The following is a 56,308-nucleotide window of genomic DNA, read 5'->3' as shown; positions in this document are numbered from 1 at the left end:
TCTGGTTTCCCCCCCCCTCAGCGCTTGTCCTGATCCCGCCCCCGCCCGGGGCGCCGAACGGGGGGCGGCGCCTCGGGCACGGACCGGCCGGACCGGCCGTGGGCCCCGGCGGCAGCCGCCGCCGGGGCCCGCAGGATCAGCCGTTGCAGCTCTGCGAGTCACAGGAGCTGCAGCTGATGGCCTCGTAGTCCTGGCCGCCGTGCTCGGTGGTGTCCATCTTCTGGAGCTTGAGGACCTTCGACATGAAGACCCCTCCCTTCGATCGGTACGACCGCCCCGGCCGGCCGGCCGGGACGTGGGAGCAGCGTTCCACCGGGCACTGGGAACGGGATGGGAACCCACTGAGGACCGCCGCCGCCCCGCCGCCGCGTCGCCGCCCGCTGCTCACAGCGGCGCACCGGCCGGTGTGCGGCGGGCTTAACGGGCCGCCCGGTCCCGCGTGACCCGGGGGTAATGCGGCCTTCCTACGGTGCTGACGGTGGGAGCGGCTCCCACCACCCGCCCGGCGGGAGGGAGACCAGGTGACGGCGTCAGGCGCGAGGACGGACAGCGTGCGGACGGACAGCGCGAGGACGGACAGCGTGCGGACGGTCTGCTCGTACTGCGGTGTCGGCTGCGGGATCGTGCTCGACATCGCCCGCGACCCGGCCACCGGCCGGCGCACGGCGGCCCACGCCACCGGCGACCGCGGCCACCCGGCCAACGCCGGCCGGCTCTGCACCAAGGGCGCCACCAGCGCCGACCTGATGGCCGCGCCCGGCCGGCTGGAACGGGCGCTGGTGCGCACCGGGCGCGGCACCGCACCCGCCGCCACCGACGTGGACGCGGCCGTCACCGCGGTCGGCGGACGGCTGCGCGCGATCCTCGACGAACACGGGCCGGACGCGCTGGCGTTCTACGTCTCGGGCCAGCTGAGCCTGGAGGCGCAGTACCTGGTCAACAAGCTCGCCAAGGGCTTCGTGCGGACCAACCAGATCGAGTCCAACTCCCGGCTGTGCATGGCCAGCGCGGGCTCCGGCTACAAGCTGTCGCTGGGCGCCGACGGCCCGCCCGGCTCGTACCGGGACTTCGACCACGCCGACGTCTTCCTGGTGATCGGCTCCAACATGGCGGACTGCCACCCGATCCTGTTCCTGCGGATGATGGACCGGGTGAAGGCCGGCGCCAAGCTGATCGTGGTCGACCCGCGGCGCACCGCCACCGCGGACAAGGCCGACCTGTACCTGCCGATCAGGCCCGGCACCGACCTCGCCCTCCTGAACGGCCTGCTGCACCTGCTGGCCGAGGCCGGCCAGGTGGACGAGGAGTTCATCGCCGAGCACACCGAGGGCTGGGCGGACATGACCACCTTCCTCGCCGACCACCCGCCCGCCCGGGTCGCCGAAATCACCGGCCTCCCCGAGGACGGCATCCGGCAGGCCGCGCGGTGGATCGGCGCGGCGGGGGAGTGGATGAGCTGCTGGACGATGGGCCTCAACCAGTCCACCCACGGCACCTGGAACACCAACGCCCTGGTCAACCTGCACCTGGCGACCGGGGCGATCTGCCGCCCCGGCAGCGGCCCGTTCTCGCTCACCGGCCAGCCCAACGCGATGGGCGGCCGCGAGATGGGCTACCTGGGCCCCGGGCTGCCCGGCCAGCGCTCCGTCCTGGTCGAGGCCGAACGCGCCTTCACCGAGGACCTGTGGGGGCTGCCGCCGGGGACCCTGCGCACCGAGGTCGGCCGCGGCACGGTCGAGATGTTCGAGCGGATGGCGGCCGGCGAGATCAAGGCCTGCTGGATCATCTGCACCAACCCGGTCGCCTCGGTCGGCAACCGGCGGACCGTCATCGCCGGCCTGGAGGCGGCCGACCTGGTGGTCACCCAGGACGTGTTCGCCGACACCGAGACCAACGCCTACGCCGACGTGGTGCTGCCCGCCACGCTCTGGGCGGAGTCCGACGGCGTCATGGTCAACTCCGAGCGCAACCTCACCCTGGTCCAGGGCGTCCTGGACCCGCCCGGCCAGGCCCTGCCGGACTGGCGGCTGATCGCCGGGGTGGCCCGCGCGATGGGCTTCACGGAGGGGTTCGGCCACACCAGTGCCGAAGAGGTCTTCGAGGAGCTCAAGCAGGCCTGGAACCCCGCCACCGGCTGGGACCTGCGCGGCGTCGGCTACGAGCGGCTGCGCGCCACCCCGGTGCAGTGGCCGGCCCCGGACGCCGACGGGCCGGACCGCAACCCGGTCCGGTACCTGAACGACGGCGTCAGCCAGACCCTGCTGGTCCGCCCCGACGGCAGCCGCCCCCGGCTGGCCTTCCCGACCTCCTCCGGCCGCGCCCGGTTCTTCGCCCGGCCGCACCTGCCGCCGGCCGAACTCCCCGACGACGACTACCCGTTCCTGCTCAACACCGGGCGGCTGCAGCACCAGTGGCACACCCTCACCAAGACCGGGAAGGTCGCCAAGCTCGGCCGGCTGAACCCCGGGCCGTTCGTCGAGATCCACCCGGACGACGCGGCCGCGCTGGGCGCCGCCGCCGGCGACCACCTGGAGGTCGCCTCCCGGCGCGGCCGCGCCGTGCTGCCCGCCGTCGTCACCGACCGGGTACGGCCCGGGGACTGCTTCGCGCCGTTCCACTGGAACGACCTGTTCGGCGAGTACCTCAGCATCAACGCCGTCACCAACGACGCGGTCGACCCGGTCTCCTTCCAGCCCGAACTCAAGGCCTGCGCCGTCGCGCTGCGGGTGGTCCCCGCCCCCGAACCGAAGGAGACCGACCCGGTGCCCGCCTCCCCACCCCACCCGCTGCCGGCCCGCACCGCCGCGGTGCCCGCGCCGGACACCGACACCGACACCGACACCGCCCGCGCCCCGGCCCCGACGGCGACCCTGGCCGCCGTCCTCGGCCTCCCGGCGGCCGCCCGGCCCGTGCTCGCCGCAGCGGAGGAGCGCTACCTGGCCGGCTTCCTCACCGGACTGGAGGCCGCGCCGGGTCTGCCGGGCGTCCCCGTCCTCCCTGCCGACGCACCGCTCGACCCGGAACGCACCCTGTGGGTGAACGGGCTGCTGGCCGGCCTGTTCTCCCGTACGGCGGCGCCCGCCCCGGCCGGGCACGCCGCCACCGGGCCCGGCGCGCCGCCCCGGGACGCCCCCGAGGTGCTGGTGCTCTGGGCCTCGCAGACCGGCAACGCCGAGGAGTTCGCGGCCGCCGTGGCCGGGCGGCTCGCCGAGCGGGGCCACCGGGCGCGGCCCGCCGCCATGGACGACACCACCCCGGACGCGCTGCCGCCCGGCGGGCCGGTGCTCTTCCTCAGCAGCACCTTCGGCGACGGCGAGGCGCCGGACAACGGCGCCCGGTTCTGGTCGGCGCTGACCGCCGCCGGGCGGGGGCCGCTGCCCGGCCTGCGCTACGCCGTGCTCGCCTTCGGCGACTCCACCTACCAGGACTTCTGCGGCCACGGCCGCCGCCTCGACGAACGCCTGGCAGCCCTCGGCGCCACCCGCCTGGTCCCCCGCGCCGACTGCGAACCCGACTACCAGGACACCGCCGACCGGTGGCTCGACCAGGTCTGCGCCGCCCTCGCCGCGCCGGCCACCGGGCCCACCCCCGCGGCTGCCCGCGCAGCCGTCGCACCGGGCTCCGCCGCGGCGCCCACGGGCGGTGCGCCGGTCTACACCAAGGCGTCCCCGTTCCCGACCCTGCTGATCGGCAACCGGCTGCTCAGCCTCCCCGGCTCGCAGAAGGAGGTCCGGCAGTTCGCGTTCGACACCCGCGGCGGCGAACTCGCCTACCAGGCCGGGGACGCCCTCGGGGTGCGGCCCGCCAACGGCGCCGCCCTGGTCGCCGAATGGCTCGCCGTCACCGGCCTGGACGCCGACGACCCGGTGGACGTCCCCGACTCCGGCCCGGTGCCGCTCGGCGAGGCGCTGCGCACCCGGCTGGACATCGCCCGGATCACCCCGGAACTGCTGCGCTTCGTCGCCGAGCGGACCGGCGACCGCGACCTCGGACGGCTGCTGCGGCCCGACAACAAGGGCGAGCTCGCCAAGTGGAGCTGGGGCCGGCAGGCCGTCGACGTGATCGGCGCCCACCCGGTCCGGGCCACGGCCGCCGAATGGGCCGGGGTGCTGGGACGGCTCCAGCCGCGGCTGTACTCGATCTCCTCCAGCCCGCTCGCGCACCCCGGCGAGGTCCGGCTCACCGTCTCCGTGGTCCGCTACACCAACGACCTCGGCCGCCGGCGCAACGGCGTGTGCTCCACCTACCTGGCGGACTGCGCCGACGACGGGCCGGTGCCGGTCCACGTCCGGCCCTCCCCGCACTTCCGGCCGCCCGCGGACCCCGCCACCCCGATGATCATGGTCGGTCCGGGGACCGGCGTCGCCCCGTTCATCGGCTTCCTGGAGGACCGGCGGGCCCGCGGCCACACCGGCCGCAACTGGCTGTTCTTCGGCGAACAGCGCCGCGCCACCGACTTCTACCACCGCGAGGAGCTGGAATCCTTCCAGGACTCCGGCCACCTGGACCGCCTCGACCTCGCCTTCTCCCGCGACCAGCGCAACAAGGTCTACGTCCAGGACCTGATGCGCGAGCGCGGCCGCCGGCTGTGGGAGTGGCTCGACGACGGCGCCCACCTGTACGTCTGCGGCGACGCCGGCCGGATGGCCAAGGACGTCGACCGCACCCTGCGGGAGATCGTCGCCACCCGCGGCGGCCTCTCCCCGGACGCCGCCGCCGGCTACGTCGAGCAGCTCGCCGCCGACCGCCGCTACGTCCGCGACGTGTACTGAGCGGCCCGGCCGCCCCCGAACCGGCCGCCGGGCCGCCCGCCGAGCGTGCCCGCCGCGGAGCGACGTGCACCGGGTACGGAGAGACGATGGAGACGCCGCCCGTCCCAAGGAGGTCCCGCCGTGACAGCCGAGCGCACCTCCCCGGACGGCCGGGACACGAACGGCCGGGACCAGGGCGGCCGGGACCAGAGCGGCCGGGACACGAACGGCCGGGAGCCGGACGGTCGGGACACCAGGGGCCGGGAGCCGGGCGGCCCGCCCGTCCCGGTGGAGCCCGGCGGCCTGCTGGACGTGCTCAGCGTCGCCGCCGTCCTGCTCGACGCCGACGGCCGGATCGTGCTGTGGAGCCCGCAGGCCCGGCGCCTGTTCGGCTGGAGCGCCGAGGAGGCGCTCGGCCGGCGGGCCGCCGGGCTGCTGGTCGCCGAACAGGACGTCGGCCTGGTGCGCAAGCTGTTCGCGGACGTGATGCGCGGCGGCGGCGCCTGGGCGGGCGTCTTCCCGGTCCGGCACAAGGACGGCAGCATCCGCCCGGTGGAGTTCCGCAACATGCGGCTGCGCAACCGCCAGGGCGAGGTGTTCGCGCTCGGCATCGCCGCCGACGAGTCCACCGTCCGCGGTGTCGAACGCGACCTGGCGCTCTCCGCCCGGCTGGTCGCCCAGTCCCCGATCGGCCTCGCCGTCCTGGACACCGCCCTGCGCTACGTCCTGGTCAACCCGGCCCTGGAGCGGATCAACGGCCTGCCCGCCGAGCGCCACCTCGGCCACGGCGTCCGGGAGGCGCTTCCCCTGCTCGACGCCGAACGGATCGAGACCGCGATGCGGCAGGTGATGGCCACCGGCACCCCGCTGCTCAACGTCCTCGCCGTCGGGCGGACCCTCGCCGACCCCGACCACGACCACGCCTGGTCGGTCTCCTACTTCCGGCTGGAGGGCCCGGGCGGCCGCATCCTGGGCCTGGCGACCTCGGTGATCGACGTCAGCGAACAGCACCGGCTCACCGCCGAGGCCGCGGCCGCCCGCCGCCGGCTGGCCGTGATCGCCCGCGCCTCCGCCCGGATCGGCTCCACCCTCGACCTGGACACCACCGCCCGGGAGCTGTCCGAGGTGGTGGTGCCCGAACTGGCCGACCTCGCCGCCGTCGACGTCCTCGACGCGGTGCTGCCCGACCCGCTGCCCGCCCCCGCCGCCCCCGGCGGACACCCGGCCGCCTTCCGCGCCCTGGCCCTGGCCGCCGCCCACCCCTCCGAGCAGGTCAGGACCGCCGTCCGGGCGGCCGACCCGACCGGCACCCTCGCCCTGTACCCCGCGGACCGGCTGGTGGCCCGCTGCGCCGCCGCCGGGGAACCCGTCCTGGTCGCCCGGGTCGCCCCCGCCGACCTGGCCCGGATCGCCCGCGACGAGCAGGCCGCGGCCATTCTCGCCGAGGCGGGCCTGCACTCCTACCTGGCCGTCCCGCTGATCGCCCGCGGCGAGGTGCTCGGCGCCCTCGACCTCAAACGCCTGCGCAACACCGCGCCCTTCGACCAGGACGACGTCCTGCTCGCCCAGGAACTCGCCTCCCGGGCCGCCGTCTGCATCGACAACGCCCGCTGGTACCAGAACCAGCGCCACGCCGCGCTCACCCTCCAGCGCCACCTGCTGCCGCGCCACCGCCCGCAGGCGGAAGGACTCGACATCGCCTACCGCTACCGGCCCAAGGGCACCGCGGGCGAGGTCGGCGGCGACTGGTTCGACGCCATCGCGCAGGACCACGGGCGCTCCGCGCTGGTGGTCGGCGACGTCATGGGCAGCGGCATCACTGCCGCCGCCACCATGGGCCAACTGCGCACCGCCACCCGCACCCTGACGGGACTCGCCCTCGACCCCGCCGAGGTGCTGACCCACCTGGACCGCACCACCGGCGAACTCGACGAGTCCATCGCCACCTGCGTCTACGCCGTCTACGACCCCCACACCCTGCACTGCCGGATCGCGCTGGCCGGCCACCCGCCACCCGTCCTGGTCCGCCGCGGCGCACCGCCGGTCCTGCTGGAGCTGCCCACCGGCGCACCGCTCGGGGTCGGCGGCGTCCCGTTCGAGTCCACCGGCATCGACCTGGCCCCCGGTGACCGCCTGGTGCTCTACACCGACGGCCTGGTGGAGACCAGGGACGACTCCCTCGACGACCGCCTGGCCCGCCTCCTGCACCTGCTCGCCGGCCGGCAGCCGTCCCTGGAGGCCACCTGCGACCGGCTGCTGGCCGAACTGCGCGACCCGGCCGGCGGCGACGACGTCGCCCTCCTGATCGCCGAGGTGACACCCCGCCCCCCGACCCCACCCACCTGACCGGCCCGCCGCCCGCCCGCCAGCCGGTCGGCCGCGGCGGAGCCGGCCTCGCCGCCGTCCGGCCGTCACCCGGGCGCAGCCCGTGCTGCCCGCCGGGTCCTGGTGCAGGCGGAGCCGTACCGCAGCGGGCGTTCGCGTGTGTGCCGCCCGTCAGCCGGTCGGCCGCGCCGGAATCAGCCTCGTCGCCGTCGGACCGGCCGTCACCGGGGTGCAGCCCGTGCCGCCCGCCGGGTCCTGGTGCAGGCGGAGCCGCACCGCAGCGGGCGTCCGCGCGTGTGCCGCCCGCCCGTCAGCCGGCCCGCCGCGCGGCCGCGTCCGTCTCCCGGGCCAGCGCCAGCAGCGCGTGCCCGGCCCGCCGCTCCCGGCGTCCGACCGGGACCACGAGAGCGGCGCAGAGCAGCAGCGTGCACGCGCCGAGCACCGACTCCGGCAGGACGTAGCTGTCCGCGGCCCTGGCCCGGGACGGGTCACCCGGTGCGCGGCGGATGTCGACCGAGGCGCCGACGGGTACCCGGTAGGCCAGCCGCTCGCCCCGGTAGGTCCGGCCGTCGACCGTCCACACGGCCGAGCAGTCGCCGCCCCGGCCCGTGGAGCACCGGTCGACCTGCGCGACCGCCGGGACCGTCATCACCACGTCGTCGCGGACCTGCCGCACCACCGCCGACCCGCCGCACCCCAGCCCGAGCAGCAGCAGGAAGCTCACCGCCCCCCACGCCCCCGCCCCGGCCCTCGGCCGGCCGGTGGCCTCGGCCAGCCGCCGCGCCGCGCCGCCGTTGCGCACCATCAGGTAGCCGCCCACCGTCAGCGGCACCATCAGCGCGACGATGATGCTCACCCCGAGGTAGGGCAGGCCCGCCAGCGCGACGCCGAACAGTTCCACCCCCACCAGCACGAGGTACCCCGCGCCCAGCACCATGCTCTGCCGGTGCCACCGCAGCACGTCGCGTGCCGCCTCATCCCCCCGAACGATCACCGCCCGACGGTAGCACCGGCCCGCCGCCCGCCCGCGGCCCGCCCTCGGCCCGCCCTCGGGCCGCCCTCGGGCCTGTACGCCCGTCCCCGTGCCCGGACGGCCGTGCCCGGGGGTGGGCCGCGCCGTAGGATGACCCGTGTGGCGCCCGGCCGTGCGGATCCCGCCGACGGCCGGGGGACGGCGGCCCCATCCGGTGACGGCGGTGGTGCGTATGGCGCGCGTGATCAGGCACAACGGCCCCGGTGCGACGGCCCGGCCGGCCGTCGGCGGCCGGTAGCGCCCGGACGGGACGGCGATGGCCGACGAGGTCGGCGTCCGGCTGCTCGGCGGACTGCGGCTGACGGTCGGCGGCCACGAGGTGCAGCCCGGCGTGTGGCGTCTGCGCAAGGCCAGGACGGTGCTGAAGCTGCTGGCGCTGGCCCCCGACCACCGGCTGCACCGCGACCTGCTGTACGAACAGCTGTGGCCCGGTCTCGACCCGGCCGCGGCCGCCAACAACCTGCACCAGGTGCTGCACGCCGTCCGCCGCGGCCTGGCCACCGCCGGCGACCCCGGGGAGGTGGTCACGCTCCGCGACGACCTGGTGGTGCTCGGCCCGGACGGTGTCCGGGTGGACCTCGACGAGTTCGACGCCGCGGCCCGGCTCGCCACGGCCGACGGCGGCGCCGGGCCCCACCGCACCGCCCTCGCGCTCGCCGACCACGAACTGCTGCCCGAGGACGCCTACGAGCCGTGGGCCCAGCAGGCCCGCGCCGCCCTGGAGGTCCGCCGCGCCGCCCTGCGGCTGGGACTCGGCGAGGCGCTGGAACGCGAGGGCCGCACCGCCGAGGCGGTGGAGGTGCTGCGGGCGCTGACCGCCGACGAGGAGCTCGACGAACCCGCCCACCGGGCCCTGATGCGCGCCCTCGCGGCCGAGGGGCGGCGCCGCGAGGCGCTGGCGACGTACGAGCGCCTGCGGGACGGGCTGCGGCGCGACGGCGGACCCGATCCGGACCCGCGCACCCGGGAGCTGTACCGCGGCCTGCTGGCGGGCTCGGTCGAGGAACCCGCCGGCCCCGGCACCGCCGGTACGGACCCCGGGCCCGGGCGCCGCAGCAACCTGCCCGCCCAGCTGACCAGCTTCGTCGGCCGGGAACGGGAACTCGCCGAGGTGGGGGAGCTGCTCGGGCGCAGCCGGCTGCTGACCCTGACCGGCCCCGGCGGCTGCGGCAAGACCCGGCTCGCGCTGGCCGTCGCGGCCGCCCGCCTGGACGGCTTCCGGGACGGCGGCTGGCTGGTCGACCTCGCCGCGCTCACCGACCCCCGGTCCGTCCCGGACGCGGTCGCCTCCGTGCTCGGCCTCCAACTGGCCTCCGACCGCCGGGCGCAGGCCGCGCTCGCCGCGCAACTCGGCGGGCGGGAGCTGCTGCTGGTGCTCGACAACTGCGAGCACCTGGTCGAGGCGTGCGCGGCCCTGGTCGCCGAGGTGCTGCCGCACTGCCCGGGGGTGGTGGTGCTGGCCACCAGCCGCGAGCCGCTGCAGAGTTACGGCGAACGGACCTGGCGGGTGCCCTCGCTCGGGCTGCCCGACCCGGCCCGGCTGCCGCCGCCCGCCGAGCTCGGCCGCTACGCGTCGGTGCGGCTGTTCGTGGAGCGGGCCGCGGAGGTCGTCCCGCACTTCGGGCTCGACACGGACAACGCCGCGGCGGTCGCCCAGATCTGCTTCCGGCTGGACGGCATGCCGCTGCCGCTGGAACTGGCCGCCGCCCGGGTCCGGATGCTGACCCCGCAGCAGATCGCGGACCGCCTGGACGACGCGCTCACCCTGCTCGGCCAGGGCAGCAGACACCAGGTGACCCGCCATCAGACCCTGCTCGCCACCCTGGCCTGGAGCCATCAGCTGCTCGACCCCGGGGAGCGGGTGCTGCTGCGCCGGCTGGCGGTCTTCGCGGGCACCTTCTCGCTGGGCGCCGTCGAGCAGGTCTGCACCGAGGGCGCCGACCCCGCGACCGCCCTGGACCTGCTCGGCCGGCTGGTCGACAAGTCGCTGGTGCTGGTGGAGCGGCCCGGCCCGCAGGTGCGCTACCGGCTGCTGGAGACGATCCGCCAGTACGCCGCGGAGCGGCTGCGCGAGAGCGGGGAACTGGCCGCCACCGAACGCCGGCACCGCGCGCACTACCTGGCGCTGGCCGAGGCGCACGACCCCGAGCCGTCCGCCCGGCCGCCCGCCGGGACGCCGCTGGAACTGGAGGCCGACCACGACAACCTGCGCGCCGCCCTGCGCTCGGCGCTGCGCAGCGCGCCGCAGGACGCGCTGCGGCTGGCGGTCGCGCTGCGGCTGTTCTGGGCCGACCGCGGGTACCTCGCCGAGGGCCGGCGCCGGCTGGACGACGCGCTGGCCGCGGCGCCCCGGCCGACCCCGCTGCGGGCCCGGGCCCTGTTCGGGCAGGGCGTGCTCGCCGTCCGGCTCGGCGACAGCTCCCCGCTCGGCGCGATCGGCGCCGAGATCGTGGCGATCCACCGCGGCGGCCCGGACCGTACCGCGCTCGCCGCCGCCCACTCCCAGCAGGCGCTGCTGCTGTGGATGCGCGGTGCCTGGGACGAGGCCCGGGCGGCCCTGGACGAGTCCTGCGCCCTGGCCGGCGGCGACCCCGCGCTGCTGGCGGCCGCCGCCCACCTGCGCGGGATCTGGGCGGTCTGCCGGGGCGAGGGCGCCGACGCCAGGGAGTCCTTCACCGCGTGTCTGCGGCTGCTCGCCGACGTGGACGGCGGGGCGCCGCCGTTCCTGCCGGTGATGACGCCCGGCTACGTCACCGAGGAGGCCGCCGACGGCACGGTCTCGGTGTACTTCGAGGAGACCGTGCTCGCCGGACGGCTGGTCGGCGCCGGCCCGGCCCGCGGCTACGCGCTCGCCAACCTCGCCCTGGCCGCCCGGCTGGCGGGCGACCCGGAGGGCGCGCTCGGCGCGGCGGAGCAGAGCGTCGCCCGGTTCCGCGGGCTCGGCGACCGCCGGGGCGAGTCGCTGGCCCTCAACACCCTCGGCAACCTGTGCCGCAGCCACCGCGCCTACCGGCGCGCCCGGACCTGCCTCGACGCCTGCCTCGAGATCCGGCGCGGACTCGGCGACCGGCGCGAGGTCGGCATCACGCTCGGCAGCCTCGGCCTGCTGGCGCTGGCCGCCGGCGACCTCGACGGCGCCCGCGCGGCGATCGGCCGGGCCCGGGCCGGTTTCGAGGAGACCGACGACCTGCCGGGCACCACCAACTGCCTGCTCCACCTGGGACAGGCCGCCCGCGCCGACGGGGACACCGCGACCGCGAAGGACCTGCTCACCCGGGCACTGGACCTCGGCGGCGTCGCCGGGTCGACCTGCGCCGCCGGGTGGGTGGCGGTGATGCTGCTCGGGCTGGCCGAGCAGACCGGTGACCGGGCCGCCGCGGACGCCGCGGCGGCCACCGCCCGGGCCGGCTTCACCCGGCTCGGCGACCGCCGGGGCCTGGCCCACCTGGCCCGGAACGGCCGCTGAGGCGCCGCTGAGCGGGTGCAAAGCCGGTGCTCAGCGGCGGGTCCTACGGTCGGCGGTGTCGGAATCGAGTTCCACACCGAGGAGGCCGACGATGTCCATCGACACGGCAACGGGAGTTCTGGGGGACGCCACCATCGGCGAGCTGGCGGCGGCACTGCGGGGCGAGGTGGTGCGCCCGGGTGACGCCTCGTACGACGAGGCCCGGGCGGTCTGGAACGCCGCGCACGACCGCCGCCCGGCCCTGGTGGTGCGCTGCGCCGGCACCGCCGACGTGATCAGGGCGGTGGAGTTCGCGCGCAGCCAGGACCTGCCGGTCGCGGTGCGCGGCGGTGCCCACAGCATCGCCGGGTTCTCCACCTGCGACGGGGGCATCGTCATCGACCTGTCCCCGATGAAGGGCGCCCGGGTCGACCCGGCCCGCCGCCGGGTGCTCGCGCAGCCCGGCCTGACCTGGGGCGAACTCGACCACGAGACCCAGGCGTACGGCCTCGCGGTGACCGGCGGCCTGGTCTCCTCGACCGGGATCTCCGGCTTCACCCTCGGCGGCGGCGTCGGCTGGCTGGTCCGCCGCCTCGGCCTGGCCAGTGACAACCTGGTCGGCGCCGACCTGGTCACCGCCGACGGCCGCTCGGTGCACGCCGACGCGGAGGAGAACCCGGAGCTGTTCTGGGCGCTGCGCGGCGGCGGCGGCAACTTCGGCGTGGTCACCTCCTTCGAGTACGCGCTGCACCCGGTCGGCCCCGAGGTCCTCGGCGGCCTGGTCGTCTACCCGCAGTCCGAGGCCCGGCAGGTGGTGTCCCGCTGGCGGGACCTGACCGCCGGGATGCCCGACGAGCTCACCACCCTGGTCAACCTGACCACCGCGCCGCCGCTGCCGTTCCTGCCGCCGGAGGTGCACGGCACCCGGATCGCGGTCGTCGCCGGGATGTACGCAGGCTCCCCGCAGGCCGGTGAGGCGGCGGTCGCCCCGCTGCGCACGCTCGGCACCCCGATCGCCGACGTGCTGGGCCCGATCCCGTACCTCGGGATGCAGACCCTGCTGGACCCGCTCTGGACCCGCGGCGCCCACAACTACTTCACCTCGGCGTTCATCGAGGCGTCCGACGCGGCGATCGACACCGTGACCCGGCTGCACGGCACCACGCCGACCCCGTTCAGCGAACTGCACCTGCACCAGCTCGGCGGCGCCTTCGGCCGGGTGCCCGCGGACGCCACCGCGTTCAGCCAGCGCGACGCGGGCTTCCTGTGCAACGTGATCGCCCGCTCGCCCGAGCCGGCCGGCTTCGACGGGCACGTCGCCTGGGCGCGCGACGCACGCGAGCAGATGGCGCGGCACGGCACGGGCACCATGTACGTCAACTTCACCGGTGACGCGGACGGGGACAGGGTGCGGGCCTCCTACCCGGACGCCGTCCACGCGCGGCTGGTGCGGGTCAAGGACGAGTACGACCCCACCAACCTGTTCCGGCTCAACCAGAACATCCGCCCGTCGTCCGGCGGTTGACCGGCCGTCGGACCCCGGCCCCGGCCCCGGTGGTCACCGCACCGGGGCCGCGCGCTGCGCCAGCACGGCCAGCGCCAGCTCGGCCCAGCGGACGTTCTCCTGTTCGAACGCCAGCCCGCGCAGCAGGGTCAGGTAGGGGCCGACCCGCCCGGCGCGGGCCAGGTGCTCGGCCTCGGTGCGGCCGTCCAGCATCCGCTCGCGCCGCCGCTCGTAGCGGGCCAGCTTGGCCCGGGAGCGCTCCAGCTGCAGGGCGACGGCCGTCCGCACCGCCGCGGCGTCGCCCTCGTCGACCGCGTGCACCTTCACCATCAGCTCGTCGCGGATCGCGGTCGGCCGGGCCGGCTCGGCGGTGAACCGGCGCAGCGCCGCCCGGCCGGCCTCGGTCAGGGTGAACAGCCGCTTGTTGGGCCGGCGCTCCTGGAGGACCACCCGGGCCTCGATCAGCCCCTCGGCGGCCATCCGGTCGAGCTCCCGGTAGAGCTGCTGCGGGGTCGTCATCCAGAAGTTCGCCACCGACGCGTCGAAGCCCTTGGCCAGGTCGTACCCCGATGCCTCGCCCTCCAGGAGGGCCGCCAGAACCGCGTTGCGCAATGCCATCGGGCCAGCCTAGCGCCGGGGGTGGACGCCGTCCGGCGGCCTCGATACTCTCCGAAGCACCTATTCATCAAATTGACTATGGAGGGGCAGTCGATGAACGAGTTCCGCAAGGCCGTCGAGGCCAGGGACCACCGGGCGATGACCGCCCTGCTCGCCGAGAACGTCGTCTTCACCAGCCCGGTCGCCTTCAAGCCCTACCCCGGCAAGGCGATCACCGGCGCGATCCTGCGCGCCGTGCTCCAGGTGTTCACCGACTTCCGCTACGTCCGGGAGATCTCCGGCGCCGACGGCCGGGACCACGCACTGGTCTTCACCGCGAAGGTCGACGGCAGGGAGATCAACGGCTGCGACTTCCTGCACCTCGACGACGACGGCCTGATCGACGAGTTCACCGTGATGGTCCGCCCGCTGTCCGCCGCCAACGCGCTCGCCGCGGCGATGGGCGCCCGCTTCGAGGAGATCGCCCGCGAGGCCGCGCAGGGCTGACCCCCGGACCGAACCGGGGACGTCCCCGCACCCGCCGGGTTCACCGCCGGCGGTGGCACGGCAGCGCTGTTCGGCGGAACACCGGAGCCGGCGCCTTGCGAGCGGGCCGGATCGGCCCGAAGGTGGGCGACGGTCCGGAAGGGGGCGGGCCGTCTCCGCACCGACCGCCTGGAGTGTGCTCGTGGACGCGCCGCCGACCGACCGCCCCCGACCGCACCGGCCCGCCGAACGCGTCGCACGTCCGCGCCGCCGGCTGCGCGCGGGGATCTCCCAGCTGGCGGGCCTGCTGATCGGCCTGGCCCTCGGCCTGACCCTGCCCCGGATCCGCGGCGGCCCGCAGGTGGACGCCGTCCGGGCGGCCGAGGTGCTGGGCGTGATCTCGCTGGGCGTGGTCAGCGTCACCGCGCTGATCTTCTCCCTGCTCTTCCTGGTGGTCCAGTGGGCCGCGGGCAACTACACCCCGCGACTGGCCCTGTTCCGGACCGACCCCCTGGTCTGGCGGGTCTTCGCGCTCGTGATCGGGCTGCTGACCCTCACCGTCACCGGGCTGCTGGGAATCGGCTCGCGAACCACCGTCTCGATCGCCCTGCCCGCGGCCGTCCTGCTGCTCACCGCCGTCGCCCTGATCCTCATCCGCACCCTCCAGCTCCGCGCCTTCCGGTCGATCCAGCTCGCCCACGTGCTGGCCGACACCGGCGCCCAGGGCCACGCGGTGATCAGCGCGTTCTACCCCGCCGGCCGGACCGCCGACCCGGCGCCCGGCCCGGACCCGGCCGCGCTGCCGCCGGTCGGCTCCACCGTCCGCTGGCAGGGGTACACCGCCACCGTCGAGCAGATCGACATGGAACGGCTGGTCCGGGCCGCCGCCGAGGCGGACGCCGTGGTCGAGATGGCCGCCCTCATCGGCCGCACCATCCAGCACGGCGACCACCTCGCGGACGTCCGGGGCGGCCACCTGGACGACCGGGAGGTGACCGCCGCCCTGGTCGTCGGCCGCGAACGCGCCTTCCACCAGGACCCCCTGCTGGCGCTGCGGCTGCTCGCCGACACCGGGCTGCGCGCGCTGTCCCCCGCCGTGCACGACCCGGCGACCGCCGTCGAGGTCCTGGACGTCCTCGACGGGCTGCTGCGCCGCCTCGCCGTCGCCGACCTCGGCCGCCGGGCCGTCGCCGACGACCGCGGCACGGTCCGCCTGCTGCTCGCCGTACCCGGCTGGCCGGAGTTCGTCCGCACCGCCCTGGACGACCTGCTCCGCTCGGCCGCCGGGTCGCCGATGGTGCTGCTGCGCAGCCGCGACCTGCTGACCGCCCTGCGGACCCTCGCCCCGCCGGACCGCCGCCCGCCGCTGGAGACCCGGCTGCGCTGGGTCGAGGGGCAGCTCGCCGACGTGCACCCGCCGTTCGTCCTGGAGGGCACCGACCCGTGACCCGGGCACCCGGATGACCGCCCGTCCGCCCGCCCGTGCCGTCAGCCGGACGCCCCCGGCGGGGCCGTGCGGCGGATCGCGACCATCGCCACGTCGTCGGCCAGCCGGGCCCCGACGTGGCGGCGCAGGTCCCCGTGGACGGCCTCCAGCAGCGCCGCCGGCGACAGCGCGAGCCACTGCCCCAGCCGCTCGGCCAGCGGGTAGAACTCACCCGCACGGTTGCGCGCCTCGATCACCCCGTCGGTGTAGAGCAGCAGCGTCGCCCCCGGCGGCAGGCCGAACGCGTCCGCCGCCGGGCGGGGACCGGCCAGGTCGCCCAGGCCGAGCGGGGGAGTGGCGACCGCCGGGTCCAGCGCGGTCACCCCGTCGGCGTGCAGCAGCAGCGGCGGCGGATGGCCGAGGTTCGCCAGCCGGACCGGCCCGCCGCCGTCGGCGGGGAGGTCGAGGAAGACGGCGGTGACGAAGCCGTCGTCGGCGGCGCCGGGCCCCGCCTCGGCGGCCGCCGCCCGCAGCTCCTCGCGCAGGTCGTCCTCCACCTCGGCGACCAGGTCCTCCACCCGCGCGTGGTGCCGGGAGGCCCGCCGGAAGCTTCCCAGCACCTGGCCCGCGGTCCCGAGCGCGGCCAGCCCCTTGCCCTGGGCGTCCCCGAGCAGGATGCGGATCCGTCCGCGGGCGACCGCGGCCGCGTAGAGGTCGCCGCCGACCGAGGACTCCTCGTCGGCGGTCAGGTAGAGACAGGCCAGGTCGAGCGGGCCGATCCGGGTCGGCGGCGGGCGCAGCAGGGTGTGCTGCAGCACCTCGACCGCCGACCGGGACCGGGCCAGCTGACGCTCCCGCCGCTGCCGCACACCGCTGGCGGCGAGCGCGGCGAGGCAGATCAGCAGGATCGTGGCGAGCTGGACGGGGAAGTTCGGCGTCCCCAGCTGGCCGTTGGCGCGGCCGGAGAGGATCACGCACGGGAACATCACGGCGGTCACGACCAGCACACCGCCCGGACTGCAGAACGCGGCGGCGAGCGGCGGTGCGGCGACCATCAGCGGGCCGAGCCGGATGTCGGGCGGGGTCAGCTCGTCCACCACCAGCAGACCGACCGGGAGCGCCGCCATCACCGCGACCTGGGCCCACCCCTGCCGCCACGGCCGTGCCCGCCGCACCCGCCCGCCGCTGCTGGACGACACCGCTCCCACCTTCCGGACGCCCGCGTGACCGCTGTCCCTCCCAGCTTCGCCCACCGCGGCGCCGGAGGCGGCACGACACCTGCGGGGACGCGGCGACCTGCGGGGACGCGGCGGCGGACCGGGCCGGTCCGCCGCGGGGACCGGGACGCGGGCGGCTCCGGCCGTCACACTGGCCGTCACTCCGGGCGGGGCGGGCCCGCGGGCCGTCCGGGGCGACCGGGCACGCCGGGTCTGCCGGGAGGGCCGGGACGGTCGCCGGCCCCCCGTCCGCCCACCGTCCGCCCACCGTCCGTCCGCCCACCGTCCGCCCGTCCGCCGGCCGGCCGCTCGTCCGGGAGGCGCAGCGTCACCGTGGTCCGGTCGGCAGCGCGATCGACCCGCAGCGCCTCGTCCAGCTCGCCGGCCGGCCACCGCAGCCGCGGTGCGCCGCCGGGGGCGCCGGGCCCGTCCTCGGTGATCCGGCAGACCAGGGTGGCGGGGTCCGGCCGGCTGATGACCACCCGGACGTCGGGGCCGGGGGCCGCCACCAGGCTGCCGGCCACCTCGTGGACGGCGAACACGAACAGGTCCCGGTGCTCGACGGCGGCACCCGCGAGGGTCGCGCAGTGGGTGACCACGGCGCGCAGGACGGGGAGTTCGTCCGCGCCGAAGCGCTGGTCCGTCACCAGCCCGTCGGGCGCCGTCACGCGGTCGCCCGTCACGTGGTCGTCCGTCATACGTCCTCCACCGTCGTCACCGTCAGCTGCGGGACCGAGCGCGCGCCCAGCATGCCCAGCACCCTGGCGTGGAACCGCAGGCAGCGGATCTCCACCCGCGGCCCGCCCGGGGGGAGCGCGCGGGCGGCGTCCAGCAGTGAGCCCGCGCAGTCGGACCCGAGGAAGGAGAGGCCGGTCAGGTCGACGGTCAGCCGGCCGTCGCCGGCCGCCGCGCCGTCGAGGGCGGCCGGCAGCGCCGCGAGCAGCTGGGCCCGGGTGGTCACATCGGCGTCGCCGACCAGGCCGAGCCACCCCTCGGCACGCTCGACGTGCAGGGCCCCGAGGCGGTCGAGCAGGGCCACGGGGTGGCCCTCGCGCATGGCGTCGAGGACCTCGGGGTGGAACCGGCGGCGGTCGTAGGTGCAGATCTCCGCGTAGTCGCGGCCCGCGAACAGGGCGTGCGCGTGGGTCTCGCGGTGCATCACCCCTTCGATGTCCATCCCCAGGTCCTCGACCCAGGCCATGTCGATCACGGTGCGGAACCCGGTGTAGCCCTGCCGCCGGGCCGTCGCGGTCTCCTCCCGGAGTCGTCCCAGCTGGCGGGCCGCGGTGAACCGGGTGTCCGGGGCGATCAGCTCGCGCATGCTGGTGTACGACAGCTGGCCCCGCCGGAGGGCCGGTCCGGCGCCGCCGTGGTGTCCGTGGACCCGGTCGTGGACGTCCGCCGGCGGGACGGCGGGGTCCGCCATGACGGTGACCTTCTCACCGCGCGCCAGCCCCTCGTGGATGAAGGCGACCAGGATCTCCCAGCGGTCCTCGTCATCGTCGTAGTCCGCGTAGGCGTGGTCGCCGGGACGCATCCGCAGGACGGGTATCGTCCGGTGTGCGGAGGCGGCAGCGGAGTCCGTGGGCACCTGTGGTCCTTCCCGCCGGATCGTCCTGCCGATCGGCGGGACGTGCCAGCGATCCTACGAACTCGCCCTCCCCGCCGACGGCATGACGGCCGATCAGGTCGAAACTGACCGAACAGTGCCTGGATGCGCCGCTTTCGATCCGGCTCCTCGGCTCTTCGCGCCGACCTCAGGACGGCAGGTCGAGGCACTCCTCGGCCATCGCGCCGCCGAACGCGTGGCGGGCGTGGGTGCGCATCCGGGCGGCGTAGCGGGGGTCCTCGGACAGCGCCGAGTAGCCGCTGCCCCGACGGGAGACCAGGCCGGCGGTGTCGGCCAGGTAGACGTCGAAGCCCGGGTACATCAGCTCGATGCAGGGCAGGTCGTCGATGTCGAGGGCGAACACCGGGTACTCGCCGAAGGCGTCGGGCTCGCCGGTGGCGAGGACGCGGCGCGAGTCCGAGCCGCCGGGGAGCAGGAAGCACTCGTCGAAGCGGTCCGACAGGGCGTCGTAGACCGACCCCCAGCCGTCGCCGAACTCGGCCCTGGCGAGCTCGCCGAGCGGGCGCGGGGTCAGCTCGAGGCCGCGGCCGGCGGCGGCCGGCCCGGCGGGCTCCGCGTACCAGGTGGTGGCCCCGAACCAGCCGAAGCGGCGCAGCAGACCGGTGTCGTACCCGAGCCACCGGCGCAGGCTCGGCGGGAGCGGGCGGCCGCTGGGGAGGACGGCGGCGGCCAGGGCCTCGGCGGGGAACGGTGTGCGCTCGGTGCCGACCCAGGGGCCCGCGGCCGCGAGGTGGCCGAGGACGAGGCGGTGCGGGTCGGCGTCGACGGCGGCGATGGCGCGCTCGGTGAGCGCGACGCCGTGGTCGGGCGAGATCGGCGGGGTCATGGGTCGGGTGTCCTCGTCGTACGGGCGGCGGTCGGCGGTCGGCACGACCCTACGGCGGGGCGCCGACACGGACGGCCGGGCCGCGGGTCCGGGGACCCGGGGCCCGGCCGTCCGCCGGTCCGCTGCGGGTCAGCGGGGTGCGGTGACGAGTGCCTCGATGGCGGGGACGAGGGCCGCGGGGGTGGGCAGGGCGTCGTTCTCGGCGCGCAGGCGGACGGCGGCGGCGCGCAGCTCCGGGTCGGCGACCAGGCGGGTGAGCAGCGGCGCGTCGACCTCGGCGGAGGCGGCGGACAGGGCCGCGCCGGTGGCGGTGAGGGTGGCGGCGACGGTGAAGTTGTCGGCGCCCTGGGGGAGCAGGAGCTGCGGCACCCCGGCCTGCAGTCCGGTCAGCGTGGAGCCGGAGCCGCCGTGGTGGATCACCGCGTCGCAGACCCGCAGCAGCTCGGCCAGCGGCACCCAGGGAAGCGGGTGGACATTGGCCGGAAGGGGCCCCAGGTGGGTCAGGTCGGCGTCGCCGACGGCGAGCAGGAAGTCGGCGTCGACCTCGGCCGCGGCCCGGATCAGCGGCGCGATGGCGTGCACGCCGTCGACCTCGGTGATCACCGTGCCCAGGGTGACCGCGATCCGCGGCCGGCTGCTGCGGCGCAGCAGCTCCGCCGGGACCACACCGCCGCCGTTGTAGGGGATGTAGCGCATCCGCAGACCGCCCGGGTCGCCGCCGAGCGCGGCCGGCACGATGTTCAGCGGGGTGGACTCGGCGGGGGCGCCGACGCCGTGCGCCTCGTAGTACTCCGTGAAGTGCCCGGCGAGCCGGGCGGCCAGGTCCAGGCCGGAGGTGAAGCCGAAGTTCTGCAGCGCGGCCGGGATCTTGAGCTTGGCCGCGACCAGCTGGGCGGAGGCCAGGCAGGAGTCGTGGACCAGCAGGTCGGCCTCCCAGGCGGAGGCGGTGGCCAGCAGGCCGTCCACGGTGGCGCGGGAGGCATGCGCGAACGCGGCGGCGGCCAGGTCGAGGAGCTGCTCCTCGGCCAGGTCGGGCCGGGCGTAGCCGGCCTTCCCGCCGTTCACGGCTTCGAAGGAATCCCGCAGCGAGCCCCCGTCGCCGATCTCGACGATCGGGAAGCCGGCCGCCCGCAGCTGGTCGTACGGCTTCGGGGAGGCGAACAGGACGTCGTGCCCGGCGGCCCGCAGGGCCTGGGCGGTGGGCACCATCGGGAAGAGGTGGCTGGGTGCGGCCGGACCGGTGAAGAGTATGCGCACGGGAATCTCCTGGCCGTTCGTCGAGTGGTTCGGTGGGGAGGGCGCGGGCGGCGCCCGACGCTTCGTCAACTGACGGACGTTCACGAAGTGTTCCCGGCGTGATCGATAATCGGACGTTCTCGTGCGGCCCTTGCCCGCGGCGGCCCGGTGTGCTCCGCCCGCCGGCCGGCGGGCGGTTCCCCCTCGAGGGGAAGCCCGTGACGGTGGGTGACCGCCGGGCGTGCGGCGCGCCGAGGCGGCCCGCATCCTGGCAGTGAACCGTGACGGCACCGTGTGGGGTGCCGCGCGGGCGGACCGAAGGAGGGCCCCGATGGCCGAGCCCGATGCAGTCTTCCTCTTCATCGGCACCTACCCGACCGAGGCGGCGGCGAGAACCGACTACGGCGTGCTCAAGGAGCTCCACGCCATCGGCGCCGTCGGGAGCTACGACGCCTCCGTGGTCACCAAGGACGGGTCCGGGAAGGTGCACGTCGACAAGGACGAGACGGCCACCCGGCACGGGGCCTGGGGCGGGGCCGCCGCGGGTGCGGTGGTCGGCCTGCTGTTCCCGCCGGCGCTGATCGGCACGGCCGCCGTCGGGGCCGCGGTCGGCGGCCTGAGCGGGCACCTGTGGCGCGGGATGTCGCGGTCGGACGTCAAGGAGTTCGGCGAGATCATCGACGAGGGGCAGGCGGCCCTGGTGGTGGTCGGCGCCAGCACGATCGCGGACGCGGTGCAGAAGGCCGAGCTGAATGCCGTGAAGCAGATCGCCAAGGAGCTCGACGTGCGGGCGAGCGACCTCGACGCGGCGGTCCGGCAGGCCGCCACCGAGGTCGCCTGAGACCGGCCGGCGCGCGGCAACCCGCCCTCGCCGAGGGCGGGTTGTACCGCTGCCCGGCCCCGGGGCGACGGGCCCGGCGCGGGTCGGCGCGCGTGATCGCGCGGGAGCTGGTGTGCTGGTCCAAGGGGGCGATCGGACGTGTATCCGGGAGAGTCAGATGAGCACCTATCGAGCTGCGCAGATCGCTGCGCTCGGCAGCCCGTTCGAGCTGGTGGAACGGGAGGTCCCACGGCCCGGGCCCGGCCACGTACGGCTGGCGGTGGACGCCTGCGGGGTCTGCCACAGCGACGCGGCCTTCATCAACGCCCTGCTGCCCGGTGTGAGCTTCCCGCTGGTCGCCGGGCACGAGGTGGCCGGGCGCATCGAGGAACTCGGCGAGGGCGCCGCCCAGCGCGGCTGGCAGGTCGGTGACCGGGTGGCGGTGGGCTGGTTCGGCGGCAGCTGCGGACACTGCCCGCCCTGCCGCCAGGGCGACTTCGTGGTCTGCCAGAACCTGAAGGTCCCCGGCTGGGCGTACGACGGCGGCTACGCGGAGATGATGATCGCACCCGTCGACGCCCTGGCGCGGATCCCCGACGGGCTGACGGCGGTCGAGGCCGCGCCCATGGGCTGCGCGGGAGTGACCACCTACAACGGACTGCGGCGCAGCTCCGCGCAGCCCGGCGACCTGGTGGCGATCCTCGGCCTCGGCGGGCTCGGCCACCTCGGGGTGCAGTTCGCGGCCGCGATGGGCTACGAGACCGTCGCCATCGCACGCGGCGCCGCCAAGGCCGAGCTCGCCCTCGCGCTCGGCGCGCACCACTACATCGACAGCACGGGGCCCACCAGCGTCGCGGACGCCCTGCAGTCGCTCGGCGGTGCCCGGGTCGTGCTGGCCACCGCGGCCAACTCGCAGGCCATCACGGCGACCGTCGAAGGACTCCGCCCCCGCGGCGAACTGGTGGCGATCGGCGCGGACGCCACCCCGCTGGGGATCAGCCCCAACCAGCTCCTGTTCAGCGCCCGGATCATCCGCGGCCACCCCTCCGGCACGTCGCAGGACGTGCAGGACACGCTCGCCTTCAGCCTCCTGAAGGGGATCCGCCCGACGGTGGAGACGGTACCGCTGGACCGGACGGCGGAGGCCTACGACCGGATGATGGCTGGCGCCGCCCGGTTCCGGATGGTGGTCACCACCGGCTGACCCGCCCCGCGCGGGTCACGCGCCGGACGCCGGGCCCGGGCACTTCTCGGGGGCGTGTTCCACCGTGTACTGGCGCAGCGGGTTGATCCGGCCGCGGTGCCACAGGCAGTCCTCGTGGATGTCGCGCCTGGCGACGCTGCCGCACGGCTGGTGCGGGCAGGGGCAGTCGGCCGGCTCCGCCGCGTCGACGCGGAGAACGTGCGTGTCCTCCTTGGTGAGGCAGCGCCCGTGTTGCCCGTGCCAGACCTCCACCGCGGCCTCGGCGGCGTCGGCCCCCGACCATCGGTCGGCCCGCGCCGGGGTGTCCCGGCCCGGGCCGGGCAGCCACTGCCGGACGGCGGCGGCGACGGCGGCGGGGTCGGCGAACGGCTCGGACAGCGGCAGGGCGTGGCCGGAGTAGTGGATCGGCATCAGGGCGCTGTCCTCGTCCCGCAGGGACCAGCCCCGGTGGTGCTCCCAGCCCAGCCAGACGCTCTCCGGCTCGTCCCACCGGCCGCCGTGGAACTGGCCGGCCCCGAAGTGGAGTCCGCCGTCGTGCTCGTCCTCCCTGGTGGCCCAGAAGGTGGACGGCCGGCGGACGAAGCCGTTGGCCCAGCTGTCGCGTACGTCCAGGCCCTCGGCCGTCAGCGCGGCACGGACGGCGGCGATGTACTCGGCGTGCGGCAGGTCGGACATCGGTGGTTCCCCCCACTCTCCGGCCGGTTCGACCCGCGCGGGCGCCCCGACAGGGCCGGGCGTGCGGTGGACCGGCTTGGTACCCGCCCGGGTTCCCCGGGTTCGTGATCAACCGTAACCCCGTCCGGGGCGTGCCTCGCCGGGGGGTGTCCGCCCGGCCCCGGCCCGCGGTGCGGCCGGGCAACCGGACGGGTACGTCCGTCCCCTGCCGCCCTTGGCGATCCTGCGCGCGGGCCGGAACGCGGGCGCCGGGCGTCGGTGGCGCCTGCCATGATCAACCGCATGACCATCCACTACGGCTACTACGCCGCCACCGACGACGCCCACGCCGCCGACGCGGTCGAACACGACACCCTGGAGGAGATGGGCACGGGGTACGACCAGCTGGTGCTGACCGGCGTGGACCCGGAGCTCCACGTGCCGACGCTCGACACCCTGATAGCCGGGCGGTCCGCCGAGGCCGTGACGGCGGATCCGCCGTACGGCGACATCATCAACTCGAGCGACGACGGCCGGACGGTGTGCCACGGGTTCACCGACGCGTTCCGCGACGCGCTCGCCGGACTCGCCCCCGAGGCCGTGCCGGCCGTCGCCCTCGCCTGGGCCGCCTCCCCGGTCTTCGAGGGCGGCGCCGATGCCGAGCTGCTCGCCCAGGTACTCGCCGAGCTGGCCGGCCTCGCCCACGACGCGGCCGGCAACGGCGACCACCTCTACTACTGGATCTCCGTCTGACGGACGGTAGCCTGGAGTGATCGTCGAACGGTCGGGGAGGCGAGCAGGCCGGCCGACCCGGGGAGAGCGAGCGTGACGGACGACAGGCGGGGCCCGGTCCTGGTCGGCCGGCAGCGGGAGACGGAGCTGCTGACCGCGGCCCTGTCCCGGGCCGGGACCGACGGTGCGGGCGGCTCCGCCGTGCTGCTGCGGGGCGACGCCGGCGTCGGCAAGAGCACCCTGCTGGCCTGGACCGAACACCAGGCGCGGGAGCGGGGGTTCACCGTCCTGCGGGCGGTCGGCACCGAAGCGGAGACCGACTTCGCGTTCGGGGCGCTGCACCAGGCGCTCTGGTCGGCGCTCCACCGCACCGCCGCGCTCTCCGTCCACCAGCGCGGCGCCCTGGAGAGCGCGTTCGGCGCCCGCGCCGGGACCCCGAGCGGGTTCGCCGTCGGCTCCGCCGCCCTGGCGCTGCTGGCCGGGGCGGCCCGCAGCTCCCCGGTGCTGCTGCTCCTCGACGACCTGCACTGGATCGACTCGTCGAGCGCCACCGTCTTCGCCTTCCTGCGCCGGCGCTGTACCGAACTGCCGCTGGTGATCGTCGGCGCCGGCCGCCCCGACGGCCCGGCGGCACCGACCTGGCCGGGCGAACCCGTCGAGGTGGGAGCCCTGTCCCGGCCGGACGCGACCCGGCTGCTGGCGACCCGCTACCCCGAGCTGGCCGCGGCCGCCACCGACCGGGTCCTGGCGGAGTCGGACGGCAACCCTCTGGCGCTGGTGGAACTGCCCCGGCAACTGGCCGACGCCGAGCGGCGCGGAACCGTCCCGCTGCCGGACCGGCTGCCGCTGGGACGGAACCTGGAGCGGATGTTCGCCGAGCGGCTGGGATCGGTGACCCCGGCGGGCACCCGGCTGCTGCTGATGGGCGCGCTGGCGGCGGGGACGGACGTCGGCAGCCGGGGGTGGCTGCGCGCCGTCGGCGGCGACGACCTGCGGGACGCCCTGGAGCGGATCGAGGCGGAGGGCCTCGCCCGGCTCGACGCCGGCGGCCGGCTGGTGTTCCGTCACCCCCTGGTCCGCACCGCGGTGATCTCGGCCGCCTCGGACTCCGCGCGACGCGAGGCCCACCGGGCGCTGGCCGGCTCGCTCGCGCCGGACGACCCCCGCCGGCTGGTCCACGAGGCGTCCGCCGCGCTCGTCCCGGAGGAGGACCTCGCACACCGGCTGCAGGAGGTCGGCCGCGGCCTCGCCGGACGCGGCGGCGATGCCGAGGGGGCGCTCCTGCTCGAACGCGCCGCCGCGCTCAGCCCCGACCCGGCCGACCGCGCCCGCCGGCTCACCTGGGCCGCGGTGATGGCGGCCCGCGGCGGACAACTGCGCCACACCGCCGCCCTGGTGGCCGAGCTGAAGGCCGGCCCGGTCCCGGCGGACGTCGCTCCGCTGTTCGCGTACGCGGTGGTCTACGCGGACCAGAGCCACCACACCGACTTCACGTCCTCCGCCGCGCTGCTGCCCGGGGTGCTCGACACGCTCACGGCACCGGGCACCGACCCCTTCGGCGGACTGGCCGAACAGGTCTACTTCAAGCTGCTGCTGGCCGCCACCTACACGGACGACCCCTGGGCCTGGCGAGCGCTGGAGCGCCACCGGGAGAACGTCTCCGGGACGGGCCGGCTCTGCCTGCGGGCCTGGACCGACCCGGGCTCGGGCGTGGCCGAGGCACTGCACGGGGCCACCGCCGGCATGACGCAGGAACAGGAGGCCGGCGCGGCCTGGCTGCTGCTGTGGACGGCCTCGGCGCTCGACCACCCCGGGACCGGGCTGTGGCAGCGCTCCACCGGCCTGCACGGCTACGCCACCCAGGGTTCGGTGGCGAAGGCCAGGAGCCACCAGGACTTCCTGCTCGGCCGCTGGGACCAGGCGGACCGCTGCCTGCGCGAGGCCGAGATCGCGGACGAACTCGGCTACCACACCAACGCCTTGATGTTCCGGCAGTACTACGCCCACTTCCTGGCCGGGCGCGGTGACGAGGCCGGACTGCGCGAGATCGACCGGGCCGTCCGGCCGACCGCCACCCGCGCCCGGATGCGCTTCGTCCTCGACCGGCTGGCCCACCTGAGGGGCCTGACCGCGCTCGCCCACGGCCGCCACCAGGAGGCGTACGCGCTGCTCGGCGAACTCACCCCGGCGGGCCGGCCGCCCGGCGGCCCGCCCTGGCGCCACACCCTGGTCTTCGACCTGGTGGCCGCCGCCGTGCACAGCGGCCGGCACGAGGAGGCACGCGCGCACGTCGCGGCGGCGCGGACCGCGCGGTCCGCGGAGATCTCCGGCCGGCACGCCTTCCTGGTGGCGGCCGCCACCGCGCTGGCCGCCGACGACGACGAGGCGGACGCCGCCTACCACGCCGCGTACGCCGTACCGGGGGCCGAGCAGTGGGTGTTCGAGCTCGCCCGGCTGCGGCTCGCCCACGGGTCCTGGCTCCGCCGCCGCCACCGGTCCGGGGCCCGGGAGGCGCTGCACTCCGCGCACCAGGTGTTCGGCCGGCTCCGGGCGGACCCCTGGGAGCGGCGCTGCGAGGAGGAGCTGCGGGCCGCGGGAGAGGCGGTGGCGGCCCCGTCGGACGCAGCCGTACCGGACGTCCCCGGGCTGACCCGCCAAGAGCTGCGGATCGCCCGGCTGGCCGCCACCGGCCTGAGCAACAAGGAGATCGGCCGGCTGCTCCAGCTGTCGCCCCGGACCGTCGGGGCGCACCTCTACAAGGTCTTCCCGAAGCTCGGCATCACCTCGCGGGCCGCGCTCGCCCTCGCCCTGGGCGGCGGCCGGCCCGCAGCCGTCCCCGGTGGGGATCCGGCTGTGCTCCGCGTGCACGGCGCCGGTCCCAGCGTGCACCGCGGCGGCCGGTCAGTCAGATGACCTACCGGGCGGGCCCGGGCCCGGACCAGGCTGACCTCGCGGAGTGACGACGGAAGGACGGTCAGATGGGCTCGAGGGTGACGTCCGCGTCGGTTCCCGAGGACGAGCGGGCGGCGTTCTGGAGCGGGGCGGTGTCGCGGACCCTGGTCCCCGTGGAGGTGGTCCCGCGCGCCGGGGGGCCCTTCGACGGACTCCTGGAGTCGCACCGGCTCGGGTACGTCCGGATCTCCACCCTGGAGGCGGACCCGGCGCGGGTCGTCCGCACCGCGGCGCTGATCGCCCGGGCGCCGCGGACCGAGCCGCAGGTGGGGGTCGGGGTGCAGGTCGCGGGCCGGGCCGTGCTGGAGCAGGACGGGCGCCGGGCCCAGGTGCCGGCCGGCGGACTCCTGCTGTACGACGCGGCCCGGCCCTTCACCGTCGACTACCCGGAGCGTTTCCGCACGCACCTGTTCCACCTGCCGCGCCGGCTGCTGGGCGTACCGGAGCGCGAGCTGCGGCAGGTGACGGGAACGGCCGTCGGCCCCGCGCAGGGCTGCGGGTCGGTGCTGCTGCCCTTCCTCGCCACCCTCGCCGGGTCCGCGCACGGGTACTCCGCGCCGGTCGGCGACCGGCTGGCCGGCAGCGTCGCCGACCTGCTGAGCACCCTCGTCACCGAGCTGACCGCCGCGCGGCCGGCCGGCGGGCCCGAGACCCCCAACGAGCACCTGGTCCGCCGGGTACGGGAACACATCGACCGCCACCTGTGCGACACCGAGCTGTCGCCGGAGACGATCGCCCGGGCCCACCACATCTCCGTGCGCTACCTGCACCGGCTGTTCGAGGGCGAGGGGGTGACGGTGAGCCGGCTCGTCCAGCAGCGCCGGCTGGAGGCCTGCGCCCGGGAGCTGGGACGCCGCGGCCGGACCGCCCCGACGGTGTCGGTGGTCGCCCAGCGGTGGGGCTTCGTCAACCCGGCCCACTTCAGCCGGGCGTTCCGGGCCGCCTACGGGGTCTCGCCGCGCGAGTGGCGGGCGCTGGGGACCGCGGAAGCCGGCTGACGGCCCGTTCACCGGCGGCCCGGATCCGTGCACGGACGGACCAGTCGGCGGCCGGCCCCGGCAGTACGGTCGAGCGGCGTGTGCGCGGCGCGGGACGGCACTCCCGGCGGGCGCCGTGCGCCGCCGTGCCGTCCGATCACCCCAGGAGCGCAGAGTTGTCCGACACCACCCCCTCGCACGGCCGGCGACCGGCGCTCGACCCGGCGCTCCAGGCGTTCCTGAACGCCTCCGCCACCCGGGCGGTGACGGACCTCCCCGACCTCTCCCTCCTCGCGCCGGGCGACGCGGCGGACCCGGCCGCCGGGGACCCGGACGACCCGTACGGCACCACGCAGGAGTGGCTCGCACTGCCCGGCGGACCCACCGGACGGGTGCACGTCCAGGTCACCAGACCCGCCGGCGCCGCCGAGCCGACCCCCGTGGTGCTGTTCCTGCCCGGCCTCGGCTGGTCGCTCGGCGACGCCGCCGCGTACGGCCGGCTGGTCCGCGAGTTCGCGCTCGGCAGCGACGCCGCGGTGGTGTACGTCGACTACGCCCGGGCCCCCGCCGCCCGCTACCCGGTCGCCCTCGAGCAGTGCTACGCCGCGGCCCGCTGGATCCAGGCGCACGGCCACGAGATCGGCCTGGCGGGCGGGCGGATCGCCGCCGTCGGCGACTGCGCGGGGGGCAACCTGGTGGCCGCCCTGACGCTGCTGGCCCGGCAGCGCGGCGACCTGCGGCTGGTGCAGCAGGTGCTGCTGTGCCCGGTGACCGACGCGGACTTCGACACCCCCTCCTACCGGCGGTTCGCCACCGGCTACTTCCTGCACCGCGACCACATGCGCCGGTTCTGGGACGACTACCTGCCCGACACGCGGCGGCGGCGGGAGGCCACCGCCGCACCGCTGTGCGCCACCCCGGCCCAGCTCGCCGGACTTCCCCCGGCGCTCGTGGTCACCGCCGAGGCCGACGTGCTGCGCGACGAGGGCGAGGCCTACGCGGCCCGGCTCCGGGTGGCGGGGGTCCCGGTGGTGGCCACCCGCTACCAGGGCGCCGTGCACGGCTTCCTCCTCCTCGACGCGCTCCACCCCACCGCCACCGCGCGGGCCGCGCTGATCCAGGCCGTCGACACCGTGCACCTGGCGCTGCACCGCGGTCCGTAGCCGGGCGGGCATTTCCTCCTGTGGTTCTTCCTGGTCCGCGGCGACGGCCCGCGGTGGGATGGAGCGGGCGGCAGGTGCGGGGCACCTGGCGCCCTCCCCACTCCCCGCGACACCGGACCCGCCGTCCGGTGCGCCCGAACGCCCGCCGAGGAGCGCCGATGTCCGTCGTTCTCGACACCGCCCCGGTACCGGCCGCCGAACGGGCCGAGTACTGGCACGAGGCGGTCTCCCACACCTTCATCCCGCTGGACGTGTCCCTGCTCGAGCGTGCGCCCGCCGCCGCGACCATCACCAGTCAACGGCTGGGCGCCCTCCAGGTCTCGGTGGTGCGGGCCGGTCCGCAGCGGGTGGTCCGCAGCGCGGGGCTGATCGCCCGCGGCGGGGAGGACCACCTCACCCTCGCGCTCCAGCACCGGGGCACCGCCCGGCTCGTCCAGGAGGGCCGGCAGGTCCTGCTGCGGCCCGGCACCTTCGCGATCTCCGACGCCGGGCGGCCGTTCGCCAAGGAGCTGCCGGAACCCTTCACCTTCACGGCCTTCCACTGGCCGCGCGCCGCCGTGGGCGTGTCCGACGAGGACCTGCGGGTGCTCACCGCGACGGCCTTCGACACCGGCGACGGCACGGCCGCCCTGGTGGCCGCCTACCTGGAACGCCTGGCCCGGTCCGCCGGCACCCTGGAACCCGACGTGGCCGGCCGGCTCGCCACCACGGCCCTGGACCTGCTCGCCGTGCTCGCCCACGAGCGCCGCGGCCGGGCGGTGCCGGACGCCCCCGAGGCGGCCGGGGCCACGCTGGCGCGCGTCAAGGACCACATCCTGCGCCACCTCGGCGACCCGGACCTGTCGCCGGAGCGGATCGCGGCGGCCCACCACGTGTCGGTGCGCCAGCTGCACAAGCTGTTCGCCTTCGAGGGCGTCACGGTGGCCCGCTGGATCCAGCGGCAGCGGCTGCACATGGCCCGGCGCGACCTGGCCCGCCCGGCGGCGGGGCAGGCGACGGTCGCGGCGGTCGCCGGCCGCTGGGGGTTCGTGAGCGCCAGTCACTTCAGCCGGGCGTTCCGGGCCGCCTACGGGGTCTCCCCGCGCGAGTGGCGCGAGGGCGCGGGTGCCGGCCCCGCTGTGAGCGCCGTCCGTCCGGCCGCCTGTCAGTAGAACCGGGTCGGCGGCGCGGGAGCCCCGGCGGTGACGTCCGCGAGCGCGCTCCGCGCCTGCTCGACCAGCTCGGCGGGGACCCGGTCCGCGAAGGTCAGCACGGTGCGGTACTCGGCGGCCGCCGCCTCGTCCTCACGGCGGTGGGCGAGCGCGTGGGCCAGGTGCAGGTGGGCCTTGGCCGCCACCCGGTGGTAGCCGCGCGCCTCGAACTGGCCGCGGGTCGGGCGCAGGGTGGCGACGGCCTCGGCCCAGTCCCCGCGGTTCAGGTGGACCAGGGACAGGTAGTACGCGGCGATCATCGTGGTGATGCCCCGGACGCTCTCCGGTATCCGGTCGGCGTAGTGCGGATCGGCGAGGACCGCCATGACCTCCCGGTGGGTCGCGACGGCCTCCTCGAAGCGACCGGCCATCTCCAGCAGCCGCAGGCTCATGTTGCACGCCGGGAGGTAGCCGTTGACGTCGTCCGCCGCCATGAAGAGGTCCATGGCCAGGCGGCAGTGGTCGGCGGCCGGGGAGACGTCACCGGCGGCGGCGTCCAGCACGCCGAACCGGTTGTGCGCCCGCGCCTGCTGGACCAGGTCGCCGCAGGACCGGGCCAGGTCGAGCGCGGCCGTGGCCGCGGCGAGCGCGTCCTCGCGACGGCCCTCGCCCACCCAGTACGCCCAGGAGAGGTCGTTCAGGTGGCTGGCCCGGAGGGCGGGCTCGCCCAGGGCGGACGCGGCCGCGGCGGCGGCGGAGAACACCTCGATCCAGTGGTCGGCGGACACCCAGTTGTCGGAGACCAGGCGCATGGCCTCGCCGATCCCGCTGACCGCGGCGTGCTCGCCGAGCCCGACGGCCTCCCGGAAGGCCGCCAGCCAGTTGGCGCGCTCCGCCCTCAGCCAGGCCATCGCCTGCTCGGGTCCGTCCACGCCGTCCGGGCCGGCCGGCCACCCGGCGGCCGCCGCCGGCCCGCCGTGGTCCGGCCCCTGCCGCCGGCCGGCGGCGGTGGCGGTCCCCAGCAGCCAGCCGCGCAGCCGGGACCCGGCGGCCCCCGACCGCTCCGGGCCGTCCTCCCGGCGGTGCTGCGCCCTGGCGTACAGCCGGAGCAGGTCGTGCAGGCGGTACCGGTCCTCGCGATGGGTCATCAGCAGGCCGGCCTCCAGCAACTCCTCCAGCAGGTCCTCGGCGTCGAACACCGGGACCTGCGCGAGGACGGCCGCCAGCGGGAGACCGAAGTCCGGCCCCGGGACCAGTGACAGCAGCCGGAACATCCGGGCGGCCGCCGGGGCGAGGCGCGAGTAGGACAGCGAGAACGCCGAGTTGACCCGCAGGTCACCCGCGCTCAGCGAGTCCAGCCGGCGGTCCTCGTCGGCGAGCCGGGCGGCCAGCCGCTGAAGGCTCCAGTTGGTCCGGGTGGCGGCCCAGTTCGCGGCGACCCGGACGGCGAGCGGCAGATGGCCGCACAGCTCGGCGATGGTCCGGGCGGCGTCCGGCTCCGCGTCCACCCGGGCCGCGCCGACCACGGCCCGCAGCAGGGCCCCGGACTCCGGCGGATCGAGCACGGGCAGCTCCACCCGCCGCACCCCCTCCAGACCGGCCATGGTGTGGCGGCTCGTCACCACCACCAGGAGCCGTCCCTCGCGCGGCAGCAGCGGCCTGACCTGGGCCTCGTGGCCCGGGTTGTCCAGCACGAGGACCCCGTGGAGCCCGCCGGCGACCTCCTGGTAGCGGGCGAGCCGCTCGTCCGGGCCCAGCTGCGCCAGGTCCTGGTCACCCGCACCCCACGCCGCCAGCAGGCGCACCGCCGCCGCCTGCGGCGACAGCGGCTGCGCGTCCAGTCCCTGCATGTCCAGCAGGAACGCGCCGTCCGGCAGTTCCGGTGCGAGCTGCTCGGCCAGCCGGACGGCCAGCGAGGTCTTGCCGCTGCCCGGTGCGCCGAACACCACCGCCACCGGCGGGGCCGCGGTGCCCGCGTCCGGCCCGGCGGCGGCCGGCCCGCGCGCCAGGCCGCGCAGCACGGCGAGCTCCTCCTGACGGCCGACGAAGTCCCGCACCCCCCTGGGCAGTGCGCACGGCGGCGCCTTGCGGGCGGCGGCCGGCCCGCCGTCCGTCCGGCCGGCCCGGGCGACCGCCAGCAGTTCGGTGTGGGCGGCCTCGTCCAGTGCGAGGCCCTGCGCGACCGCGGTGACGGTACCGCGCTGCGGGCGCAGGCTGCGCCCCCGCTCCATGTCGCCGATCGCCCGTCCCGAGACGCCGGAGGCCTCCGCCAGTTCCTCGATCGTCAGGCCGCGGGCCTGCCGCAGCTCCCTCAGCATCCGGCCGAACCGGGTCCCGCTCGCGTCGCCCATCGCACTCCCGCCCGGCCCGCCGATGTCATTCGCCCCATTCCTACCGCTTCGGGCCGGAGAACTGGAAATTCGCACCGGACCGTCCGCCACCGGCGGCCCGGCCCGGGGTGCGCGGATCGACCGGAGGCGGTGCGCCGTCGGCACACCCCTCGGACCTGCGCGTTCCTAGCCTGAGGGGCATCCGACCGGACAACGAGACCCCGAGGTGACGACATGTCCGACCTGAACACCACCGACGCCGGACCGACCCTGGAGCCCGAGGCCCGGGCGTTCGCCGAGGCCACCGCGAACCCGCCCTACCTGTTCGACCTGGGCCCGGCCAAGGGCCGCGCGGCGGTCGACGAGGTGCAGTCCGGCGGGACCGCCGGACCGGAGATCGACGAGGAGTGGATCGAGGTGGCGGGCGGCCCGACCGGCTCGGTCCGCGCCCGCATCGTGCGACCCGCCGGAGCCACCGGCCCGCTCCCCGTCGTCCTCTACATCCACGGCGCGGGCTGGGTGTTCGGCAACGCACACACCCACGACCGCCTGGTCCGCGAACTGGCCGTCGGCGCGCAGGCCGCCGTCGTCTTCCCGGAGTACGACCTGTCGCCCGAGGCCCGCTACCCGGTCGCCATCGAGCAGAACTACACCGTCGCCCGCTGGGTCGTCACCGACGGACACACCAAGGACCTGGACGCGTCCCGGCTCGCCGTCGCCGGCGACTCGGTGGGCGGCAACATGAGCGCCGCACTGACGCTGATGGCCAAGGAGCGCGGGGACGTCCCGCTGGTGCAGCAGGTGCTGTTCTACCCGGTCACCGACGCCGCCTTCGACACCGACTCCTACCACCGGTTCGCGACCGGCTACTTCCTGCGCCGCGACGCCATGCAGTGGTTCTGGGACCAGTACACCACCGACCCCGCCCAGCGCGCCGAGATCACCGCCTCGCCGCTGCGCGCCACCACCGAGCAGCTCACCGGCCTGCCGCCGGCGCTGGTCATCACCGGCGAGGCCGACGTGCTGCGCGACGAGGGCGAGGCCTACGCAGGAAAGCTGCGCCAGGCCGGCGTTCCGGTCACCGCCGTCCGGTTCCTCGGCACCATCCACGACTTCGTGATGCTCAACGCGCTGCGTCCGTCGAACTCCGCGCAGGGCGCCATCACCCTGGCGGTCCAGACGCTGCGCGAGGCGCTGCGGACGGCCTGACCGGCCGCCACCGATCCGTACACCGCCGCGCCGGGGACCCCGGCGCGGCCGACCCCTCCCAAGGACAGAGGAATGACGACGAACGACACCCCCACCGTCGTGCTGGTGCACGGCGCCTTCGCCGATGCCTCCAGCTTCGCCCGGGTCGTCCCCGAGCTGCTGGCCGACGGACTGAAGGTGCTGGTACCGGCCGTGCCCAACCGCAGCCTGACCGGCGACGCCGCCTACCTCGCGTCGGTGGTCCGGCAGATCCCCGGGCCGGTCGTGCTGGTCGGCCACTCGTACGGCGGCGCGGTGATCACCGTGGCCGGCGCCGAGGAGAACGTCAAGGCACTGGTGTACCTGGCGGGTTACGCGCTGGAGGAGGGGGAGAGCCTGGGCGAGCTGCAGGGCCGGTTCCCCGCCTCCGAGCTCGCCTCGGCGCTGGTGTACACGCCGTTCCCGCTGCCGGGCACGGACGGGCACGGCACCGGCAACCAGGGCACCGACGTCTCGGTCGAGCCCGACCGCTTCCCGGAGATCTTCGCCGCCGACGTCGACCCGGCGCTGGCCCGCGTCCTCGCCGTGTCGCAGCGCCCGCTCGCCGCGGCGGCCTTCGGCGAGGCCGCGCCGGTCGCCGCGTGGCGGAGCAAGCCGTCCTGGGGGCTGGTCTGCACCGCCGACCGGACCATCAACCCCGAGGTCGAACGGTTCGGCTACCGGCGCGCCGGGATGACCACCGTCGAGGCCGACGCCTCGCACCTGGTCATGCTCGCGGCCCCCGGGCCGGTCGCCGACCTGATCCGCACCGCCGTCCGCGCCGTCACCGGCTGACCGGGAGAAACCCCCATGAGCACCCAACCGCGCCTCCACCAGCACGATCCCGAGATCCAGACCTTCGGGACCGTCACCCAGCTGCCGATCGCACTGTCCCACGACGCCCGGCAGTACGCGTGCCAGCGGCTCAACCGCCTCCTCGCGGACACCCAGTTCCTGTACGCCCTCTACAAGAAGCACCACTGGAACGTGCACGGCCCGACCTCCTACCAACTGCACCTGCTCCTCGACAAGCACGCCCAGGAGCAGCTGGACCTGGTCGACGTGCTGGCCGAGCGCGTCCGGATGCTCGGCGGCGTCGCGGTCGGCGACCCCCGCCACGCCGCCGAGATCACCGGCGTACCGCGTCCGCCGGACGGGGTCGAGTCCGTGCCCGCGATGCTCTCGCGGCTGCTCGACGCCCACGAGAGCATCCTGGCCGAGGCCCGCGACGCGGCCGGCCGGACGGCGCAGCTCGGCGACGACGGCACCCAGGACCTCCTGGTCTCCCAGGTCATCCGCACCGGCGAGGCCCAGGTCTGGTTCCTCGCCGAGCACCTCGTGGCCACCCCGCAGGCCGGCTGAGACACCGCACCACCCGTCACCATCTTGGAGGTACCGTGCCCGGACGCCACCCGATGCACAACCAGGGTCCCGCCGCGGGAGCGAACTCCACCAGGCTGCCGCTGGAGGCGCAACTCTTCGTCGGCGAAGGACAGTTCATCGACGTTCCGGTGAGCTTCGGCTACCACCGCGACGCCCCCTTCGCCGTGGTCCTGGAATTCCCCGGCTCCGACGGGTCCGCCGGGACCTGGGAGTTCTCCCGCGACCTGCTGTGGGAGGGCCTGTACCGGCCGGCGGGCCTCGGCGACGTGCGGATCTGGCCGCCGTGCCACTGCCACGGACGCCCACAGCTGCGGATCATGCTCCAGGGCCGGGACGGCGCGGCCGTGCTCGACGTCCCGGTCAGGCCGCTGCGCACCTGGCTCCGCAAGCACAGCTTCGCCCTCGTGCCCCGCGGCGCCGAGTCCGAACTCATCGACTGGGACGCCGGACTCGGCCGCCTGGCCGGTGACCGCTGAGACCACCGGGCCGTCACCCCATCCCTCAGGAGGAAATCCCATGCGTTCACGCCTCGCCGTGCGGCTGCGGGCCGCGGCGGTCGCCGCCGCGCTGCTCGCGGTCGGCTCGGCCACCACCGGCCCGCCCGCGCAGGCCGCACCCGCCGCCGAAAGGGCCCTCGCGGTCGGCGCCCAGTACGACACCACCCACGTCTATGTGACCCCGGGGTCCCTGGACGCCTTCGTCACCAGCTGGGAGGCCACGTTCGGCGGCAGCCACACCCGCAAGGCGCTGGTCACCGTCACGCCCACCCCGAGCAGCACCTACTCCGAGCTGGTCCTCTCACCGGCCGGTACGCTCTCGGTCTTCGACTACGTGACACCCGCGCCCTACCCGTTCGGGACCGAGCGCACCGGCTGGCTGGTCCAGGACCTCGACCGGAGTGTCCGCAAGGCCGAGGACGCCGGTGCCGATGTCGTGGTGTCCCCGTTCGACGACCCGATCGGGCGGGACGCCGTCATCCGGTTCCCCGGCGGCATCGACGCCCAGCTGTACTGGCACACCACGCCGCCCGCCTACCCGGCACTGGCGACGGTGCCGGAGAACCGGCTGTACGTACCGCCCGGCTCGCTGCGCGCCTTCCTGCACAGCTACCTCCGCTTCACCGGCGGCCGGGTGGTCTCCGACGACCCCCGCGCACCGGGAGCCGAGCTCGGCATGCCGGGCACCACCTACCACCGGATCAGGATCACCGGTCCGTTCGGGGACACCGTGGTCCAGGCCACCGACGGGCACCTGCCCCACCCGTTCGGCCGGGAACTGACGGGCTACCAGGTCGACGACCTGGCCGCGACGCTGGCCCGGGCCCGGGCGGCCGGCGCCCAGGTCCTGTGGGGGCCGCAGACGACGGCCGACCGGGACTCCGCCCTGGTGCAGTTCCCCGGCGGCTACGTGGCCGAGATCCACGACCCGCACCCGGGGCGCTGACCGGCGGCGCGCCGCCACGCGTCGCCCCCACCCCCGAGCCGCGGCCCGCACCCCACAGGACGCGGGCCTGGCGGTTCTCCGGGACGTCGGACGCCACGTGGCCGGGGTGTGCTCCTCCGTGTTTCCCCCCCCCCCCTAAGCCAGGGCCCGCACCCAGCGGGCCGCGGCTCGGTCGGTTCTCCGGGCCGTCGCCCGCCGCGCGGCAGGGCGGCCCGGTCCACGCGCCTCCCCGCTGAGCGGCGGCGCGGCTCACGCCCGGGCGAGCAGGGCGTGGCTCGTCAGCGGCTCGCCCTGCACGAACTCCCGGGCGGTGCGCTCGAACCGGCGGTCGATCCCGGTGTAGCGGCGGTGGTGCTGGGCCAGGTGCTCGGCCCAGGAGACCACGGTGAAGGTCTCGATGAACCGGTGCGGCGCCGCCGCATCGCGGTACAGGCCCCAGCTGACGGCCCCGGTCCGCCGCCGGGACGCCGCCACCTCGCGCATCGCCCGCACGAAGGCCGGGGCGTGCTCGTCGGCCACCCGGTACTCGACGGTGACCAGGACCGGGCCGTCCGTCGGAGCCGGTTCGACGGTCAGCCGCGGTTCCGGCCAGGTGTCGGACAGCGAGGGATCGGCCCGCTCGTCCACCAGGGGATACCGGCGCAGCGAGAGCACGCCGAGCGCGAGCAGCGCCGCCGCCGCGATCAACGCGACGGTCGGCCCCGCCCGCTGCGCCAGCTGGCCCCACACCAGCGCACCGAGGGCGTTGCCGCCCTGGAAGACCAGCAGGTACCAGGCGACCGCCCGGGCCCGGACCCAGTTGGGCAGTTCGAGCTGCAGCGCGGCGTTGAGGACGGACAGCCCCCAGATCCAGGCGGCGCCGGCCAGCAGCAGGACCGCGCCCGCGAGCACGGCCCGGGTGGTGACGGCGGTGACGGCGAGCGCCGCCGCCGTCAGCGCCCCGGCCGCGGCCAGCAGGCCGTTCGCGCCCAGCCGGGTGCTCAGCCGGGGCAGCGCCGCCGCGGCCAGGACCGCCCCCAGCCCCACCGCGGCGAGCAGGACGCCGTACCCGGTGGGCCCGAGGCCGAGCCGCCGGACGGCGACGACCGGGAGCAGCGCCCACAGCGCGGCCGCCCCCGGTACGAACAGCGCGCTGCGCAGCAGGATCCGCCGCACGCCCGGCGCGCTGCGCACGTAGCGGCCGCCGGCGCGCAGCGCGGCGAGCGCGTGCTCGCGCTCCTGGCCGCGGCCCGGCGCCGGGGCGGCGGGCAGCCGGCGCAGCAGGACCAGCAGGATGGCGAGGAACGAGACGGCGTTGAACGCGAAGGTCCAGCCGACGCCGGCGGCCGCGACCAGCACGCCGCCGAGCGCGGGCCCGACCGCCCGGGCCACGTTCATGTTGACCGCTCCGAGCGCCGCGGCGGGCCGCAGCTGTCCGCGCGGCACCAGGTCCGGCTGGAGCGCCTGCCAGGCCGGGCCGTTCAGCGCGGTCAGGCAGCCCAGCAGGAAGGTCAGGAGCAGCAGCGACCACGGTCCGAGGACGCCGCACAGTGCGAGCGCGGCCAGCACGGCGGCGACCGCGGCCATGGCCGTCTGCATGCCGATCAGCAGCCTGCGGCGGTCGACGAGGTCCGCGAGGACCCCGGCCGGCAGGGCGAGCAGCAGGACCGGCAGCCCGGCCGCGACCTGGACCAGGGAGACCAGCGCCGCGCCGTGGCCGACCAGCAGCCACTGGGCCCCGACGGTCTGCATCCAGCCGCCGACGTTCGAGACGAACTGGGCCAGCCACAGGGCCCGGAACACCTTCTCCCGCAGCGGGGCCCAGGCCGGGCCTGCGGATCTCGCGGATGTCATCGGTGCTCCTCCAAAACGGGTGGGCCCGGGTTCCAGGGAAGGCAGGACCCTGGAACCCGGGCTGTCGGGGGGTGGTGGTGCGGGGGTGTCGTGGCCCCGGGGCCGGCGCAGGCTCAGGCCCGGCGGGGCTCAGGCCCGGTGCAGGGCCAGCCGCGTGGCGAGGCCGCCGCCGACGCCGGCGACCGCCGCCACCGGCAGCCACCACAGCGGCCAGTGCGCCAGGCCGAGCAGGCGGTCCAGCGACCACTCGCCGGGCCCGGTCGCCGCCAGGGCCGCGCCGGTGACGACCAGGACGAGCGGGTACTCGTACCCGTCGTGCTGGACCCACAGGCCGTGCGGCCACTTGACGGTGAGCGCGACGGTCATCACGCCCATCACGCCCGCGCAGGCCAGCGGGGTGAGCAGGCCGAACGCGAGGAACAGCCCGGCCCCGATCTGGGTGGAGCCCGCGGCCAGCGCGGTGAGTCTGCCGCCGCGGAAGCCGTCGCCGCGGAACTCCGCGGTGCCGCCGGCGAGTCCGCTGCCCCCCAGGCGGAAGCTGACCTTCTGGACGCCGTGACCCGCGATCAGCAGGCCGGCGACCACCCGCAGCAGGAGAAGGCCCGTGTTCATGTCGTGCTCCGGTCGGTCATCGGTCGGGATCCGTCAGCCGGCGGCGTGCGGGTCGATCATGGACTGGGCGTAGACGATGCCCATCCCGTACGCGCCGCCGTGCTCCTTGACCAGGTCGGTGACCTGGACGTACGTCTCGGTGCGGGCCCAGTCGCGCTGCAGCTCCAGCAGCACCTGCACCCAGGTGACCGGCACCGCGCCGGCCGCGGTCATCCGCTGCAGGGCGTGCTCGTGGGCGCGCGGGCTGACGCCGCCCGAGGCGTCGGCGACCACGTACACCTCGTAGCCCTGCTCGAGCGCCGAGAGGGCGGGCAGGACCAGGCAGACCTCGGTCCACAGGCCGGACAGGATGATCTTGCTGCGGCCGGTCGCCCTGACCGCCTCGACCAGCGCCTCGTCCTCCCAGGCGTTCATGCTGGTCCGGTCGACCACCTCCTGGTCCGGGAAGACCGCCTGCAGCTGCGGGAGGATCGGGCCGGAGAACGACTCGGCCGCGACGGTGGAGAGCACCACCGGCACGTCGAAGATCTTCGCGGCCTTCGCCAGGCCGACGGTCGAGTTGATGATGGAGGTGCGGTCGCCGCTGCCGGTGCCGAAGAACATCTGCGGCTGGTGGTCGACGAACAGCATCATCGCGTTGTCCGGGGTGAGCAGGTCCGGGCTCGGAGCGGCGTGGACCGTGGAGAGGTCGACCATGATGCGTCTCTTTCCATGAGGAGCAGGGGAGTCGGTGGTGCATCCGACGCCCGCCGGGTCGGCGGGGCGGTACGTTCACGACGCTAGTTCGCGCCGCCGGACGTGGCTGCTCGCTCCGTGCCCGGGACTGGTCCGACACTGCACCGACGCGAACCGCAGGTCAGCCGCGTCCGCCGTGCGCTGCGGGACAACCGCCGATGCGCTGTGAAGGCACTCGGGACACCGGCGGCCGCCTAGGTTCGCCGGGTGGTCCCACGGGCGGAGCGTCCGCATCGCCCGCGCCCCACCCGTCAGCCGCCGCCGTTCCGAAGGGGAACTCCGTTGTCCAGCATGCCCGTTGCCGGGATCCGCCCCGGCGCTCCGGACCAGCCCGCCGACCTGGTCATCCGCAATGCCAAGGTGTACACCGGAGACCCGCGCCGCCCCCGGGCGAGCGCGCTGGCCGTCCGGGACGGACTGATCACCGCGGTCGGTGACGACGCGGACGTCGTCCCGCTGGTCGGCCCCGACACCCGGGTGGTCGACGCGCTCGGCCGCCGGGCCGTCCCCGGCCTCAACGACGCGCACCTGCACGTCATCCGCGGCGGCCTCAACTACGTGCTGGAGCTGCGCTGGGACGGCGTCCCGACGCTGCGCCGGGCACTCGCGATGCTCCGCGCCCAGGCGGAGCGCACCCCGCCCGGCCAGTGGGTGCGCGTGGTCGGCGGATGGTCCGCCGACCAGTTCGCCGAGCGCCGCCTGCCCACCCTGGACGAACTCAACGCCGCGGCCCCCGACACCCCCGTCTTCGTCCTGCACCTCTACCAGTCGGCGCTGCTCAACCGGGCGGCGCTCCGCGCAGGCGGCTTCACCCGGGACACCCCCGACCCGGCCGGCGGCCAGATCGTCCGCGGCCACGACGGTGAACCGACCGGCCTGCTGATCGCCGCCCCCGGCGCGCTGCTGCTCTACTCCACCCTCGCCAAGGCCCCGGTGCTGGACGAGGCGGACCGGGAAGGCTCCACCCGGCACTTCCTGCGCGAGCTCAACCGCTTCGGCCTCACCTCCGCCATCGACGCCGCCGGAGGCTTCCAGAGCTTCCCCGAGAACTACGGCACCGTCATGGAACTCGCCCGCCGGGGCGAGCTGACGCTGCGGATCGCCTACCACCTCTTCCCGCAGACCGCCGGGCAGGAACTGGACGACCTGAACCGCTGGGTCAGCACCGTCCGCCCCGGCGACGGCGACGCCTGGCTGCGCCTGGGCGGCGCGGGGGAGAACCTCACCTGGGCGGCGGCCGACTTCGAGAACTTCACCGAACCCCGGCCGCAACTCGGCTCCTACGAGACCGAGTTCGAGAAGGCCGTGCGCCTGCTGATGGAGCACGGCTGGGGCTTTCGGCTGCACGCCACCTACGACGAGACCATCCGCCGGGACCTCGCCGTGTTCGAGAAGCTCGCCGCCGAGGGCCTCTTCCCGCACGGCAACCGCTGGCTCTTCGACCACGCCGAGACGGTGAGCCCCGACAGCCTCGACCGGATCGCGGCCCTCGGCGGCGCCGTCTGCGTGCAGAACCGCCTCTCCTTCCAGGGCGAGGCCTTCGTCAACCGCTACGGCGCCCCGGCCGCCGCCGAGGCGCCCCCGCTGCGCGCCATGCTGGACCGCGGCCTCACCGTCGCGGGCGGTACCGACGCCACCCGGGTCTCCTCCTACAACCCGTGGGTCGCCCTGCACTGGCTGGTCTCCGGCCGCGCGGTCAGCGGGCGGCGGCTCGCCGCCGAGCACAACCGGCTCGACCGCGAGCAGGCCCTGGAGCTCTACACCCTGGGCGGGGCCCGACTCACCGGCGAGGAGGAGGTCAAGGGGCGCCTGGCGGTGGGGAGTTACGCGGACCTGGTGGTGCTGAGCGCCGACTACTTCACCGTGCCGGAGGCGGACATCGCGCACATCGAGTCCGTCCTCACCGTGGTCGGCGGCCGGATCGTCCACGGCGCCCAGGAACACCAGGGACTGGCTCCCGAGCTGCCGTCGGCGACACCGGCGTGGAGCCCGGTCACCCGGTTCGGCGGCTACCACGCCACCCCCGCGCCCGGCCTGGCCGGCGCCCGGCAGGCCGAGCGGGTCACGGAGGCCGCGGCGGCCTCCGGCGAGCAGCTGGCCTGGCGCGAAGCCCGCGGTCTCGCCCTTCCGGGCCAGGGCCGGGGCCAGGGGCCGGCGCCGCTGGACCCGTGCTTCTTCTGACGATCCGCCACTTTCGAGAGGAGGCGTGGTGACCACGCCCGCAGTCGATCCCGCCGCCGGCCGGCCGCAGCAACCGCTCCCCGGGACCCAGGTCCACGACCGTCACCCGCTGGCGCTGGCCCTGTTCACGCTCACCGCCGTCAGCGGCCTGATCGACGCCGTGAGCTACCTCGGCCTCGGCCACGTCTTCACGGCGAACATGACCGGCAACGTCGTGGTCATCGCCTTCGCCCTGGCCGGGGCCCCCGGCTTCTCCGTCGCGGGCTCGCTCACCTCCCTCGCCGCCTTCCTGCTCGGCGCGGGACTGGCCGGACGGCTCGTCGCGCGGGGCGCCGCCACCCGCCGCGACCGCTGGCTGCGCTCGGCCCTGGTGCTCGAGGTCGCCCTGCACGGCGCGGCCGCGGCCGCCGTCTTCGCCGGGGGCGTGACCGGATTGGTGCAGTACGCCGTGATCGCCCTGCTGGCCGTGGCGATGGGGATCCGCAACGGCGCCGTGCGCGGCCTCGGCGTGCCGGACCTCACCACCACCGTGCTCACCCTCACCCTGACCGGCCTGGCGGCCGACTCCCGCCCGGCGGGCGGCGCCGCGCCGCGCCAGCGGCGCCGGATCCTCGCGGTCGCGACCATGCTGGCCGGCGCCGCACCGGGCGCGGTGCTGGTGCTGCACGGGCAGACCGCCTGGGCGCTGGTGGCCAGCGCGGTGCTGGCCGGTGCCACGGTGCTGCTGTACCGGGAGTGAGGGGCCGGGGGCCCGGGCCGCCCGGGGAGGGCGGCCCGGGGACTCCTCAGCCGGAGCGCGGCACCGGGGGGTTGCCGCGCGGGGTGAGGGTCGCCCCGGGTAGGACGGGGGCCGGGAGGCGGTCCCCGGGGTAGCCCGCGACGCTGCCGAAACGGTCCGAGCCGCGCTCCCACTCCTCGCGGGCCGCGGCGATGTCCTGGTGGTCGCGGCCGATGAAGTTCCACCACATCACGATCCGCTCCTCGAAGGGCGGACCGCCGATCAGGATGACCCGGGCCGTCGTGTCGCCGGTGTTGGTGAGGGTCAGGGTGGCGGACCCGGGGGCGAGGTAGCCGAGTTCGGCCGGGCGCAGGGGGGTGTCCGCGATCCGTACGTCGCCGTGGTCGACGAGCAGGCCGTGCTCGAACGCGGGGTCGACGGCGAGCGTGGTGGTCCCGTGGGGGCGGAGGGTGAGCTCGGCGCCGAGCAGGGGGGTGAAGGTGGGGACGGGGGAGGTGTCGCCCGCGAGGGTGCCGAGGAACACCCGCGCCTCGCCGCCCTCCAGCGGGACGGGCCGCGGCACGTGGTGGTGGAAGTCGCGGGCGGTGTGGCGGTGCTGCTCCGGGAGCGCCACCCACAGCTGGACGCCGTGCAGGACGGTGGTGCCGGGGGTGGACACCTCGGAGTGGCTGATGCCGTGGCCGCCGGTCATCAGGTTCAGCTCGCCCGGCCGGACGAAGGCGTGCACGCCGAGGCTGTCCCGGTGCTCGATCTCGCCGCTGAACAGCCAGCTCACCGTCTGCAGGCCGGTGTGGGGGTGCGGGGCGACGTCCATCCCGCCGCTGACGGCGACGTCGTCGGGCCCGTAGTGGTCGACGAAGCACCAGGCGCCGATCAGCGTCCGGGCCCGCTGCGGGAGGGTGCGCCGGACCGTCATCGCCCGCGGGCCGCCGAGCGGGACGTCCCGTGCGGGCAGCACCTCCACCCGCGGCCCCCGGGTGCCGGCCGCTCCGGCTGTCCCGGCCGGCCCGGGCGCCGGGGCGGCGGGCTGCGGATCGGTGGGGTCGGTCTCGATGGTGCTCACGCTGGGTACGCTCCCTCTTCGGCCACTGCTAAAGTGGTTCTATATTCAACTACTATGCCATGGCGTAGTGGCGGGCGACAGTGGATCTGCCGGAGGAGTTCGCGTGAGCGTTGTGACCAGTGGTGTGACGCAGGCCCCGGCGCGGCGGCGGGTGTTCATCGACAAGCAGAGCCCCCGGGCGTACCGCGCGATGCTCGCGACCGCCGAGGAGGTCCGCGCCGTCGCGGCCGACGCCGGGCTGGACCGCAGGCTCGTCGAACTGGTCAACCTGCGGGTGTCCCAGATCAACGGCTGCGCGTACTGCCTGAGCCTGCACACCAGGGCCGCGCTGCAGGCCGGCGACACCGCGCAGCGCCTCGGCGTCCTGGCGGCCTGGCGGGACACCGAGTTGTTCACCCCGCAGGAGCGCGCCGCCCTCGCCCTCGCCGAGGCCACCACCGACCCGTCGGACGCGGGTCTGCAGGAGAGCGCCTACGCGGCCGCCCGGGACGCCCTGACGGACGACCAGATCTCGGCCGTGGTCTGGGTGGCCATCGCCATCAACGCCTTCAACCGGGTGTCCATCCTGAGCAAGCACCCGGTCCGGCCGGCCCCGGCGCAGCGGACGGAGTGAGGCGGCCGGCCCGGGCGGCGCCGGCGGGCGGCCCGCTACCGCTACCTGCTACCTGCGCAGGAAGGCCACCTCAGGGAAGGCCGGGCAGGGGCCGTCCAGGAGCGGGTCCGGGATGCCGCGCAGCTGCCGGTCGAGGAAGGCCCCGACGTAGGCGCGGGTGACGGTGTCGGCGCGGGCGCCCTTCATGGTGCCGAAGACCGGGCCGGACTCCTCCGGCGGGACCTGGTCGCGGGTGCCGAGCGCGTCCACGTACCAGTGCACGTCGGTGAAGGAGAGGTGGCCCGCGCCGCCGACGTCCAGCCAGCGCTTCCAGCCGCGCAGGCGCTCCCAGGTGGCGGCCCAGGTCAGCGGGTCCCCGGTCCGCTGCTCGCCGATCAGCAGCACCGGCCGGTCCAGGCCCGCGGCGGGCGGCTCGGTGAAGAAGTCGCCGTCCAGGTCGACGGCGGCGTCCACCCGCCGGTCCTGGCCGAGCAGTTCGACGGCGGCTGCGCCGCCGATCGAGTGGCCGACCACGCCGACGTGCCGGGCGTCGACGGGCACGGGCGAGCCCGGCGCGGTCAGCCGGTCCAGCACGAAGGCCAGGTCCTTGGCGCGTCCCCGTACCACGGCGCCCTTGTCGGCGTCGGGGCCGCAGATCTCGCACACCTCGATGCGGCCGCCCGGGAACTCGACGGGCCCCTCGTAGGTGTGGTCGACGGCCGCCACCGCGTAGCCGCGGCTCGCGAGTTCCTCGCCGAGGGAGGTCAATGAGGTGCGGCTGAGGCCGAAGCCCGGCGACAGCAGGACCAGCGGGCGCGGACGGCTGCCGGCCGGGGCGTCGAGCACGGCGTGGGTCCGCAGGCGGGCCAGGTCGGGGATGTTCTCGATGCTGCGGGAGAGTTCGGCGGACACGTAGGGCGCTCGCTCGCCGCGGGTGGCGGTGGTGGGGTACCAGAGCGTCACCATGAGGTCGCGGCTGCCCGCGGCCGGCTTCCACGGGTCGGGCCGGGCCGGGTCCTGGAACCGGACGATCCTGGTGCCGACCGGGAGGCGGCCGGTCGGCCGCGGCACTTCCGGGCTGCCTGCCGGTACCGGAGCGGTGCCGACCGAAGTGGTGCCGACCGGCGCGGGACCGGGCGCGGCGACGGCGACGGCCGTCTGGGGGAGGGCCGTTGCGAGCAGGAGGCCGCCCACGGCGGCCATCCGCCGGAGAGATGTGATCATGCTGTGAAACTAGACGGTCCGTCAGATTAAAGCAAGGTAAGCCTAACCTTGGTTGTGGCGGGCGGGCATCTCAGGGACGGGCGGCGGTCTCCCGGTGCGCCTCGATGGTGACGGCGACCCGGACGGCCGCGTCCGACCACGTACGGACGGCGGCGTCCGGGTCGTCCGCGCGGACGGCGTGGGCGAGCGCGCGCAGGAGTCCGGCGGTGGCGGCCAGGCCGTCCCGGTGCAGCCGGGCCGCGGCGCGGTCCAGACGGGTGAGGGTCCCGCCGTCCGGGTGGCGCAGGCCCCGGTGGGCGAGGTCGGCGAGGGCGGCGAGCGCCTCCGCGAGGCCGGCGGCGACGGGGTCGGCCGGCGGCGGCGGGGCGGGGATGAGGGCCGCGCTACCGGCGCCGGCGGCGAGGTCGGGCACCACGACGGTGCCGCCCACCAGGAGCCCGGCCGGCTCCAGGACGGTGCGGCCCGCGGCGCGCAGCACGGTGGCGCTGACGTGGGAGACGGCGCCGCTCCCGAGGGCCGCGGCGAGCGCGTCGAGGGCGCCGGGGCAGGCCGGGTCGTGGGTGGCGGCCACGGTGGCCGGGTGGCCGGCGGCGTCGCGGACCGCGGCCTCCAGCCGCTGCCCGGCCGGGTCGTACCTGACCCCCTCGACCGCGGACAGCGCCACCACGTGCACGGACTCCGCGGCGATCCGGGGCCGGATCAGCCGCGGCGGGCGGCCCGCCAGGGAACGCAGGTGGGCGTCGAGGTCGGTGAGCAGCAGCGGGGCGGGCAGATCGGTCCAGGAACTGCCGACCGGTGTGACCGTGGTGGCGGCGATCCGGCCCCGGCCGAGCCCGAGTTCGCGGTCGGCGCCGCGGACGGCGCTCTCGCTGACCACGTTGCCGGTGGCGAGGGCGCCGAGGCGGTGCCCGGCGATCCGGCGGGCGGCCGGCTCGTGGCCGGTGGGCGGTCGGCCGTCGCCGGGGACGTCCCAGCGGCGGCGCAGCACCAGGACGGTCGCGGCGGCGGGGTGGGCCAGGAAGACCTCGGCGGAGCGGGCCGTCGCGGTGCCACGGACCCGGCAGCCCAGCGCGGTGAGGCGGACCCGTCGCAGCGGGGTCTCGGCGGCCTCCCGGACCCCGAGCACCTCCGGCCACGACGCGCCCGGATGGTCGGCGGCGCGCTGCCGGGCGTCCAACTCGGCCAGGAGCAGGGCCACTTCCTCGGGCCGGTGGTCGGCGGCCCGGGCCGCGTACGCGTCGAGCTGGCCGATCAGATCCGCGACCAGCCCGGCCGGCCAGTGCAGGGAGTGGCCGGCGAGCTCGGCGCGCACCCGGTGGAGGCCGGCGGTGAGCACCGGCCCGGCGTGGACGACGCCGTCGAGCAGCAGCTCACCGGCGAGTTCGAGGGCGGCGGCCAGCACCGGGGGGAGGCCCGGACCGGGCCCGGGACGGCCGCCGAGGGTGACCGTCGGGCGGCCGTCGGCGGCCCGGAAGGCCCAGACCGCGAGGGCGATCATCTCGCCGCGCCGGTCCCGGGCGGCGTCGGTGACGGCGAACCCCAGCTCGCCGGGGACGGGGAACCGGACCGTGCAGGCGGCGAGTTCGGCGGCCGGCTGCGGATCGTCCGGGCGTGCGTGGTGCAGCCGGGCGGAGTAGCCGCGTTCCAGCGTCCGGCGGGCGGCGGCCACGGCGCGGGCTCCGACGGCGGCGGTCAGCGCCGCGTCGTCCAGCGCCCCGGGGGACCAGCACGCGTCGGGTGCCGGCCCGGAACCGGGCGGGCCGGGAGGCTCGTGTGCGGCCGGGGCGTCGGCGGCGGCCCGCTGGTGGACGAGGACCAGGGCGATCCGGTGGCGGCAGACGCCCGGCGCGCCGCAGGTGCAGCTGCCGCCGTCCAGCCCGGTGCCCGGCGGCAGCGCGACCGTGCTGCCGTCGGGGCAGGTGTCGCGGAGCGTGCCGTCCGGGTCGAGGGCGGGCACCGGCCCGTCCCCGGCGGCGACCTCCCGGGCGGCGCGCTTGACCAGTCCGCGGTTGGCCAGCGCGGCCAGGGTCTGCTCGTCCAGGGCCAGCAGGTCGGCGCGGGACCCGGCGCTCACCGGCCGAGCCGATCGGCGACGAACGCGGCCAGCATCCCCGGGGTCATCGCCCCGACGTGCGCGCCGACGTCGGCGAGCCGCCCGGCGAGCTCCCGGTCGTAGGCCGGGGCCGCCTCCTCGTCCAGCGCGGCCAGGCCGAGGACCGTCGCCCCCTGGCCGGTCAGCGAGCGGACCGTGCGCACCAGCCGGTACGGGTCGCCGCCCTCGTAGAAGTCGCTGATCACCGCGAGGATCGTGCGGCGCGGGTTCTCCACCAGGCCGGCCGCGTAGTCGACCGCGCGGGCGATGTCCGTACCGCCACCGAGCTGGACCCGCATCAGCAGCTCCACCGGGTCCGTCACGTCGGAGGTGAGGTCCACCACCTGGGTGTCGAACGCGACCAGATGGGTCTTCAGGCCCGGCAGGCCCCACAGGCAGGCCGCGGTCACCGCGGAGTGGATCACCGAACCCACCATCGACCCGGACTGGTCGACCAGCAGGATCAGCTGCCACTGCTCCAGGTGCCGTCGGGTACGGGAGTGGAAGTGCGGCCGCTCGATCAGGATCCGCCGCTCGGCCGGACGGTACCGCCCGAGACTGGCCCGGACGGTCCGGCGGAAGTCGAAGTCCCGGGCGAGCGGGCGCCGGCTCGCCCGCGCCGACCTGGCACCCGTGAACGCCTGGCGCAGCTCCGGCGTCAGGCGCTCCGTCAGCTGCCGGACCACCGCCGCCACGATCCGGCGCGCCCGGCCGAGCAGGTCCTCGTTCATCAGGTGCTTGGTACGCAGCACCGCGCGCAGCAGCGCGGCGCTCGGCTCCACCCGCTCCAGCACCGTCGGGTCGGTGACGATCTCCTCGATGCCGTACCGCTCGACCGCGTCGCGCTCCAGCCGCTCGATCGTCTCGCGCGGGAACAGGCGGTGGACGTCGTCCAGCCAGTCGACCGCGGTGATCCGGGAGTGGCCGAGCCCGGCGCTGCGGACCCCCCGCCGGTCGAGGTCCTCGTCGCGGCCGTACAGCCACTCGAGGGCGGCGTCCCGGGCGGCGCCCTCGGCGTCGGGGCGGCCGGTCCACGGCTCGGCGGGGGAGCCGAGGACCAGCCGCCACCGCTCCAGCGCCGGGTCGGGGACCCGGTCGGGGGCCTCAACGGGGATCCGGGCGGTCCGGTCGGGGGTCGGTTCGGGCGGGGTCATCGGGCGTCCCGCAGGCCGTGGCGGTCGAGCAGGGCGGTCACGTTCTCCTCCAGGGCGCGGGCGGCGGCCAGCCGCACGGGATCGGCGGTGGTGCGGAGCAGGCCGCGGGCCGAGCCGCGCAGACCGCGGCGCTCGATCAGGCGCCGCGCGATCCGCTCGCGCTCGCGCGGCGGGAACCAGGCGAACGCCTGGCGCAGCGCCGGAAGGGCGATCAGGAACTCGGCGTCGGTGAGCCCGGCGAGGACGGAGTCCACGGCGGCCAGCAGGGAGGCGTCGCCGGCGTCGGCGGTGACCTCCTCGCGGGCGAGGGCGAACAGCCCGCCCAGCCAGTCGCCGAGCGTGCCGCGGTCGCCCGCCGCGGCCAGGACGGCCCGGGCCAGGTCGGGCGCGGCGGCGGGGGCCAGGGCGAGGTGGAGGCCGTGCGCGGCGCCGCGGAGGTCGGCGGGGGCGTGCGGGTCGCGGGCGATCCGCAGCGCGAGGGCGGCGGCGTCCTCGCCGGTGACGGTGAGCACGGTGGGGGCGTGGCGCAGGGTGTCGCGGACGGCGGCGACGGCCGCCAGCCGGCCCGGGTCGGTGCCCGACCGGCCGTGGGCCCCCTCGACCAGCCACAGGACGCGGCCGACGGCGCCGTCCAGGACCGCCGCGAGCAGCGGGCTGCGGGCAGCGCCGTACACGCGGTCGTGGCGCCAGAGGCCGAGCGCGGTGGCCAGGACGGCGCCGAGCGCGCCCGGGTCGGGGTGGCGGGCGACGCTGCCGGCGAGCGTGGTCAGCAGACGGTCGGTGAGATCGGTGGCGCCGCACAGGACGGTGTCGAAGAGCAGGGCGGCGAGCCCGCTGTCCGCCGGCCCGGTGGTGCGGGCGCGTTCGGCGAGCACGGCGGCGGCCGCCTCGTCGAGGGTGGCGCCGTACGCGCCGGCCTCGATCAGCGCGGCGTCGCGACCGGTCTCCGGGACGGCCTCCCAGCGTTCGGCGGTGACCGGGTCGGCGCCGTGGGCGGGACCGGCGGTCCGGTGGCGGCCGGGTACGCCGAGCACGCGCAGCCGGTGCAGGGTCCGGCTCGCCGTCAGTCCCTCCCCGGTGGTCAGGTCGCAGGTCAGCGGGCGGCTGCCGGTGGCGCCGATGGCGGCGAGCCGGGCCGCGGTGTCATGGACCAGCGGCGGGGCGGGAGTGTCGGGGTGCAGCCGCCCGGTACGGGTGCCGCTGCACGCGGCGACCATCTCGACCACCACCGGGTGGCTGCCGGGCGCCAGCGGGGCCCGCTCGGACCAGGGCAGCGGCTGGGTCAGATCGTCCTTGACCAGCGCACCGGCCAGGCCGTCGAGCACATCGGTACGGGCCGGCACCGGGTGGCCGCGCAAGGCGGCGAGGCCGCCGGTGAGCGCGGCGGCGGCGACCAGGTCGGCCGTCGACACCGGGTGGCGGCGCCCGCGCAGCCGGGCGACCACGGACCGCCGCAGGTGGTCGGCGGCGGCCTCGGGCCCGTCCTCCCAGAGCCGTTGGTAGTAGGCGGGTGACGGCATGCCGGACTGGTACCCGGCGAAGGCGTCGAGCTGCCGGAACGAGTACGGCACCAGGTAACTGCCGTGGACGGAGCCGGGCGGCGGCTCGGGCAGCGCGGGCCGGCCGGGCGACTCCGCGGGCCGCGCGGCGAGGGCACGCAGGGCGGGCGTGTGGAATCCGCCGGTGACCACCAGCACGGTCGCGCTCCCCGCCTCGGCGAGGACGGCGCGTACCCAGTCGGCCATGTACGCCTCCCGGGCCCGGTCGCCCTCGTCCGCCTCGGCGTCGCCGCGGACCAGGTCGAAGTAGGCGTCCAGCCGCTCGGCGAGCCCGTCCGCCGGGGCCACCTCGAACAGGCCGTCCCACAGGGCGTCCACCGACCCGGTGCCGAAGCGCTCGCACAGCCGGGCGGTCGCCTCCGCGTACCGGGCCTCCGCGTCGGCGTACCGGTTGGCGCGCAGCGCGAACGCCGGGTGCCAGGACGGCAGGTCGACGAAGAGCACCTCCGCGCCGGCCGCCCGCCCCTCCCGCAGCGCCACCCACTCCGGCGAGTAGTCGCACAGCGGCGCCCAGGTGGTGGCGGTGCGTTCGGCGTCGCGGTAGTGGCCGAACACGGCGATCGGCAGGTCGTGGCCGAGCGCCAGCTCGTCCAGCCGGCCGTTGAGGTCGGCCGGGCCCTCGACCAGGACGTACCCGGGCCGCAGCCGCCGGACGGTGTCCGCCACCAGCCGGGCGCAGGCGGGCGAGTGGTGACGGACCCCGAGGAAGACCGCGGGCATCAGCCGGCCAGCAGATGGCGGGCGTCGTGCACGGCCTGCCAGTGCGGGCCGCGCCGCCGCGGGACCCGCTGCTCCAGGTAGCGGCGCAGCCGGGCCAGGTCCTCCGGGCTGTCCTTGGCGGCGGTCCCGGCCAGGCTGGCGACCAGGTCGGCCGCGTCGCCGGGCTCACCGCGCAGGTACCAGCCGCGCAGCCCGACGGCGTGCGCGACCGAGACCGCCTCGGCGGTGCTCAGCACCGCCGACAGCCGGTCGCCGCCCTCGCCGGCCCGCAGCTCGCGGAAGGTCGTGACCAGTACCTCCAACAGGTCCCGGTCCGGGGCCGCGGCCACCCCCGAACGGCGCAGCAGATGCCCGGACTCGGCCTCGACCAGGGCGAGTTCGGTGTCCAGGTCGGAGATCGGGAAGACCGTCTCGAAGTTGAACCGGCGCTTGAGCGCGGAGCTCATCTCGTTCACCCCCCGGTCACGGGTGTTGGCGGTGGCGATCACGTTGAAGCCCTGCTTGGCGAAGACCATGCCGTCCGGCCCGTCCAGCTCGGGAACGGCCACCACCCGCTCGGAGAGCAGGGACAGCAGCGAGTCCTGCACCTCCAGCGGGCACCGGGTGATCTCCTCGAACCGGACCACCCGGCCCTCGGCCATCCCCCTCAGCATCGGCGCCGGCACCAGCGAACGGGTGGACGGTCCCTCGGAGACCAGCAGGGCGTAGTTCCAGGAGTACTTGATCTGGTCCTCGGTGGTCGCCGCGCCGCCCTGCACGGTCAGCCGGGAGGTGCCGCTGACCGCCGCCGCGATCAGCTCCGACAGCAGCGACTTGGCGGTGCCCGGCTCACCGACCAGCAGCAGGCCGCGGTTGGTCGCCAGGGTGACCAGGGCGCGTTCGACCAGCGCCGGATCGCCGACGAACTTGCGGGCGATGCCGGCCGCCTCGTCGCCGACGATGAACCGGCGGGCCGCGCGCAGGCTCAACTCCCAGCCCGGCGGCCGGTGGTCGCGGTCCCCGGCGCGCAGCGCGGCCAGCTCCTCGGCGTACCGGACCTCGGCGGGCGGCCGCTGGAGCTGCTCCTCGGCGGTGGTGGTCACGGCGGCCCTCCCGGGGTGGTTCGCGCGGCTGTCGGCGGGGTGGTGCGCGTCGCCGCCGGCGGGGCGTGACGCGTCGCCGCCGACGGGGTGGACGGCGTGGGGGTCGGCGGGACGGTGCGCCGTCACGGGGCGGTCAGCTCGGTGAGGTCGGCGATCACCTCGGAGGCGGTCACCGGGTCGAGTTCGGCGAGGGTCGGGAAGGTCCGGTCGTGGGTCCGGTAGTCGCCCGGGCGGACGTCGAGCCAGACCGTCTCCACCCGCTGCTCGGGATACACGTCGTGCATACCGACCGCGATGCCGTGCTCCGGGGCGAGCACCACGTACCGGTCGGGGCCCACCCGGCGGGACAGCCAGCGCTCCACGCCCGCGTCCTGCGGCTCGCCGCGGCGCCAGCCGCGCCGCTCCATGCCCACCAGCCGGGCGGTCGGCAGCGCGGGGCCGTTCTCGAAGCGGGTCAGCCGGTGGCCCGCCCGCTCCGCCTCGCTCAGCGCGTACACCGGGCGGCCCAGCTGACGGAACGGCTGCAGGATCTCGTAGTCGGCGAACAGCTCCGACCAGGCGGCCAGGTCGTCGCCGAGCAGCAGCGGATGGGCCAGCCGGACGGTCGCCGAGGCGGGCAGCACGAACAGCCCGTCCTCGGCGTCCGCCAGGGTGCGGTCCTCGGCGACCCGGAACGCCGTCGACGTGCCGTCCGCCTCGGCCAGCCACACCAGCCGGCGCACCAGGTGCCACAGCAGCGGATGCCCGACGAACAGCTGCCCGAACTCCTCCGCCGTCCACGAGCGTTGGGTGACCATCGCGTCCTCCAGGCGGCGGATCTGGTCCCCGGCCACCATGCGGACGTCCTTCTTCAGAGCTGCGAAGCGCTTGCGCCCGGCCGGTGCCAGCTCGGCGTCGTCCCGCGCCCCCGGGGCCGGCAGGTCCTTGCGGCGCACGCCGGCCGCGTCCAGCACGAACGGCTTGAGTTGCTCGTCGAAGCCGACCGTGAACGTCCGGGTGCCGTAGTCGACGACGGTGGTCCCGTCGGCGTCCAGCCCGAAGTCCGGCACCAGGCGGTCGGACAACTGCTCGCCGGACAGGCCGAGACCGGCCGCCACCTCGGCGATCTTCTCCTGCGCCCGCGCCTTGAGCGCCTTGAACTTCACCCGCTGCGCGATGCCGTGCAGGTGCAGCAGGGCCACGTCACTGCCGATGGCGGCCAGCACCTCCAGGCCGTCCACCGCACGGTGGTGCGCGCCCTCGCCCGGCCAGGCGTGGAGCACCGGCGTCAGCCGGCGGACCGTGTCGTCGTCACCGAACCGGCCGAGCACGTGCAGCGCCCAGCCGTCCTGGGCGGGCATGCCGGCCAGCCGCCACTGCTCGAACACCGCCCAGCAGAACTCCGCCGACGACCGGGGCTCGCACACCTGCGCCACCTGGTCGAGACCCGGGTAGAACGCGCCGGGCTTGGACAGCGCGAGCATGGTGAGCACGTGCCGCACCGCCTCGGCGGGCAGGGCGCCCCCGCCACCGCGTACCAGCAGCTGCGGCAGCATCACCGGCTCCGCCCAGTCGCCGGGCCGGGGCAGCTTCGCCGGAAGCACGTTCACCAACGGATCGGCGGACAGCAGCGCGCCCACCACCTCCGCCGCCTGCGGGCCGAACTCCCCGGCCACCGTGCACACCGCCGGTGCGCCGTGCGCCGCACCGATCACGCGCAGGGCCTGCTCGGCGTTGCGCCGGGCCGGGCCGGCCGTGCCGACCGCGGCGGGCACCAGCAGCCGGGCCGCGTCCAGCCCGTGCCGGGTGAACCAGGAACGGGCGGTGTCCCCGGCCGACTTGAGCCGCACCAGCCAGTCCGCCATCGTCCCGGCCACCCGGACGTCCAGGTACGGCAGCAGCAGGGACGCGTGCGCGGCCGGGTTGTGCAGCGCGGAGGCCAGCATCGGCTCCAACGCGTCCGCCTCGAAGCGGGCGGCGACCCGGCGCAGCGCGCCGGTGGCCTCCCAGATGTTCTCACCGCCGCGCCACCGCGCGATCAGCGGCCGGCCCAACTCCTGGTCGCCGTACGCGAACAGCGCCACCTCCTCGTGCCGGTTGGAGCCACGCCCCGCCCCGGACCGGCCGTCGGCCGCCCGGACGGCGTCGGCGATCCGCGGCCAGTCGCCGTCCGACCAACGCGCGTACCAGGACTCGGAGACCGCCCACGCCTCCCGCTCGCCCGGCAGCCAGTTCAGCCGCGGCCCGTCCGGGACGGTGAGGCCGGTCAGCACACGGGGCTTGGCGCTGGACCGCGGCCGGGTCCACGGCGGACTGGTGAACAGCTCGGGCAGCGAGTCGGGGGCGACCTCCGCCACCCGGTCGCCGACCTCGGTGAGCGGCTCCACCACGGCCGCCTGCTCCGGCGTCAGCTCCGGCAGCAGTTCGAGCGCGGTCGCGCGGTGGACGGCGACGTGGCCGGTGAGGAGCTGCCGGGCGAGCTGCCGCGCGGCCGGGTCGGTGGCGGCCACCGCGGCCTCGGCGAGCAGGCGCACGGCACGCCGGGGGAAGCGGCGGAGACCGGCCACGAGGGCGGCGCGGGTGGACTTGATGCCGTCCTGCTGGGCCAGTAGCCCGCGGAAGCCCGCGTCGGAGGGGAGCTCGGCGAGCGCGTCCAGGATCCGCTTCCGGCCGTCCTTGTTGTGGTATCTGGTGGTCAGGTCGTGCAGCATCACCGGTGCTGCGTCGCCGCCGAGGCCCTCCGCCACGGTCGCGATGATCTCGGTGGACCAACCGTCATAGCCCAGGCTCGGCAGCGGGGGGAGCTTCTCCAGCGGTTCCGCCGCGGAGAGCGAGCACAGCACCATCGACCACTCGGCGGCGGTCAGACGGGAGCCCGACGCGACGCACTCCTCGACCCAGGCGGTCTCGGACGGCACCAGGTACGCCGCCACCACCAGGCGGGTCAGGCTGTTCCGGCAGCCCGCCAGGGCCTCGACCGCCGCGCGGTGGGTCTCCTCGTCGCAGTCCGCCAGCAGCGACCGGACCCGGTCCGCGGCGGGACGGTACCCGCCGTGCCTGCGGTCGGCCCCGCGCACGACGCGGGGGTGGACGGACCTCTGGTGGATCCAGTCGGTCTCGACAGCCGTCGTGAACAGCTCGACGGTGGCCCTGGCCGCGAACGGCAGGCCGAACTCCGCCACCCAGGCGTCCACGGCCACGCGGGGCCCGTTGTTGCTGCGGTTCGAGAACACGGAGGCGAGCACCGCCGCACCGAGCGGGTCCCGGCTGCCGGACTGATGGGCGCGGGCGGCCGTGACCAGCCCCGGGTCACTGCGCTCCGAGGTGAGCGTCTGCTCCAGCCAGTCCCCCGTCTGCCGCAGCCCGTCGCGGTACGAGGCCACCGGCTCCTTCCCCGGCGCGGACGGCTTGCGGGGAATGCCGCCCCGGCGCGGGATCAGGACCCGACGCCAGGCGTCCGGCATGACGAAGACGTCCTCGTCCTCGGGACCGGCGGCCCCGGCCGTGGGCGCGGACACGCCGGGCTGCGCCACGGGCACCGGAACCGCGGCCGCATCGGGCTCCGTACCCGCCCCCGCACCGATCTCGCGGTAGCCCTTGCGCTCCTTCTCGGCGACCGTCCTGGCGAAGTGCGCCTGCGCCGCCTCCGCGGTCGGGAACTCCTTGCCCTGCTCCCGACCGTCGGTGCCGCACCGGCCGTAGCGCACGGTCACCACGGCACCGTCGACCGCGGCCTCCCAGAACTTGTCCGAGCCGCCCTCGACGAACTCCCAGCGCCGCACAGCCCCGCCCCTCTCCTCGCACAGGTGATCAGGTGAGGAACAGTAGCGAGGCCCACCGACAGCCCGCCCGCCAGGCCACACCCGGCGCGGCCGGTGCGATCGGTGCCACCCGGGAACTCCTGCGCGCGGCGCCAACCGGTGACTCTGCGCACCGGGCGCTGCCGCCGGACACGACTGTGCCCCGCCGAGCACGGCGGGGCACAGCGGCATGCGGCAGTGATCGTCCGGCGCACATTCCGGTCAGGCCGTCGTGATCCTCCCCGACGGCCGGCGCCGGGACCCGCCGGCGTCAGCGAAACCGAAGGGTCTCCGTGGTGCCGCGCTGCTCCAGCGCCAGCGTGTACAGCGCCCCGCCCTGCAACTCCACGTAGTGGACCACCGGATCGCCGACCTTCATCAGGACCAGTGCGCAGTCCAGGCACCACGGGGTCGGGGGCTGTGCATCCAGGTCCTCGATCACCGCGTCTGCT

42 protein-coding genes (1 of these 42 only partly in view) are annotated in these 56,308 nt (G+C 76.2%); 21 read left to right on the top strand and 21 right to left on the bottom strand.

All coding sequences use genetic code 11. The features are described 5' to 3' along the window. Positions 1-136: 136 nt before the first annotated feature. Entirely contained in the window at positions 137-244 is a 108-nt protein-coding gene (locus tag AC2TEW_RS19245; protein WP_199520549.1) for a class III lanthipeptide, read from the bottom strand. 307 nt (positions 245-551) lie between these two features. Here AC2TEW_RS19245 and AC2TEW_RS19240 point away from each other — a divergent pair, with 307 nt between their 5' ends. After that, positions 552-4,772: a bifunctional nitrate reductase/sulfite reductase flavoprotein subunit alpha gene (locus tag AC2TEW_RS19240; RefSeq protein WP_484624581.1), complete on the top strand. Its 4,221-nt coding sequence runs from the start codon at positions 552-554 to the stop codon at positions 4,770-4,772. 267 nt (positions 4,773-5,039) lie between these two features. Next, a complete protein-coding gene (locus AC2TEW_RS19235) occupies positions 5,040-7,097 on the top strand; it encodes a SpoIIE family protein phosphatase (RefSeq protein ID WP_484624609.1) in 2,058 nt (685 codons plus the stop codon). A gap of 289 nt (positions 7,098-7,386) precedes the next feature. On the opposite strand, the gene AC2TEW_RS19230 is transcribed toward AC2TEW_RS19235, so the two are convergent. Beyond that, a complete protein-coding gene (locus tag AC2TEW_RS19230; RefSeq protein WP_484624580.1) occupies positions 7,387-8,070 on the bottom strand; it encodes a DUF3592 domain-containing protein in 684 nt (227 codons plus the stop codon). A 295-nt stretch (positions 8,071-8,365) separates the two neighbouring features. Between AC2TEW_RS19230 and AC2TEW_RS19225 the strand changes: the two genes are divergently transcribed. Both AC2TEW_RS19225 and AC2TEW_RS19220 read left to right on the top strand, forming a co-directional pair. Then, the gene (locus AC2TEW_RS19225) at positions 8,366-11,575 is read left to right on the top strand and encodes an ATP-binding protein (RefSeq protein WP_484624579.1); all 3,210 of its coding nucleotides are present in this window, start codon (positions 8,366-8,368) and stop codon (positions 11,573-11,575) included. Positions 11,576-11,666: 91 nt separating this feature from the next. Further along, positions 11,667-13,079 (top strand): FAD-binding oxidoreductase, encoded by a 1,413-nt coding sequence (locus AC2TEW_RS19220; RefSeq protein ID WP_484624578.1) that lies wholly within the window; start codon positions 11,667-11,669, stop codon positions 13,077-13,079. Positions 13,080-13,112: 33 nt separating this feature from the next. Here AC2TEW_RS19220 and AC2TEW_RS19215 read toward each other — a convergent pair whose 3' ends face one another. Then, positions 13,113-13,676: a PadR family transcriptional regulator gene (locus AC2TEW_RS19215; RefSeq protein ID WP_484624577.1), complete on the bottom strand. Its 564-nt coding sequence runs from the start codon at positions 13,674-13,676 to the stop codon at positions 13,113-13,115. Positions 13,677-13,769: 93 nt separating this feature from the next. Here AC2TEW_RS19215 and AC2TEW_RS19210 point away from each other — a divergent pair, with 93 nt between their 5' ends. Together AC2TEW_RS19210 and AC2TEW_RS19205 are read left to right on the top strand one after the other, a co-directional pair. Then, the gene (locus AC2TEW_RS19210; RefSeq protein WP_484624576.1) at positions 13,770-14,162 is read left to right on the top strand and encodes a nuclear transport factor 2 family protein; all 393 of its coding nucleotides are present in this window, start codon (positions 13,770-13,772) and stop codon (positions 14,160-14,162) included. Between the two features lie 181 nt (positions 14,163-14,343). Beyond that, positions 14,344-15,588 (top strand): DUF2254 family protein, encoded by a 1,245-nt coding sequence (locus tag AC2TEW_RS19205; protein ID WP_484624575.1) that lies wholly within the window; start codon positions 14,344-14,346, stop codon positions 15,586-15,588. A gap of 41 nt (positions 15,589-15,629) precedes the next feature. Here AC2TEW_RS19205 and AC2TEW_RS19200 read toward each other — a convergent pair whose 3' ends face one another. From AC2TEW_RS19200 to AC2TEW_RS19180, 5 genes are all read right to left on the bottom strand, one after another. Next, the gene (locus AC2TEW_RS19200; protein WP_484624574.1) at positions 15,630-16,766 is read right to left on the bottom strand and encodes a PP2C family protein-serine/threonine phosphatase; all 1,137 of its coding nucleotides are present in this window, start codon (positions 16,764-16,766) and stop codon (positions 15,630-15,632) included. Between the two features lie 176 nt (positions 16,767-16,942). After that, positions 16,943-17,482 carry a hypothetical protein gene (locus AC2TEW_RS19195; RefSeq protein WP_484624573.1) on the bottom strand — a complete coding sequence of 180 codons (540 nt, stop codon included), beginning with the start codon at positions 17,480-17,482 and terminating at the stop codon, positions 16,943-16,945. Continuing rightward, positions 17,479-18,375 (bottom strand): MEDS domain-containing protein, encoded by an 897-nt coding sequence (locus AC2TEW_RS19190; RefSeq protein ID WP_484624572.1) that lies wholly within the window; start codon positions 18,373-18,375, stop codon positions 17,479-17,481. The genes AC2TEW_RS19195 and AC2TEW_RS19190 overlap by 4 nt, the downstream gene beginning before the upstream one ends. A gap of 166 nt (positions 18,376-18,541) precedes the next feature. After that, positions 18,542-19,240 carry a hypothetical protein gene (locus tag AC2TEW_RS19185; protein WP_484624571.1) on the bottom strand — a complete coding sequence of 233 codons (699 nt, stop codon included), beginning with the start codon at positions 19,238-19,240 and terminating at the stop codon, positions 18,542-18,544. Between the two features lie 129 nt (positions 19,241-19,369). Then, positions 19,370-20,497 carry a nucleotide disphospho-sugar-binding domain-containing protein gene (locus AC2TEW_RS19180; protein WP_484624570.1) on the bottom strand — a complete coding sequence of 376 codons (1,128 nt, stop codon included), beginning with the start codon at positions 20,495-20,497 and terminating at the stop codon, positions 19,370-19,372. Between the two features lie 310 nt (positions 20,498-20,807). Here AC2TEW_RS19180 and AC2TEW_RS19175 point away from each other — a divergent pair, with 310 nt between their 5' ends. Both AC2TEW_RS19175 and AC2TEW_RS19170 read left to right on the top strand, forming a co-directional pair. Further along, positions 20,808-21,317 (top strand): DUF1269 domain-containing protein, encoded by a 510-nt coding sequence (locus AC2TEW_RS19175; protein WP_484624569.1) that lies wholly within the window; start codon positions 20,808-20,810, stop codon positions 21,315-21,317. Between the two features lie 157 nt (positions 21,318-21,474). Continuing rightward, positions 21,475-22,500: an alcohol dehydrogenase catalytic domain-containing protein gene (locus AC2TEW_RS19170; RefSeq protein ID WP_484624568.1), complete on the top strand. Its 1,026-nt coding sequence runs from the start codon at positions 21,475-21,477 to the stop codon at positions 22,498-22,500. 15 nt (positions 22,501-22,515) lie between these two features. Here AC2TEW_RS19170 and AC2TEW_RS19165 read toward each other — a convergent pair whose 3' ends face one another. Next, complete coding sequence (locus AC2TEW_RS19165; RefSeq protein ID WP_484624567.1) at positions 22,516-23,175, bottom strand: hypothetical protein; 660 nt, start codon at positions 23,173-23,175, stop codon at positions 22,516-22,518. Positions 23,176-23,457: 282 nt separating this feature from the next. Here AC2TEW_RS19165 and AC2TEW_RS19160 point away from each other — a divergent pair, with 282 nt between their 5' ends. From AC2TEW_RS19160 to AC2TEW_RS19140, 5 genes are all read left to right on the top strand, one after another. Further along, a complete protein-coding gene (locus tag AC2TEW_RS19160; protein WP_484624566.1) occupies positions 23,458-23,907 on the top strand; it encodes a hypothetical protein in 450 nt (149 codons plus the stop codon). Positions 23,908-23,979: 72 nt separating this feature from the next. Beyond that, a complete protein-coding gene (locus AC2TEW_RS19155) occupies positions 23,980-26,799 on the top strand; it encodes a BREX system ATP-binding domain-containing protein (RefSeq protein WP_484624565.1) in 2,820 nt (939 codons plus the stop codon). 65 nt (positions 26,800-26,864) lie between these two features. Next, a complete protein-coding gene (locus AC2TEW_RS19150) occupies positions 26,865-27,836 on the top strand; it encodes an AraC-like ligand-binding domain-containing protein (RefSeq protein ID WP_484624564.1) in 972 nt (323 codons plus the stop codon). A 155-nt stretch (positions 27,837-27,991) separates the two neighbouring features. Further along, positions 27,992-28,978 carry an alpha/beta hydrolase gene (locus AC2TEW_RS19145; RefSeq protein ID WP_484624563.1) on the top strand — a complete coding sequence of 329 codons (987 nt, stop codon included), beginning with the start codon at positions 27,992-27,994 and terminating at the stop codon, positions 28,976-28,978. Positions 28,979-29,136: 158 nt separating this feature from the next. Then, positions 29,137-30,129 carry a helix-turn-helix domain-containing protein gene (locus tag AC2TEW_RS19140; protein ID WP_484624562.1) on the top strand — a complete coding sequence of 331 codons (993 nt, stop codon included), beginning with the start codon at positions 29,137-29,139 and terminating at the stop codon, positions 30,127-30,129. Here AC2TEW_RS19140 and AC2TEW_RS19135 read toward each other — a convergent pair. Then, positions 30,123-32,459, bottom strand: coding sequence for a helix-turn-helix domain-containing protein (locus AC2TEW_RS19135; protein WP_484624561.1), 2,337 nt, complete (start codon positions 32,457-32,459; stop codon positions 30,123-30,125). The genes AC2TEW_RS19140 and AC2TEW_RS19135 overlap by 7 nt on opposite strands. A gap of 213 nt (positions 32,460-32,672) precedes the next feature. Between AC2TEW_RS19135 and AC2TEW_RS19130 the strand changes: the two genes are divergently transcribed. From AC2TEW_RS19130 to AC2TEW_RS19110, 5 genes are all read left to right on the top strand, one after another. Next, positions 32,673-33,647 carry an alpha/beta hydrolase gene (locus AC2TEW_RS19130; RefSeq protein ID WP_484624560.1) on the top strand — a complete coding sequence of 325 codons (975 nt, stop codon included), beginning with the start codon at positions 32,673-32,675 and terminating at the stop codon, positions 33,645-33,647. 72 nt (positions 33,648-33,719) lie between these two features. Then, positions 33,720-34,460, top strand: coding sequence for an alpha/beta fold hydrolase (locus AC2TEW_RS19125; protein ID WP_484624559.1), 741 nt, complete (start codon positions 33,720-33,722; stop codon positions 34,458-34,460). 15 nt (positions 34,461-34,475) lie between these two features. After that, positions 34,476-35,027, top strand: a complete 552-nt coding sequence (locus AC2TEW_RS19120; protein ID WP_484624558.1) for a Dps family protein — start codon at positions 34,476-34,478, stop codon at positions 35,025-35,027. A gap of 35 nt (positions 35,028-35,062) precedes the next feature. Next, positions 35,063-35,524, top strand: a complete 462-nt coding sequence (locus AC2TEW_RS19115; protein ID WP_484624557.1) for an SsgA family sporulation/cell division regulator — start codon at positions 35,063-35,065, stop codon at positions 35,522-35,524. Between the two features lie 40 nt (positions 35,525-35,564). Further along, positions 35,565-36,491: a VOC family protein gene (locus tag AC2TEW_RS19110; RefSeq protein WP_484624556.1), complete on the top strand. Its 927-nt coding sequence runs from the start codon at positions 35,565-35,567 to the stop codon at positions 36,489-36,491. Positions 36,492-36,740: 249 nt separating this feature from the next. On the opposite strand, the gene AC2TEW_RS19105 is transcribed toward AC2TEW_RS19110, so the two are convergent. From AC2TEW_RS19105 to AC2TEW_RS19095, 3 genes are all read right to left on the bottom strand, one after another. Beyond that, a complete protein-coding gene (locus AC2TEW_RS19105) occupies positions 36,741-38,324 on the bottom strand; it encodes an MFS transporter (protein WP_484624555.1) in 1,584 nt (527 codons plus the stop codon). A gap of 129 nt (positions 38,325-38,453) precedes the next feature. Beyond that, on the bottom strand, positions 38,454-38,936 hold the full coding sequence (locus AC2TEW_RS19100; protein WP_484624554.1) for a DoxX family protein: 483 nt from the start codon (positions 38,934-38,936) through the stop codon (positions 38,454-38,456). Positions 38,937-38,969: 33 nt separating this feature from the next. Further along, on the bottom strand, positions 38,970-39,632 hold the full coding sequence (locus AC2TEW_RS19095; protein ID WP_484624553.1) for a hydrolase: 663 nt from the start codon (positions 39,630-39,632) through the stop codon (positions 38,970-38,972). Positions 39,633-39,962: 330 nt separating this feature from the next. Between AC2TEW_RS19095 and AC2TEW_RS19090 the strand changes: the two genes are divergently transcribed. Together AC2TEW_RS19090 and AC2TEW_RS19085 are read left to right on the top strand one after the other, a co-directional pair. Next, on the top strand, positions 39,963-41,852 hold the full coding sequence (locus tag AC2TEW_RS19090) for an amidohydrolase (RefSeq protein ID WP_484624608.1): 1,890 nt from the start codon (positions 39,963-39,965) through the stop codon (positions 41,850-41,852). A 28-nt stretch (positions 41,853-41,880) separates the two neighbouring features. Then, positions 41,881-42,591, top strand: coding sequence for a YoaK family protein (locus AC2TEW_RS19085; protein WP_484624552.1), 711 nt, complete (start codon positions 41,881-41,883; stop codon positions 42,589-42,591). A gap of 46 nt (positions 42,592-42,637) precedes the next feature. On the opposite strand, the gene AC2TEW_RS19080 is transcribed toward AC2TEW_RS19085, so the two are convergent. Then, positions 42,638-43,654 carry a pirin family protein gene (locus tag AC2TEW_RS19080; protein ID WP_484624551.1) on the bottom strand — a complete coding sequence of 339 codons (1,017 nt, stop codon included), beginning with the start codon at positions 43,652-43,654 and terminating at the stop codon, positions 42,638-42,640. A gap of 112 nt (positions 43,655-43,766) precedes the next feature. On the opposite strand from AC2TEW_RS19080, the gene AC2TEW_RS19075 reads away from it, so the two are divergent. After that, positions 43,767-44,267 (top strand): carboxymuconolactone decarboxylase family protein, encoded by a 501-nt coding sequence (locus AC2TEW_RS19075; protein WP_484624607.1) that lies wholly within the window; start codon positions 43,767-43,769, stop codon positions 44,265-44,267. 48 nt (positions 44,268-44,315) lie between these two features. Here AC2TEW_RS19075 and AC2TEW_RS19070 read toward each other — a convergent pair whose 3' ends face one another. The 7 genes from AC2TEW_RS19070 to AC2TEW_RS19040 all read right to left on the bottom strand — a co-directional run. Continuing rightward, positions 44,316-45,470, bottom strand: a complete 1,155-nt coding sequence (locus AC2TEW_RS19070) for an alpha/beta hydrolase family protein (RefSeq protein WP_484624550.1) — start codon at positions 45,468-45,470, stop codon at positions 44,316-44,318. Positions 45,471-45,540: 70 nt separating this feature from the next. Then, entirely contained in the window at positions 45,541-47,544 is a 2,004-nt protein-coding gene (locus AC2TEW_RS19065; RefSeq protein ID WP_484624549.1) for a YehQ family protein, read from the bottom strand. Then, positions 47,541-48,716, bottom strand: a complete 1,176-nt coding sequence (locus tag AC2TEW_RS19060; protein WP_484624548.1) for a VWA domain-containing protein — start codon at positions 48,714-48,716, stop codon at positions 47,541-47,543. Before AC2TEW_RS19060 ends, AC2TEW_RS19065 begins: the two co-directional genes overlap by 4 nt. Continuing rightward, entirely contained in the window at positions 48,713-50,995 is a 2,283-nt protein-coding gene (locus tag AC2TEW_RS19055; RefSeq protein ID WP_484624547.1) for a DUF5682 family protein, read from the bottom strand. Before AC2TEW_RS19055 ends, AC2TEW_RS19060 begins: the two co-directional genes overlap by 4 nt. Beyond that, a complete protein-coding gene (locus AC2TEW_RS19050; RefSeq protein WP_484624546.1) occupies positions 50,995-52,077 on the bottom strand; it encodes an ATP-binding protein in 1,083 nt (360 codons plus the stop codon). The genes AC2TEW_RS19055 and AC2TEW_RS19050 overlap by 1 nt, the downstream gene beginning before the upstream one ends. A gap of 122 nt (positions 52,078-52,199) precedes the next feature. Next, positions 52,200-55,838: a DUF4132 domain-containing protein gene (locus AC2TEW_RS19045; RefSeq protein ID WP_484624545.1), complete on the bottom strand. Its 3,639-nt coding sequence runs from the start codon at positions 55,836-55,838 to the stop codon at positions 52,200-52,202. A 289-nt stretch (positions 55,839-56,127) separates the two neighbouring features. After that, a protein-coding gene (locus AC2TEW_RS19040; protein ID WP_484624544.1) for a hypothetical protein crosses the window boundary here: on the bottom strand, positions 56,128-56,308 show its 3' portion. 35 nt of this gene lie beyond the right edge of the window; the window shows 181 of its 216 coding nt (coding positions 36-216); the start codon falls outside the window, past its right edge; the stop codon is at positions 56,128-56,130.

The sequence above is a fragment of the Kitasatospora sp. NEAU-CNBT7 genome (assembly GCF_057220535.1).
The sequence above is the reverse complement of the archived record's forward strand: the minus strand, read 5'-3'. Positions and strand labels throughout refer to the sequence as shown.

Bases quoted from the DNA above. Each gene is read 5' to 3' on its own strand.
- AC2TEW_RS19245 (WP_199520549.1), bottom strand. From the start codon at position 244: ATGTCGAAGGTCCTCAAGCTCCAGAAGATGGACACCACCGAGCACGGC.
- AC2TEW_RS19225 (WP_484624579.1), top strand. From the start codon at position 8,366: ATGGCCGACGAGGTCGGCGTCCGGCTGCTCGGCGGACTGCGGCTGACG.
- AC2TEW_RS19220 (WP_484624578.1), top strand. From the start codon at position 11,667: ATGTCCATCGACACGGCAACGGGAGTTCTGGGGGACGCCACCATCGGC.
- AC2TEW_RS19215 (WP_484624577.1), bottom strand. From the start codon at position 13,676: ATGGCATTGCGCAACGCGGTTCTGGCGGCCCTCCTGGAGGGCGAGGCA.
- AC2TEW_RS19210 (WP_484624576.1), top strand. From the start codon at position 13,770: ATGAACGAGTTCCGCAAGGCCGTCGAGGCCAGGGACCACCGGGCGATG.
- AC2TEW_RS19195 (WP_484624573.1), bottom strand. From the start codon at position 17,482: ATGACGGACGACCACGTGACGGGCGACCGCGTGACGGCGCCCGACGGG.
- AC2TEW_RS19185 (WP_484624571.1), bottom strand. From the start codon at position 19,240: ATGACCCCGCCGATCTCGCCCGACCACGGCGTCGCGCTCACCGAGCGC.
- AC2TEW_RS19175 (WP_484624569.1), top strand. From the start codon at position 20,808: ATGGCCGAGCCCGATGCAGTCTTCCTCTTCATCGGCACCTACCCGACC.
- AC2TEW_RS19170 (WP_484624568.1), top strand. From the start codon at position 21,475: ATGAGCACCTATCGAGCTGCGCAGATCGCTGCGCTCGGCAGCCCGTTC.
- AC2TEW_RS19165 (WP_484624567.1), bottom strand. From the start codon at position 23,175: ATGTCCGACCTGCCGCACGCCGAGTACATCGCCGCCGTCCGTGCCGCG.
- AC2TEW_RS19160 (WP_484624566.1), top strand. From the start codon at position 23,458: ATGACCATCCACTACGGCTACTACGCCGCCACCGACGACGCCCACGCC.
- AC2TEW_RS19150 (WP_484624564.1), top strand. From the start codon at position 26,865: ATGGGCTCGAGGGTGACGTCCGCGTCGGTTCCCGAGGACGAGCGGGCG.
- AC2TEW_RS19140 (WP_484624562.1), top strand. From the start codon at position 29,137: ATGTCCGTCGTTCTCGACACCGCCCCGGTACCGGCCGCCGAACGGGCC.
- AC2TEW_RS19135 (WP_484624561.1), bottom strand. From the start codon at position 32,459: ATGGGCGACGCGAGCGGGACCCGGTTCGGCCGGATGCTGAGGGAGCTG.
- AC2TEW_RS19130 (WP_484624560.1), top strand. From the start codon at position 32,673: ATGTCCGACCTGAACACCACCGACGCCGGACCGACCCTGGAGCCCGAG.
- AC2TEW_RS19125 (WP_484624559.1), top strand. From the start codon at position 33,720: ATGACGACGAACGACACCCCCACCGTCGTGCTGGTGCACGGCGCCTTC.
- AC2TEW_RS19120 (WP_484624558.1), top strand. From the start codon at position 34,476: ATGAGCACCCAACCGCGCCTCCACCAGCACGATCCCGAGATCCAGACC.
- AC2TEW_RS19110 (WP_484624556.1), top strand. From the start codon at position 35,565: ATGCGTTCACGCCTCGCCGTGCGGCTGCGGGCCGCGGCGGTCGCCGCC.
- AC2TEW_RS19105 (WP_484624555.1), bottom strand. From the start codon at position 38,324: ATGACATCCGCGAGATCCGCAGGCCCGGCCTGGGCCCCGCTGCGGGAG.
- AC2TEW_RS19100 (WP_484624554.1), bottom strand. From the start codon at position 38,936: ATGAACACGGGCCTTCTCCTGCTGCGGGTGGTCGCCGGCCTGCTGATC.
- AC2TEW_RS19095 (WP_484624553.1), bottom strand. From the start codon at position 39,632: ATGGTCGACCTCTCCACGGTCCACGCCGCTCCGAGCCCGGACCTGCTC.
- AC2TEW_RS19090 (WP_484624608.1), top strand. From the start codon at position 39,963: ATGCCCGTTGCCGGGATCCGCCCCGGCGCTCCGGACCAGCCCGCCGAC.
- AC2TEW_RS19070 (WP_484624550.1), bottom strand. From the start codon at position 45,470: ATGATCACATCTCTCCGGCGGATGGCCGCCGTGGGCGGCCTCCTGCTC.
- AC2TEW_RS19060 (WP_484624548.1), bottom strand. From the start codon at position 48,716: ATGACCCCGCCCGAACCGACCCCCGACCGGACCGCCCGGATCCCCGTT.
- AC2TEW_RS19055 (WP_484624547.1), bottom strand. From the start codon at position 50,995: ATGCCCGCGGTCTTCCTCGGGGTCCGTCACCACTCGCCCGCCTGCGCC.